We start from the raw sequence: 57,671 nt of genomic DNA on the forward strand, positions 1-57,671 counted from the left end.
TTGCAAGATGTGATTGATTTGCTTATCCTAAAAATGAACAGGAAGCTTGATGGTCGAATTGTAATTGGGCAGACCAGCGCAGACGGGATAGGCGGTGTGGGAGGGTACCATGTTTTCTTTGAGGCGGATCAAAGGGGACGTGGGGGTAGTAAAGATAAGGGAGGGGAGACGAGGAGGACTGAGGGGACGGGTAATGGTGGTAGAATACCAAATAAAATAACCTCAACACCCGAATTAGAAGAACACCTAAAATACAGAGAATACGTGGATGAAAATGGAAAGAAACACAAAAACAAAAAAGGAATTGTTGGTGCACATAACAGCGATGAATTCTTTAAAAATGATGTATTAATTAGAAGTGAGAATAAAGTTTATGATATAAATGGAAATGAAGTAAAAGGGGTTAGGCAAATCGAATATAGTATGCCTGAAATTGATGGTAAAACAGAAAAGCCAACTGGAAATTACAATCAAAGTACCAACACAAAAACCATCTATGATCCGAATATAATTTCAGATAGAGAATATGTTGATAGAGGTATAGAGGCTGTAAATAATGCGCTAGAAAAAGAGCCATCTGGCGTCTTACCACATACGTGGACAGGAGTGGATTCAAAAGGAGTCACATGGCTTGGATATTATAAAAATGGGAAAGTTACATCGTTTTTCCCAACTTCACCTTAGGAGGAATATTTATGAAAAAATTATTAGATTCTAGTGACTTAATTAGTTTAGAACACTTACCAGTACAAGATTTAATAAATTTTTGCTACACTTATGGGGTTTTTAAAAGAGCAGTGGAGTGTTTAAGTACAGGAATTGGTTTCGGAACTGATTTTGGTGGATTTACCTTTTGGAGCGATTTAGATGAATACGATAAAACTTTTTATGAAGAAGAATTTATAGGTACTGAGATTGAATACGGAGACAATTCAGTAATTATTTATTATGATATTCTTTTTCATTATCTTAAATTAGCAGCAAATAGGTATATTGAACAAAATCCTCATGATGAGCAAGAAGTTGAAAAGTATCTTGAGGACATGAAAAGAAATCTAAATATAGAGGAGAAAATCTAAATAATCAAGTTGGGGTCTGCCAAATATTTTGAGTAAACTAGTTTACAACTCCAACAACAAGATCGTACAATACAACCAACAAACAAAACACAAAACAATTGAAACACTTGATAAACTTTCAAAGGCTTATTCCACCTGAACGACGAGGAGGAATGAGCTTTTTTGTTCGCGCGAATTTAAAAGTGTATATTGTAATTGAGGAATAGACGTATGGCGTAATTAAGCTCAAGCTCGCGAAGTTACAGCACTTCAAATCAAACAGAATAAGAAATAGAGAGTAAATTCCACGGTGGGAGTATAAAGCAAAATGAAAAATAATAGCTTAATAAGTGCCGCAGAAAGAATTTCATTATTGATTTTGATAATATTCGTAATCAGAATTACAAATCACATCATTTATTAGTGCAAGAATTCCTTAGAAGGGCTGCACGTGTTATTCACGAATATTCAATTACTTTAAAGACTTTAAGGTATCCGTTTATTTCTGCATATGATGTAATGGATAGAGAGTTAGACATAGATGTCCTTCAATGGTGTCCAAAACTTGAAGAAATTCATAATGGTACTATTAAATATATGTGTCGATACTATCTTGAATGGTCAGCTTTAATAGATAAAGGGATATCAGTTGCGTTAGAACATAAGGATTTGTATGAACCGTTGATACAATTATTAGAAAGAGGAGGGAGTTTTAATATTCGTCAAAATTCAATGATTGTTGGTGAGGCTACCTTCCATCTTCCTACTTATCGTGACAAGGTAATTATGGAACAGAATGATATAAGTGAGCAATCTTTAGATCAATCGGATTTAGAACAAGACATGGAGATAAAGTGGGAAAATGAGGACGGACTGATTATTACAAGCTACCTAGAGTATGCTCAAAATAGAATTACGTCTATCAATTTTATGCTTGAACAACCAGAAAAGAAATCCCATGTAATCTTAATAAATGAATTTTTAAGAAGGGCGGCATATTTTGAACGATTTTTATATTTAAGTATCGATAGTCCGTTTGTTAATGCTGTAGAAGCGCTGGGGTATTCATATACATTAGAGATAGAAGAAGTATGTCCGGCTATTCAATCAATTGAAAGTGAATTAATCAAGTCAGTTTGTATAAATTATTTAGAACTATCAGCGTTAGTAGATCAGAAAGTACTAAAAGCTCGAAAGTATTATAATCTATATGAGCCTATGATTAAATTATTTGAAAGGGGTGGGAAAGTCATCCTTATGGATAACAATATTATTGCTGGATCAGAGATAATTCCGCTTGCAGATTGGTATGTAGACGCCATAACGAACTCACCGGAAGATATAAGTGATAGAAATTTAAATTTACTTGACTCAACTTTATTTGAGTGAAATAACTAAATAAATCTTGATATAATTTGGGCAGATTCGGGATTCACTGAGCAAGTTGATACTGAAGCTCTATAATTTTTTATTTTGAAAAAAGAATGAAGTGGTAGAGCTACTAACCTCTGGATAAACTTATCATTTAACACGTACAATTCATAAAAAATGTTTACAGCGTAACGGCAAGTCGTAAAATACAACCAACAAACCAAACACTAAAAAACTTAACAACACTTGATAAACTTTCAAAGGCTTATTCCACCTGAGCGATGAGGAGGAATGAGCCTTTTATGCATGCTCAGATTTAAGAGAGGAAAAGGAAGATGGCAAAACGGACAGGAAGGAGAGAAGATACTTAGGTTTAATTACTCAGGCACAAGCAAAGTATGAGTTGATAGTGGAGAAAGGCGGCAGAAGGAGGGGGAGTGTGTACCACAGACGCTCTCGAAATGGACAGATGGAAAACACGATGTGCTCATCGAGAACGAGCATGCCTTGCTAAGCAAGTCGCAGCTCGTTTTCAATCGTTCAGGCATCATATCACGATTGAAAAAGACGGTCAGGATTGACACTGGAGACAGACTGGACTTTTTTAAAACGAATCGCGTCCCATGTTGGAGCCATTCTCGTACCAGATTTGAGTGCGCATAAGGTACGCTTGTGGATCGGCATGCCCGAGGGACGCAAGCAAATCAAGCTGGAAGAAGAATCGTCATACGAGGTCAATCGGGCCATCGCGCCGTACATGAAAAAAGCCGCAAACGGCTCCTCGTCCGTCAGCGAGTACCAGTACACGACGTACGCCTTCGATTACGACGACCTGCTGCAAATCGGGGATGAGGTGCAGCGGGAAGGGCAAACGTTTGTCATTACAAAAGTGACTGGGAAGCTGGAGCAGGGACTCCTGAGGTGGAGCTACGTCTGCGCCGTGCCGGAAGCCGTCAAGCAAACGAAGCTGTACAACAAGGCCATCATCGGTGCGGCGATCGACGGAAAAGTGATTCAAATCGGACGAAACCAGGTCAAGCTCCACCTGAACATGGACAAAAAACAAGAGCCAAGCAAGGCCCAGTGGTTCCCGTATGCAGCGGAAGGCAACCAAATTTTGTACCTCATGCCCGAGCTCGGCTCAAAGGTAAAGCTGTACTTCCCGAGCGACGATGAAGACGACGGCATGGTCATGAACTCCGTGCGCCATGCGCCTAAAGGAGCGGCTGTCGAGAAGCAAGAGCGGCAAATGCAGGACCCCGGTGTGAAAACGTTTGGGAATCCGCAGGGGAAAGAGTTTACGCTCGGGGATAAAGAGCTGACGATGACGGCCAAGGAAGGGATGCTTTACATCTCGATGAACAAGGATGTAGGCATCAGTCTGAAAAGTACCTCGAATGTGAATATCAGTGCGAGTGGTGCTCTGACCTTGAAAGGGGCAGCCGTGTCTTTGTCCGGGACGCAGAGCTTGAACGTAAAAACGGCGTCGGATACGATAGAATTGTTGGAGGAAAACAAATCCAGTAGTGAGGAGATTAAGCTGGAGGCTAGCAAACGAAAGAAGTACGACCAGCTGTTTAGTGAATTTGAAAAACAAGTGCAGGCTAAAGGTATTGAAGCGGTGAAGAACGACCGAATACGGGCCAATTTGGATGCAGAAACTGCAGCGAATAAACAATACTGGGAGGATAATTTGTCTGCGCTTTGGAGTGCTGTGGTCGATACAGCAGATATTGCGTTTACCGCATTAATGCTCGGCAACTCCGAAGAAATTTATGAAGGGGTAAGTGGTAAAGAGGTAGGATCACTAACAGAGCGAAATCAAATGGCAAAAGGAGTCGTGCAAAGCGCTACCAATACCATTAATTATGCGGGGCAGGTACTTTCAGGGGATAAATCGCTGAGAGAAATGGGAACAGACTTGTACGAAGCAGGCAAGTCGGGCGCAAAAGAATTATACAGCGACTTCGTAGAACCTTTTGTAAAAGATGCGGAATACATGTGGGATGACACTGTAAAAGGCGGCATGTGGACCAGATCGATTGAAGAAAGCTACGAAAAAGGCCGAAATAGAGGCAAGCAAGATTTAGTTATCGCCGAGCTGCTACTCAGCCGTGGGGCTGCGTCTGCCTATAAGCAGGGAGTAAAAAAGGCAATTGACTTACCAGATGGGGATGACCAACGTGGAAAACGAGACGGTGGAAATAGAACGGGATTACTTCTCGATGGCGTAGATAACAACCGGAACAGTAGTGCATCCCTAAAGGGTGGAAAGCTAAAGACGCAGGCTAAGAGTTTTCCAAAATCGATCGAGGAATTACAAGAAATGGTTGATAAGCTTCTCAAGCAGATGGGGAACGTGCTTGGAGGAGTTGCTGTTTTTAGAGACGTTTATTCGGGTCAATATAGGTATTATTTTGTTCGGCATGATGATTTGCCTGGTAATGGAGGCGGTGGTGGAGGGAATCATCGTCGGAGTGATAATGATAATGAGGGGACGGGTGATGCTAAACTTGATGATATTATAGAAAAGGGTAAAAAGATAACAAACTTTGATAATCCTGCCGATCCGTTTAGAGATGTATTGGGTGCAGGTTCTAAGTCGCATCCAGAAGAATGGAATAAACTAATTAAAGATCTTGAAGAAAATCGAGTAGAGGTGGTTTATAGGGAAGGTGGATTAGGATATGGGCCTCTTAGAAAAGGAGAACCAGGTCAGGTTTTATTAGATCCTAATGCATCTATGAGTGCTTTAAAACATGAGTACAGTCATTTTTTAGAAGCTAAAGCGAATGGATTCCCTTCTGCTGCTGAATCATATCAAAATTGGGAAGGAAGAATTGCCGACGAACTTAAAGCTTACACTATCGAAATTGAAGAAGCGAAACGATTAGGATTAGATAATGTTGTGGAACAACTTCAAAAGAACTTTGAGGATGAGAAACAGTACATTATCGACAGGTTTAAACCGATAGATGAGTAATAACAATTAGGAAAGGAAGAAGAATAGTGGCTTCAATAGCTGAATTAGTAAAAGAACTTGAAAATGATACAATCCAGAATGAAGATTTAATTGTTTGTATGGAGGCTTACAGTTATAGAGTTGTTGTTATGGCGATGTTTAAATCGATAGAAAGAAATTATAGTAATCAAAGAATAGTTGATAGATTAGCTGAACTCAGTAAACTATTGAAAGACAATAAATTTCTTGGACCATGGCAAATGGGACATGTTGCTTTAGCAACGTTAGCGCTATTAGACAATGAAGATGCCAAAGATAAATTCAATGAACTTTTCGAGAATCTAAGTGATAATGATAAATTTCTAGTAGATAACTTTATTAAATCAGAATCATATAAAGCATAGAGAAACGGGTCTATCAAGAATTTTGTGTACGCTCATTTACAACACCAACAACAAGATAATACAATACAACCAACAATGCCACAATGCGAGCTAGCCGCCCGTGTTGTGGTCTTTTTCATTTGCTGTTATATTCCAAGCAACACAAACGTACAAGTAGCGGCTATTCAAAAATACCCCACCCAGTGCCGAATGAGTAGGGCAGTTGAATCTAAGTAGCCTTAACTCAAGTTGAATTCGTATAAAGACTTTTTCATTTTATTTGTACGCACATCAATGTTTTAGCTTTATACCCTAAAAAGTGCTATTCCGATACATTAAACAGGTCGATTATGGTCAGATACCACCATGATTGACCTGTTTTTTTGTTAGCTTCGTTTTCTCACAGTTTTTTGAAATCAATCGCAACTGTAAGGTACGTCGCTCTGATAGATAGGATGAGAAACTAACCAATCGCACCTTTAAGGATGTGTAGCACGACAATTAATAGTAGTGGGGGCTACATCGAAAATATTTTTGATTTTATCAGCAACTGAATGGCAAGTTATCGCGATTGTTACTGTGAAGAAATGAATCTGGTGACGACCAGTTGACATATAACAGGTAAGGTAACGTGTAGGCTAGCCGCCTTCCTAACTTCATAGCCGCTCCGAGGCGGAACTAAATTGCGAGAAGGAAGGTAAAGGGAATGAAGGATTTTGTTCAAATTCAGAATTGTCAAGCCGCTAATGAGTAAATGGACAAGGTAAGTCAAGAGAGTCAGTTCACATCACAGCATAAAGGGTTTACAAAAGTGCCGCATAAAATCCATCGGTGCTACGGCTTAACACATTATGAGAAGCTGATTCTGATTGACCTAATCGCTTATATGAGCGACAAACGTCAATGCTATCCGACCATCGAAATGATTGCCCGAAATGTCGGATGCAGTTCAAAGTCAGTAGAACGCCATATCAAGGAATTGGCAGACAAGAAGATGATTCTGGTCAGTCAGGGTAAGAACAACACGTATTTCCTGCCAAATTATCTGCATTGCCACCCATATCTGCTTATGTCAGAAAAGACTCATGAGTTTATTAGGAGTATACGGAAGCAGGTAAACGAGCGAGAGTTGACGCTTTGGATTCAGGGAATGGTCAAGCGTGACGAATACAAGTCGTATAAGAAGGTTTTTTAAACGAGTACGTTGAGAGACGAGATTATATGGCGGTTATCTATTCAGATGAATACGATGTAGGGGATGAAGGGTATTTTGGTGAAAATTGCATTTTGTTTTATTATGGTGTAGATGATACTTATGATATTGTCAGTTATAAAGAACTATATGATTACTTGCAGGTAGCATGTAATTTCTATATTGAAAAGAACGAAGACAAAAAAGATGAAGTTAACGAGTATTTATTGAGAATTAAAGAGAAATATAGTATTTAAGAATAATGGGTAGAATCCAGATTTTTTTGTAAGCCTATTTACAACCTCAACAACAAGATCATACAATACAACCAATAAACCAAGCATTAAACCATTCAGACACTAATAAACGTTCAAAAGCTCATTCCCACTTGAATCATGAGTAGGAATGAGCTTTTTTGTCATCCAAGAGCATATATGGAGCAGGTATGAGTGGGATGTAGCGGCAAACGAGACTCTCGCGGTCATGACGAAACGAACCTTGGATAAACAGATCCGCCGAGGTGGAAGGGAAGTTTGCGGCCTTTGGGGATACGTTGGCTGGTTTGTGGGGGGCGGCGGTAGACGCGGGCGACCTGGTTGTGACAGGGGTTTTGGGAGGCGATGACGCCCAGCCCAAAGCTTGTATGAGTTTGTGAGCGGCTCCGAAGTCGGTTCGCTGACCGAGAGGAACAATCTGGCCAAAGGAGCGGTGGAAGTCGCCACGAACACAATCGAATATGTAGAGAACGTGGCTTCAGGCAAAAAATCATGGCAGGACGTAGCCCAAGATGCAGGCGAAGCAGCCGTCTCGATCGGGACAGGATTATACAACGATTACATCGACCCTTTTGTGAAAGACGAGAAGTACAAACAGGATAATTTGCACGGCGGTCTGTGGACCCGCTCGGTCGACGAAAGCTACGCAAAAGGGCAAAACGAATTTAAGAAAGACATGGTCGTAGCGGAAGCCGTACTGACGGTGTATAGCGGTGGAATGGGCACAGCAGCATTAAAAGGCGGTAAATTGGTGGCGAAGCTGGACGTGGATGCGCCGCATGGTTCCAAAAAGCCGCACGCTAATAGTGATTCGGACGGCGGAAAGGGAAGAGGCGGACCCCTGCACGGCTCCGGCAAAAATGACCTGCTGGAAGGCACGCCCCTCAAGGACGGGAAGCTCAAGACGAAGGCCAAGCTATTCGCTAGAGCTCCAACTTGACAAAAATCGTGAGCGTTAATGACAAAAGCGAAAAAACAACCGATAAAAAACCGCCAACCCGCCAAGGAACTGGCGGTTTTTTGCGCCCGAATCTCGTAAACTCCTAAAATCTGGAGACAAATTTGCCGTTAACAAGGAGAGAGAAGCCACTTTTTCCAAGTGGAAAAAACAAAGGCAAAAATCAGCAAACAGAGGAAGTGACTCCATGGAGTTCGAATTTCACGTCACACTTGACGACGTCGCTTTAGACGACAAAGCAGCGTTTATCGGCATCTGCCAAGCGCAGCAAGTAAAACCGCTGATGATTGTCCTCGACAAAGGGAATTACATCCACCAGCCGATGATGACGGGGGTGATCCAGCGCCCGGACTTTCAGGCAGCCAAGAGCGAGATGGACAGGATTGCCGCTGTGTTTCAGGAGGGCGGATTTACGGTTGTCCGTAAAAAAGTAGAGATTTCGCCAAAAGAAACGGCCTATTTTCACGCGCCGATTACAGAGCGATTCAAGCCGTATTTTGAATGGCATGGAAAAGTGGAGATCGAGGATGTCGACGGACTGAAACAACTGTGCAAGCCATCCGGTGGACATATCTCTCGAAACTCGCTCAATCCGAACGGAAAAGTCAGGTTTGTGACGGTTCGGGAGTACGAGAGCGAAGCGCAGTTTTACGAGCGGGTCAAGCAGATTCATATTGCTTTGCAGGAAAAGCAAATCGCGCTTGTAAAAGAACAATTCGAGTTGTGCATTTACGACAGCAGAGAGGAACTGGACAGCGGCTGGATTTCGTAGGGCGCAGGAAAGGAAGGGGATAGCACTATGAACGGGAATGAAAAGCTGCATCTAAACCTGAGCAGCCTGGATGAGGATACCAGGGAACTTGTCGTGTTGGAAGCGTTGCTAAAAAGAATGGCTTTGGTGAACATGCCGTTTGTCTTGAAGGGCAGCTTGCTGACACGGCAGTATTTGGCGAATCCGGACATGCGGGACGTGGATGACATCGATTTTTTGTACGCGGGGAAAATTCGCGATGCAGAGCATGCGCACGAGACGTTTACAAGCGCATTAATCCGGGCGACAGAGATGGATTTGCAAGATGGCATCGTGTTCAGGAGTTTCCGCGAGAACGCCTTTTGGCGAAGGATCGACTATGCGATGGCGGACGATTTTCCGACTGTGAATACCGATATCGCCTACTATTTTGCGGGAGAAAAGCGCGAAGCCAATCGGTATCACGAGCTGTATCTGGACATTTCCTTTCACCTCGACATGCAGCTTGCGCCTGTCTCACTGGAGTACCGGCCTGTGCTGGGCGACAGCTTCTGCGTAACGTACACGGTGCCGCTGTCGATCCAGGTGGCGTGGAAGCTGCATCAGACGATCGTGCGCCCGCGATTTAAAGACCTCTACGATTTGAACTACTTGCTGGCTCATCCAGCGTACGATGAACAGGCGTTGGCGGAGACGTTGCAGGCTTTAGTGGACGAATGCAGGCTTGAGCCATCGATTGCGAAGCACGATATGCAAAAAGTATTGGTGCATGATCTAGCAGATCTGTATCCTTTGCTGATCAATGATTACGAGCTGAGAAAGTATGCAGGAGGCAACAACCAGAAGCTGTTCTACATGGAGTTTGCCCAAGAGCTGCGCAAAACGATGAATCTGGCGGGCATCAACAAAGCTGCTTTTGCAAATTTGCCAAGCCCGAGCATGCCCACATAATATGTCAAAAGAACCTTGAGCGGCGTTGTCCGCCAAGGTTCTTTTTGTCGCTGCTTTCTCGCTCCGTTGTTATACGAGCTTCGCTTTTTTTACGTGCTTTCTCAGCATCAGATGGCCAAAGTAAGCGCCGAGCAGTCCGCCGACCAAAGAGATCGAGCACATGAGCAAGATCATTTTAGGCGTATCGAAATAGTAAAGCATGTTTTCAATAGCCGCCGCCGAGTACGTTTTTTTCAAAATCGCCATGTACGAGTCGCGGAAGAAAATAAGCGGAACGACTCCGCACAGGGAATAGCCGACATAAAAAATTCCGTAAGCGATGGCATTGCGAGCGGAATGGACGGAAACATCTTTTTTCCAGAGGATCAGTTCCCCGATCAGCCCGATGACAGCGAGTGTCAGCATGTAGTTGGCATAGCCGAAACCGACGAAGTACAGACCCGTAATGATCGCGGTGAGAAACAGCGCTCCCGGTTTTCTGATTTTGTTGGACATAACCATGTAAAACGGGCCGTTGAGCAAGCCGGTAAGGCCGCCGACCAAAAGGGGCGAAATAACCGAGACGGCGGGACAAAAAGTCATGATGATGAGCATGATGACGTTGAAAATAGCCAAGGTAATAAAGTCGCGCATGGTCCATCTATTCGGGACAGCCAGCGTTTGAGCTTGCATGTAGCATCCTTCCTCTTCTTCAAAATGGTGTCCGTCGGCGAGTTGACCAGACGGATGAGACAAGCGAGTTCAATCTCCTCCTTTTCCCAAAATCCCCATCCAACAAAGCATGGTCACAAGGTATGTCGATGTCACGGAAGTATGAAAAAGTACAAGACACTGATAATGATAATTGTTATCAAAGTAAAAAGAAAGCTAAAATTTCTATTTTTTGGGACGTTTTTTCTCAAATATCGCCAATAATCTCCTTTTTTTGCCTTTTTTCTCGTCCGCAGTTAAAATTTCTAGTTCGTTTGGCATGGAAAGGGATGGGTGTACCTTCCCGATTGTAAAAAAATGACTGTGAACGACCTAAGGCGAGAACGAGAGAGGAAGCAAGCCCTGATCTGGCGAAAAAGCAGCCAAATGGACATTGTATAAATTTGTAAAAGGTGATAATCGTTATCATGCTTGTTACGTAAGCAATGGACGAATGGCGCACGACATAGCTGACCGTCTGTAAAACCGAATGGAGGAATGACTATGGACATGGTGAAACCGGCTGAGAGATGGCTGCTTGCCGAGCCTGATCAACACGACCAAATCCGCCTTTTTTGCTTCCCTTTTGCCGGGGGAGGAGCATCGATTTACAGGGGATGGGCGCAAGAGCTGCCCGCAGGAGTAGGGGTGTACCCGATTCAGCTTCCTGGCCGAGAAAACAGGCTGATGGAATCCGCCATCCGCGAGATGGATACGCTGGTTGCGGCGATTAGCCAGGCGATTCAGCCTTACCTGGATCGGCCGTTTCTTTTTTTCGGGCATAGCTTGGGCACAAAAATTGCGTTCGAGCTGGCGCGCTCCGTTCGCAGAAACTGGCAGTTGGCGCCAAGCCGTTTGATTGTGTCAGGGGCTCGTGCTCCGCATATCCCGGAGCCGAATCCGCTGTACCATTTGCCGCAGGAACTGTTCGTCGAGGAGCTGCGGCGGTTTGCCGGGACACCGGAGGCGATTTTGCGCAGCAAAGAGCTGATGGAGCTGTTCATGCCGCTGCTGCGCGCAGATTTCACGCTGGACGACACGTATTTGTTCAAAGAGGAGCCGCCGCTCGAATGTCCGATCTCTGCTTTTTGCGGCACACATGACCGAGAGGCGAGCGAGGAGGAAATGGCGGCTTGGGCGCAACATACGGCTGGCGACTTTACGATGAGCATCATCGAAGGCGAGCATTTTTTCCTGACGACGAACAGAGAGGAACTGTTGCGGCAGCTCTCCCCGATTTTGGCGGGGCATCTGAAAATGGCAGGGAACGAAGCAGCAAGTGAGCGGAGATGAGGTCAAACGCCGATAACGCTCGCCCGAAAGTGATCGTGGCGGAGTGGCAATTGGATCGTCATGCCGATCGGACAGATCTGCATCTTGCAGAAGCGGAGCTGCACATTTGGCTGGCGCACGTCCCTGCCTTTCGCGGGAAGGAACATGCGCTGCGCGAGGCGCTGACCCAAGAAGAAGTCGAGCGGATGGAGCGGTTTTATTTTGCGGCGGATCGGGAGCGATTCGCCGTCGCCCATGCCCTCGTGCGTGCCTTGTGCGGGCGCTATGAAGACATGCCTGTCGAGCGCGTCCAGATTGCGGCGGATCATCGCGGGAAGCCCGAACTGCGCACAGAGCGCAGCGCAGGGAAGCTCGCGTTTAACCTGTCCCATTCCGGGGAGCTGGTTGCGGCTGTCTTTGCGAGAGGGCGCAGCGTGGGAATTGACGTGGAATGGATTCGGGACATACCCGAATGGCCGCAGTTGGCGCAGCAATTCCATCCCGTCGAGCAGAAGCTGCTGCATGCGGCTGCCGCCGGGAAGCAGCAGCAAATGTTTTTCGACTGCTGGGCGCGCAAGGAAGCGTTTGTCAAGGCGACGGGGGAGGGCTTGTCACGCCCTCTCGATTCTTTTTGGATTGCAGAGGATGGCGAGCAGGGAATTTTTCGCGTAAATGGAGAGGGAGCAGCTCGGAATACATGGACGATTTTGGATTTCAGCGCGGCAGCAGGATATTCCGCGGCGATTGCTTTTGATCAGGGAGAACAGCAGATACATCCGGTGTTTTTGCGTGTCTAGCCGCTGAGAAAAACCGTGTGGAAACGAGAAACTTCTATTATACATATCAACTTGCTTGGTTTTTGAAAGTCCTTATTTTTATGTAAGTAAATGTAAAATCATCCCCGAGAAATGAAGGAAACGGGAGAAAGTGGAAGAAAATGCGCCGTTTCCTTCCAAAATGTAGAAAAAATAGACTACATAAGGAATTGACAATGAGAATCAGTATCAATATTTTGGTTGGTAGACAAACCAGCATGACCGACAGCGAATTTGGCAATGACCTGCATCATTCGGCTTGGGGTACGGACATACACCCGCGGCTATCTTGGAGGAGGAACGAATGAGAGCAAGCACCGATTGGTTTGAGCAAGCAGCAGAAACGTATGTACAACGCGGGTTTTGGGAGCCGTTGACTCTGGGGGAGCAACTGCGCCGATGGGCGGAAAAGTATCAGGACAAAGTGGCGTTGGTCGAGGATGAAGCGAGACTGACTTATCAGGAGCTGGATGTGAAGGCAGATGCGCTTGCCTCTGGCCTGTACCGCATGGGCATCCGCAAAGGCGACAAAGTCGCGGTCCAGCTTCCGAACCGGACTGCTTTTGTCCTGACATGCTTTGCCCTGTTTCGCATCGGGGCAGTGCCGATTCTCGTATTGCCTGCCCACAGGGAGGCGGAACTGGACGGGATTTTTTCGCTCGCTAAGCCCGTTGCCTATATTATTCCCACCACGTTTCTGGGCTTTGACTATACAAAGCTGGCGGAACATTTGGTCAAAAAACACGCGTGCGTGCAGTTCGTTTTGACCGATGGAGAAAGCGGCATCGGCACGAATCTGGCGACGATCAGCGGCCCGCCGATGTTGTTCGACGGCCCGGCTTATACAGATACGGCATTGCTGCTGTTGTCAGGCGGTACGACGGGCACGCCAAAACTGATTCCGCGCACACACACCGACTACGCCTACAATGCGCGAGCAATGGCTGCTCGCTGCGAGCTGACGGACGAGAGCGTCTATCTTGCTGTTCTGCCGATCGCGCACAATTTTCCGCTGTGTTGCCCTGGCATTCTCGGCGCGTTTTCGGTCGGCGGCAAGGTTGTGTTGTGTCAAACGACCAGCTGCGATGAAGCTTTTCCGCTGATTGAAAAAGAAAAAGTGACGATTACGGCATTGGTGCCTGCGCTTGTCAACGTCTGGCTGGAAGTTCTGGAATGGGATACGGAGAGCGATTTGTCCAGCCTGAAAGTGTTGCAGGTGGGCGGCTCGATGCTCGATGACAAGGTGGCTGGCCGCATCATGCGGGAGTGGACGTGCAAGCTCCAGCAAGTGTTCGGAATGGCGGAAGGCTTGATTTGCGGCACGTCGCTAGGCGATTCCGACGAAGTCATCATGACGACCCAGGGGCGGCCGATTTCCGAAGCAGACGAGGTACGGATCGTCGATGAGAACGGAGACGATGTGGCACCAGGCGAATACGGAGAGCTGATCGTCCGCGGGCCGTACACGATTCGCGGGTACTACCTGGCACCGGAACAAAATCGCGAAAGCTTCACGGAAGACGGCTTTTACCGCTCGGGAGACAAAGCGCGGTTCACGCCGGAAGGCAATATCCAGGTAGGCGGACGGATCAAGGAAATGATCAACCGCGCGGGCGAAAAAATCATGCCAGCCGAAGTCGAGTCGTACTTGCGTCTGCACCCGGACATCAGGGATGCCGCTCTGATTACACTGCCTGATTCCACGCTGGGGGAGAGAAGCTGCGCATTCGTCATCACGGACAATCCGGAGTTGACGCTGGCGGATATTCACGCCTTTTTCCAGGAGAAGGGCGTTGCGCGCTACAAAATGCCTGACCAGTTGGAATTTGCTCACAGCTGGCCGCTGACCAGTGTGGGGAAGGTCAATAAAAACAAGCTCAAGGAGATGGCTATGGCGAAACAAGTGGAGGCAACTGCGCCGATCAACACTTATCGGGAAGAAACGTTTGCTTTTGCAGGAGATGTTCATTTGGCGGCGGCAGAAATCGTCGAGCGTGGACTTTTTGAAGATTATGTACTCTACGAAAACGGGGATGAGCTGTCGATCGGAATGGGCATCCACGCTCTGGCTACCGTAGATGCGCAGCAGACGAAAATGGTTTGCGGCGGCGAGACGGCAACCTACGAAAACGCAGAGCTCGGCGAGACGATCGAACGAGCCTTCGCCGCTGTGCCGCTGGCCGACTGGCGCGCATACGGCACCGTGAACTTCGGCATGGCCCGTTACTACAACGGACTGCCGCTTGCTACCGAAGACCCGAATCTGCTCAAGCTGTTCATTCCGCAAGCAGAGGTGCGATTCCACAAGGGCGAGGTGCTTTTGCGGACGCTTGCAAAAGAGCACAGCGAGCAACTGGGGCAGCTTTTGCGTGAAGTGTTCGCGGAGTTGGCTGGCAAAGCACCGCAGAGCAGTCTGGCAGAGCGCGCAGGAAAAGAAAAGCTGGCTGTTCCGCAGGCAGATACGCACGGGGCAGAGACGTACATGCAGGGAGTTGCGGAAGCGGTTCGGGAAATTTCCGAGCGCAAATACCACAAGGTCATTTTGTCCAGAAAAATTCCGGTGTCCGAAGAGCTGGACATGGTTGCGAGCTACGTCGCCGGGCGCAGAGTCAACACTCCGGCACGTTCGTTCCTGGTTCGTCTGGAAGGGATGAATGCGGCGGGCTTCAGTCCGGAAACGGTTGTCGAGGTGGACAGCGAAGGCTGGGTCAGCACTTATCCGCTGGCGGGCACGCGTTCCAAAGGGGGCAGCGAAGCGGAGAGCGACAAGCTGAAAGCAGAGCTGCTCAACGATCCGAAAGAAATTGCCGAGCACGCCGTTTCGGTCAAGCTGGCTTTTGAAGAGATGAGGAGCGTCTGCGACGCTTCGACGATCTTGTTGACTGATTTCATGACCGTGGCGAGCAGAGGAACGGTGCAGCATATCGCTTCCAGGCTGAAAGGAAAACTCATGGAAGGCCGCAATTCTTGGCATGCGTTCCGGGCGCTGTTCCCGGCTGTGACGGCGTCAGGGATTCCGAAACGGGAGTCGATCGAAGCGATCGGCAGACTGGAGAGCGTACCGCGCAATTTGTACAGCGGATGCGTCATGACGTATGACGAGAGCGGAGCGATGGACGCGGCGCTCGTGCTGCGGACGATCTACCAAAAAGACGGCCAAGCGTGGCTACATGCCGGGGCTGGCGTAGTCGAAATGTCGCTGCCTGAGCGCGAACTGGAAGAGACGCGCGAGAAGCTGAGCAGTTTTTCCCGTCAGCTCGTCATGGCGAGCCGCGAGCTGGAGGCAGTGAAGCAACAATAGGGGCACTTTTGACAGAAAGGAGGAAACCGTGATGAAGCAAGTGCTTGATGACAGCAATTCCGCGGGAGTGGCGGCTTCTCTGGGCTATGACGCGGTGCGCCGCCAGATTCAATCCATGCTGCCCGGGGCGGTCGAGTTTGCTGACGAACAAAACCTGATTGAGCTTGGACTGAACTCCTTGCAGATGATGAGGATGGTCAACAAATGGCGCAAGGAAGGGGCGAAGGTGACGTTTGCCGAACTGATCGCCTCCCCGCGCCTGGGAGATTGGTGGGCGCTTTTGCAAAAAAGCAGCCAGAGAGCGACGGAGCCAGCGAATGCCAAAGCGAGTCAGGCAAAGCCGCAGACCGCAGAAGCAGGGAAGGCGCCGTTTGCCTTGACAGACGTGCAGTACGCGTACTGGATTGGCCGCCAGGATGATCAGCCGCTTGGCGGAGTGGGCTGCCACGCCTATCTGGAGATCGACGGAACTGGCGTAGAGCATGGGCGGCTTTTGGCAGCGTGGCAAAAAGTGCTGCGCGGCCATCCGATGCTGCGCGCCAGGTTTCTGGCAGATGGGCGGCAAGAGGTGCTGGATGCGCCTTACGAAAAGGCAATCCCTGTCCACGATTTGCGTGCCCTTGCAGAGCACGAGCAAGAACAGGAGCTTATGCGCATTCGCGAGCGGATTTCCCACCGCAAGCTGGCGGTCGAGCTTGGCGAAGTGGCCGGATTGGAGCTGAGCCTGCTCACGGGTGACCGGACTCGTCTGCACTTTGACCTCGATCTGCTCGTCGCTGACGTCCAAAGCTTGCACATCATCCTGCGCGATTTGGCAGCGGCCTACGGGCGCGAGCTTGATCCTGCGGCGCCTGCCGAGTGGAGCTTTGCCCGCTATTTGCAGCAAGAGTCAGAGCGAAGAGCGGCTGATGTGGAACAGGCTGCCCGTTACTGGCACGACAGGCTGCTGACGTTGCCGGGAGCGCCTGGCCTGCCGCTTGCCGTGAAGCCGGAAATGGTCAAGTCGCCTGTTTTCGTGCGAAGAACGCATCGACTGGATGAAACGGACTGGATGCGCCTGCAAAAGCGGGCGCAATCGCACAAAGTCACGCCTGCGATGGTTTTGCTGACAGCCTATGCGGAAGTGCTCGATCGCTGGAGCACGCACTCGGAATTTTTGATCAACATTCCGCTGTTTGATCGCCAAGCCAGTGAGCCGGGGATTGAGGAAGTCGTCGCTGACTTCACCAATTTGCTGCTGCTTGCGGTCGACATGAAGCAGCCGGAGTCGTTTTTGCAGCGGGTGCATGCCATCCAGTCGCGCTTCCACGAGGATGTGGCCCACGCAGCTTATTCAGGCGTGCAGTTGCAGCGTGAGCTTGCCCGCGTTCGCCAGGGAGAGCGCGATTTCGCTCCGGTAGTGTTCGCGTGCAATTTGGGGACGCCGCTGATCAACGAGGAATGCCGCGATACGTTGGGCGAGCTTTCCTACATGATCTCGCAGACGCCGCAAGTATGGCTCGATTTCCAGTCGTACGAAATGAACGGGGGATTGCTGCTGGCGTGGGACGCGGTCGAAGAGTTGTTCCCTGCTGGCATGATCGACCAGATGTTTGCCGCTTTTGGCAAGCTGATGGATTGGCTGGTTGCCCCGGAAAACGACTGGCAGGCAGCGCCGCAATGTTTGCCTGATCTCGCCAAGCAGAGGCAGGAGCCAGCGGACGAGCACGCTGCGCCGTTTGCGCCGCAATGTTTGCACGAAGCCTTTTTCCGCAATGCCGGGCAAAACCCGCAAAGCACGGCGCTTATTGACGGGAACGGCGCAACGCCCCTGACGTATGGCGAACTGGCAAAAAGAGCCTTGCAGGTCGCAGCTTTTCTGAGCGGGCAGGGCATTGCGAACGGCGAGCCAGTGGCGGTCAGCTTGCCGCGCGGGTTTGAGCAAATCGTGGCGGTGCTCGGCATTATGGCGGCTGGCGCATGCTACGTTCCGGTAGGGATCGGGCAGCCAGCGAGCAGACGCGAGCGGATTTTTGCCAAAGCAGGCATTCGCTTCGCCCTGACCGATGCCGAACACGCTGCCAAGCTGGAGTGGCCGACCGGGGCGCAAGTCTTGACGGTGGCGGATGCGCAAAAAGCCGAAGCGCTGGCTGAGCCTGTAACGGCAGCGGTCGACAGTCTGGCGTACATCATCTTCACGTCCGGTTCCACAGGCGAGCCAAAGGGAGTGGAGATCAGTCACGCCGGGGCGTGGAATACGATTTGCGAGATTAACAGGCGCTATCAGGTCACGTCTTCTGACCGTGTACTGGCCGTGTCTTCGCTCGATTTCGATTTGTCTGTTTACGACGTGTTCGGACTTTTGGCGGCAGGCGGTTCCATCGTCTTGATCGACGAGGAATCCAGACGGGATGCGAGCAAGTGGGCGCAGCTTGTCCAAGAGCACCAGATTACGCTCTGGAACTCGGTGCCTGTGCTACTCGATATGCTGCTGATTGCAGCGAAAAGTGCGGGACATGGGCCGTTGCCGATTCGACTGGCGATGCTGTCAGGCGATTGGATCGGACTCGATTTGCCAGGGCGGCTGAAAGAAGCAGCGCCAGCGAGCGAGCTGGTGGCGATGGGCGGTGCGACAGAAGCGTCGATCTGGTCGAATGCGCACGACGTCAAGCTGCCGCTCCCTGCTCAGTGGACCTCGATTCCGTATGGACGTCCATTGGCGCGCCAGTCTTATCGCGTGGTGGACACAAAAGGCCGGGATTGCCCGGACTGGGTGGCTGGCGAGTTGTGGATTGGCGGAGCGGGCGTGGCGCTCGGCTATCGCGGCGATGCCGAGCTGACAGCAGAGCGCTTCGTAAATGGGCAGGGCGGCCGCTGGTACCGCACAGGCGACTTGGGACGGTACTGGCCGGACGGAACGATTGAGTTTCTCGGACGCAAAGACTTCCAGGTGAAAATCAGGGGTCACCGGATCGAGCTGGGCGAAATCGAGACAGCGTTGAAGCAGCATCCGGGCGTGCGGGATGCGGTCGTTTCCGCTGTAGGCGATCCGCGTGGCAATCGTCATCTGGTAGGCTATCTCGTTGCCGATCGGGCAGCCGATGCCGGGCTGTTTGAGCGGATGGAAGCGGAGCCAGCCTTCCAGGAAGCGGTGTGGACGAGTCTGCTCGACTCGGCAAAGCAGTGGCAAGGCGATCTGGACATCCAGACCCCGGAAGCTTTCGCAGCTTTTTGGGCGTATCTGGAACAACTGGCTGTCCGGTATATGTGCAAAGCATTGAAGCAAGCAGGCGCAAAGCTTGCTCCTGGCAGCAGCTTTACCCTCGATGAACTGATGCAGCAATGCGGCATTTTGGAACGGTATCGCGCCCTTGTCCAGCAATGGCTGAACTCGCTTGCGGAAGAGGGACTTGTCCAAAAAGGCGAAGCGGGTACATACGTCATGGTCGGCGAGATTCGCGCCGAATGGTTCGAGCCGCCTGTGGCGAGTGAAGCGCCGGCTGGATGGGAGACGTACGCACAAGCACTGCTTGCGTATTTGCAAAAGCTGGACGGCGCCCATGCCGGACTGTTGACCGGAGCGGTGGACCCGCTGACCCATTTCTTCACCACGGAGCCAGGTCTTGCTCCGCGAGAGCTGTTGCAGACGCTTCCTTTTGCCCAAGAAAGAGATCGCCTGGCGCAGCTGATGCTGAAACAGTTGGCTGCGCCGTTTGCCGACAGCGGAAAGCCGCTGCGCATCTTGGAGATCGGGGCGAGAAGCGCGGATTTGACCGAGGCTTTCCTGGCGGTCCTGCCTGAAGAGGTAGCGGCGTATACGTGCACAGACCAGTCGACCTTCTTCATGCAGGAGGCGAAGAGCAGATTCGGCAAGCTGCCTCATGTGCAATGCCAGTTGCTCGACATGGAAAAAGACCCGCTTGTTCAAGGGTACGAGGCCCATCAATACGATGTCATCATCGCTGCCGATTCGTTGCATCGGGCGCGGGATATCGGAGTGGCGCTCAGCCACGCGCAGTCGCTTTTGGCACCGGGCGGCGTGCTGCTCATACTGGAGCTGACGCGCGACAGCCGTTTGCAGCAGGTCAGTACGGCATTTTTGGAGGACGGCTTCACCGGGTTGCAAGACGAGCGTCGCCATGACCAGAAGCCGCTTTTGGCACAAGCTGCGTGGCAGCGCGTGTTGAAGCAGTCGTTTGCACAAGTAGCGGCGTTTCCGAACGAGCGCGACGCGGCGAATGTGTTTGGACAGCACGTAATAGTGGCGCAAGCCCCCGAGCATGGACAGCGCTTCAATCCGCTGCGGCTGGCTGACTTCCTGAAGCACAAACTGCCTGATTACATGGTGCCGACCGCGTTCCTCCTGCTGGATGCGTTGCCGCTGTCGGCAAACGGAAAAGTGGATCGCCAGGCATTGCCTGCGCCGGACAGTTTGACGCGGACGAAAGCGGAGAAAGCGTTCGCCGCACCGCAAACGCCGCTGGAAACAGAGATGGCCGCGATTTGGTGCCAGCTTTTTGGCGTCGAGCGAGTGGGCATGACCGACAACTACTTCGAGCTGGGCGGGGATTCGCTTCTGGCGACGCGGCTTGCTGCGTTGGTGCGCAGCCGCATCGGCGTGGAACTTTCGCTGGGCAAAATTTTTGACAAGCCGACGATTGCCGAACTGGCGGCGCACGTTCAGGCGGTGCTCGAAGAAAACGGGCAACAGGCGCAGACAACCGCTGTCTGGCCGCAAATTGTGCCTGCCCCTGAGCAGAGAGAGCAGCCGTTTGCGCTGACGGACATCCAGCAGGCGTACTGGCTGGGCCGCAGCGGCGTTTACGCTCTGGGGAATGTGTCGACGCATTGCTATTTCGAGATCGACGGGCAAAATCTCGATCTGGAGCGGATCAACGCAGCTTGGCAGCGCCTGATCGACCACCATGAAATGATGCGGGCAGTCGTTTTGCCAAACGGCTTGCAGCAGCAAATTTTGCCGCAGGTGCCGCGCTACCAGATTGCGATCACGGACTTGCGCCAGCAGCCAACGGAGATCGTGGAGAAAGAACTGCTGGCGATTCGCGAGGAAATGTCGCACCAGGTGCTTGCGCCTGACGTCTGGCCGCTGTTTGACGTGCGGGCATCCCGCTTGCATGACGGTCGGGTTCGCTTGCATATCAGCTTCGACAACCTGATTTTCGATGGCTGGAGCATGTTCCACCTCCTGAGCGAATGGACGCGGCTGTACCATGAGCCGGACGCGCCGCTCGCGAAGCTCGATCTGTCCTTCCGCGATTACGTTCTCGCACTGGAGGAGTTGAAGTCGTCAGCGCTGTACCAACGCGACTTGGACTACTGGACAGCGCGCTTGGATGACTTGCCGCAAGCTCCGCAGTTGCCGCTCGCGCAAAATCCCGACACGATGACCGCACAGCGGTTTGAGCGCTTGGAAGCGAAGCTGGATCGCCACAAATGGCGGAAGTTGAAGGAGCGCGCAGCCGAGTTTGGGCTGACCCCATCGGGCATTTTGCTGACGGCGTATGCCGAGACGCTCGGAGCGTGGAGCAGAAGCTCGCGTTTTACGATCAACCTGACGCAGTTCAACCGTCTTCCGCTGCATCCGCAGGTGCATGCGCTCGTCGGAGACTTCACCACCTTGACGCTTTTGGCTGTGGAGCTGTCCAAAGGGGCGACTCTGCTGGAACGGGGCCGCAATTTGCAGCAGCAGCTGTGGCGCGACCTGGATCATCCGCTCGTGGGCGGGGTGACCGTGCAGCGGGAGCTGGCGAGACGAAGCGGCGAGCATCACGGCGTTTCCATGCCAGTCGTCTTTACGAGCGCGCTTGGCGTAGATGAGTGGAGCGGCAGCGGGACGGACGGAAAATGGCTGGGCAAGCTCGTCTACAACATTACCCAGACCCCGCAAATTTGGCTGGATCATCAAGTCGTCGAGCAGGACGGCGAGCTTTTGCTCATTTGGGACGCCGTGGAAGGGCTGTTCCCCGCAGGCATGCTGTCTGACATGTTTGCCGCTTATTGCCAGCTTTTGCACCGCTTGACGGAAGAACAGGCCGCATGGCAAGAGACAGCGCCAAGCCTGATCGCCATTCCGCGACTGGAAGCAAGACGGGCAGCCAATGCCACCGACGCGCCGCTCACTGACGAGACGCTTGGCGGACTGTTTGCCAAGCAAGTCGCGGCCAAAGCGAACCAGCCAGCCGTCATTTCGGCGGAACGGACGCTGACGTATGCGGAGCTGTCCCAACTGGCGAGCGTGATCGGCAAATGGTTGAAGCAGCATGGAACAGAGCCTGGCACGCTGGTCGGGATCGTGATGGAAAAAGGCTGGGAGCAGGTGGCCGCCACCTTGGGCATTATGGCAGCGGGTGCTGCGTACTTGCCGATTGATCCCGCTCATCCGGAAGAGCGACGCGCCCAGCTGTTGCGTGACGGGCAAGTCCGCTTCGTGCTGACGCAATCATGGCTTGCGGAGCGATTGGGCTGGCCTGCCGATGTCCAGTGCCTGGCTGTGGATCGGGTCGAAGGCAGCGCCTCCAGCTTGCTGTCATTCCCTGAACGACCGGAAGATTTGGCGTACGTCATTTACACATCCGGCTCGACGGGAGCGCCAAAAGGAGTCATGATCGACCATCGCGGCGCGGTCAACACGATCCTCGACATAAACGAACGGTTTGCCGTAAGCACAACCGATAAAGTGTTGGCCCTGTCCAACCTGAACTTCGACTTGTCTGTGTACGACGTGTTCGGCTTGCTTGCCGCAGGCGGCACGATTGTAATGCCGGATGCCGCCAAAGCAAAAGACCCTGCGCATTGGATCGAGTGGCTGGAAAAAGAGCAGGTGACCGTCTGGAACACGGTTCCGGCGCTGATGCAGATGCTGATCGAGTACGCTTCCGGCCAAAAGGCAAGCGTAGCGCCAAGCCTGCGTCTCGTCTTGTTGAGCGGAGACTGGATTCCGCTCGATTTGCCGGACAAAATCAAAGCCTACTTCCCGCATGCGCAAGTGATCGGGCTTGGCGGAGCGACAGAAGCGTCGATCTGGTCGAACTTTTACCCGATCGAGCAGGTCGAACCGGAATGGAAGAGCATCCCGTACGGACGCCCCATGCTCAACCAGCGCTTCCACGTGCTGAACGAATGGATGGGCGACTGCCCGGTTTGGGTGCCGGGGCAACTGTACATTGCCGGGATTGGCCTTGCCAAAGGCTACTGGCGGGATGAAGAAAAAACGAATGACAAGTTCATCCGCCACCCGCGGACAGGCGAGCGCCTCTATCGCACAGGCGATTTGGGACGGTACTTGCCAGATGGCAATCTGGAGTTTCTCGGCCGGGAGGACTTCCAGGTCAAAATCAGAGGGCACCGGATCGAGCTGGGCGAGATCGAAGCAGTTCTCAAGCGCCAGAACGGCGTGAAGGAAGCGATCGTAGCCGTACCGGATGAATCAGGGGAAGAAAAGCGTCTCGTCGGCTACGTCGTCCTCGATGGCCAACAGGAAACCGAGCTGCTGGTGACAGCCAAAGCCGATCCGGCTGCGTGCTCGCTTCGCTTGCAGGAAATCAGCGAGTCGGGGAAAAAGCAGGCCGCCCGTATCCCGTCTGCCTTGGATGCGGGGATTGTGCAGACGTTCCTCGGCGAAGCGGAAGCGGTGAGCACCATGTACATGTGCCGAACATTGGAGCATATGGGTGTGTTCACCCGCGAGCAGGAGAGCTACTCCACGGCTGAGCTGATGCGACACTTGCAAATTCACCCGCGTTTCGAAAGCTTGCTGCAACATTGGCTGGAGGCGCTGCGCACAGAAGGGCTGCTGGAAAAAACAGAGGACGGCGTCTATCGTTGCGTCCGCTCCTTGAGTGACGCGATGCTCGACATTTCGTTCCGCACCGAGGCTGCCCAGGCGCTGGAAGCCGTTTATCGCCGGGATTATCCGCTCTTTATCGGACTGTTGACCGGAGAGCTTGACCCGCTGGAGCTGTTCCTGGCCGAAGAGGCGTTTCTCACTCCTGCCGGCCTGAGCCAATTTGATTTGACGCGCGACTACTACCACGGCCTGGCTGCACAGGTGCTCGGAACTATCGCAGACAGCCACCCCGCAGAGCGCGAGCTGCGCATCATGGAGATCGGCACGCGGGCAGGCAGCATGACCCAAGCGCTCGTATCGGTGTTGCCAGCCGAGCGAAGCAAGTATTTGTACGCAGACGAGTCGACCTTCTTTACAGACAGGGCGAAGCAAGCTTTTGGCGAGGCGGAACCGCTTCAATACGGTCAGTTTGACATGAATCAGGCACCGCTTGCCCAAGGCTATGAGCTGCATTCCTTTGACGTGATCGTGGCAGATAACACGCTGCACCGTTCCCGCAACCTCGACGCGACACTGGACTATCTCAAAGCGCTCCTGGCGCCAGGAGGCATCCTGCTGCTCGTCGAGGCCACCCGCAACAGCCGTTTGCTGCTCACCACTGTCGGATTTTTCGAAGATGGCTTCTCCCATCTGGAGGATGAGCGAAAAGCAAGCAAGCTCCCGCTGCTCGCCGTCGGGCAATGGCAGAAGCTGCTGGACAAACACGGCTTTACGAGCGTCGAAGCGTTCCCGCAGGCCGGACAGACGGCGGAGACATTCGAGCGACATCTGCTCGTGGCGCAGGCCCCGCTTGCCGTGAAGCTGTTCCAGCCGGAGAAACTGGCGGATGCCGTGCGGCAAAACTTGCCGGACTACATGGTTCCGGCAGAGTTCGTACAGCTTGACCAGCTGCCGCTTTCCGCCAATGGAAAAGTGGACCGCAAAGCGCTGGCGCAGCTCGGCAAGAAGAAGACGAGTTCGCCAGGCAAAGCGCCTGCTGTCCTGGAAAGCGACACGCAGAAAATGATCGCCAGCATCTGGGGAGAAGTGCTTGGTTGCTCCGATATCGGCATCCACGACAACTTTTTCATGCGCGGCGGCGACTCCTTGCGCGCCATCCAGTGCCTGAACTTGTTGAAGGAACGGCATCAGGTGGAATTGTCCTTGCAGCATTTGTTTGAAGCACCGACGCTCGGACAGCTTGCCGCGTTCATCGAGGCGAATGCAACCGATGCCGAGCAGCCGGATATGAACTACGACGAGGGAACCATTTAGGAAAAGAAAGCCTGCCAAGCATCAAATTGAGCGAAGGATAGCTCAACCAGCAAAAAAGGCAACACGGGCTGCGCACATGGGCGCAAAAGGGCGCAGCCCGGCTTTTTTGCCGGAATCGATGCAGCGAGCAGGCGAGAGAGGGAGAGAACACGTGGAGAAAAAAACAATCGGCATTCTCGGCGCGACCGGAGTGGTTGGCGGCGCAGCTTTGGCGACAATTCTCACAGCTGCCGGGCATCGGGTCTTGCTAGGAGGACGGAATCCCGAGAAGCTTCGGGGACTGCTGGCGGGATGCGAGGACAGAGGCGATTTTTGGGAAGTGGACGTGTTCGACGCTTCCAGACTGGCTGATTTTTGCAGCCGCTGCGATATCGTGATCAACTGCGCTGGCCCTGCCAAGCAAGTGCTCGATAAAGTGGCTGTGGCGTGCCTGGAAAAAGGGGTTCACTACGTCGATGTATCCGGCGACGAGCATTTGTATCGGCTACTGTTGACGAGAAAAGCGGAGATCGAGGTAAAAGGACTGCGCTTCGTCATCTCAGCGGGAGTGTACCCTGGCTTGTCAGAGATATTCCCTTCATACATAGCAGAGGAAGAGCTGGACAGCACCGAGCAGCTGGAACTGTTTTTTGCGGGTCAGGGCGATTTTTCCCTGAACGCTGCCTATGACATCGTGTGCAGCATCGAGGAAGACACGGGCTACGGGATGAGCTATTGCCGTGACGGAGAGGTGCGCAAAATCGACGGGCCTTTTCATAAAAGCTGCATGCTTCCCCAGCCAGCGGGCAAACGGGACACGTATCCCGTCCTGACCGAAGAATTTTGCCGGATGGCCCATGCCCATGAGATCAAGGCGGCTTACTTTTACAACAGCTATCAACATAGCGGCATCTTGAATCAGTTTGTCATGATCAAGGCTCTTCAGCAGTACAAAACCGAGGAGCAAAAGCAGCACTCTGCCAAGCTTTTGTTGCAGCAGTTCGCAGCCAAAAAGCCGAACGTAGACGATTACACGATGTTCCATCTGCATGCAGACGGACTTCGCGACGGCGCTCCCGTTCGGCTGACAGCGACGCTCTTGTACCGGGGTGACTGGAACCGTTTGTCGGGCATCGTGGCGGCGACGGTTGCCCAGCTCGTGACAGAAGAAGCGGACAAAAAAGCGGGCTGCTACTACGTATCCGAAGGCGTATCACAGGCAGCTTTGATTCAGGCGCTTTGCCGCCAAGGCGTGGAGCTTGCGCTTGAACGAAGCGAAAGAACAGCGGGAGGTGCCCGATGACTCAAAAAGCAAATCGCAAGCTGCGTGTCGTCGTATGCGGCACTCGTTTTGGACAGTTTTACCTGGAAGCAGTGCGGGCGCTGCCTGAGCAGTATGAACTGGTCGGCTTGCTGGCAAAAGGCAGCGAGCGTTCGCGACAGTGCGCCGAGCGTCTGGGTGTTCCCTTGTTTACAGAAGTGGGGCAGCTTCCGGCCAATCTCGATCTCGCGTGCGTCGTTCTCCGCTCGACCGTGATGGGCGGACAGGGCACGAATCTGGCGCTGGAGCTTTTGGAGCGCGGCATTCACGTCCTGTCCGAGCAGCCGATTCATCAAAAAGATTTGGCGGCGTGCCTGAAGCAAGCGCGGCAATCCGGCGTTTATTTCATGACGGGTGACTTGTATGTGCATCTTCCTGCGGTCCGGCGATTTATCGCTTGCGCCAAAGAACTGCTCGCCAAACAGCCTGCCTTGTACATCGAGGCTGCTTGCGCCACGCAAGTTTCGTATCCGCTGATGCACATTTTGCAAGAGGCGCTGCCGACGATCCGCCCGTGGAAGATCAACCATGTGATCAAAGACGAAGGGCCTTTTCAGGTGCTGATCGGACAGCTCGGCAAAATTCCGGTGACGCTTTTGGCCCACAATGAAGTCGACCCTGATGATCCCGACAATCATTTGCATTTGTTGCACAAAATTACGATCGGTACAGCAGGAGGGAGCTTGTCGCTTACGGATACACACGGTCCGGTCGTCTGGCAGCCGCGCCTGCATGTGCCTGATTTGCCGGATATTCACGGAACGTTGGTGGCCGCTCCGCCTGCCCATATGCTCGAAAGCAGCACAGAAGTGCTCGGGACGTACGAGACGGCAAGCTATCGCGATATTTTGACCAAGCAATGGCCGCAAGCGATCGGGCGTGATCTGCTGGCGATGCGGGAGATGATTTTGGGCAACGTGGATCGGGCGGCGATCGACATGCGGGCGCAGCAGGAGCTGCTTTGCTCTCGCGGCTGGCAAGACTGGACGCAGGCATTGGGCTATCCGGTGCTGCGCGCAAACGGGAAGCATCAGCCGATTTCGCTGGACGTGCTGCGGCAGGCGGCTTTGCAGATTCCCGATGACCTGCCTGAACCGGAAGAGTCGACAGTTCAGGGGGGAGAGGCAAACCGCGATGTGTTTACGTGCTCGACGGTGGCGGAAAGCGAACTGGCAGGCGTGGATGCGGAAGTGGTGAAGGAGGGCGTAGAGCGTCTGGAGCAAGCTGCCCTGGCGTCCATGCTGTTGGCATTGCAATCGCAAGGGGCGTTAGCTGAGCCCGATAGGCGATACAGCAGCTCCGACATTTTTTCGCTCGCTCAAGTGGCACCGCGTCACGAACCTGTCATCTGGCGCTGGCTGCACGTTTTGCAAGACAAAAACTACATAGATGCCCGCGAAGATGCTTTTCAGTGCGGACAGCGGATGAGCCGGGAAGAGGTGGAACGCCGCTGGATGATGGCGAAGGAAGCGTGGAGTGGCAAGCTTGGTTCGCCACTTGTCATCGACTACCTGAAAAGCAACGCCGATCAGCTTCCCGCGCTGATGAATGACACTCAGCAAGCAGCTTTGCTGCTTTTCCCGGAAGGCCGGATGGATGTCGCCAACGCGCTCTACCGCGATACGCTCGTCGCCAAGTATTTGAACAAATCGGTTGCAGAGGCGGCGAGCCGCATCGCTTCCGGCAAACGTTCGCTGCGCATCTTGGAAGTAGGCGCAGGGACAGGAGCCACGACGGACGGCGTCGTCGCGCGCTTGCGACCGCTAGTTGCCAAAGGTTTGCGTGTCGACTACATGTACACGGACGTGTCCCACTTTTTCCTTGCGGCTGCCCGCCAGCGGTTCAAGGATTGCCCGTGGATGAGCTTTGCGGTGGTCGATATTGACAAAAATTTGTTTGAACAAGGTGTGGAGCCAGGGAGTGTAGATATCGTCGTGGCGGCTGGCATGCTGAACAATGCCCGCGACACGGATCAAATCATTCGCAGTTTGATGGAGAGTCTGGTGCCTGGCGGGTGGATGCTCATTACCGAGCCGACCAGAGAATTTACGGAAATGCTGATCTCCCAGGCGTTCATGATGACGCCTCCTGTCGATGATCGGAAACAGACGCAATCGACCTTCATGACTGTTCAGCAGTGGCGCGATGTGTTTCATGGCGCTGGTGTGGGCGAGCTTGCGGTGCTGCCCGGCGAGGATCATCCGCTGGCTTTGCTCGGCCAGAAGCTGTTTGTCATCCAAAAAGGCCAAGAGGCAGAAAAAACGGAGCGGGAACTGGTTTTCACCGACAACTGCAACGATATGGCCAAGCTGACCAAATAGGAGTGTGTGCAAATGTCCCAAAACATCCAGATCAGTAGTATCGAGCTTTTGACGCGGCTTCGCGAGGAAGGTGTGTCTATCTGGGAAGAAGCGGGGAACCTGCGTTACAAGGCGCCAAAAGGCAGCCTGGCCCCCGAAGATTTGCAGATGCTTCGCGAACAAAAAGCAGAAATCGTGGCTCTTTTGCAAAAAGAGGCGCAGCCAGTCGAGGTTGTGCCTGATCCGGCCGCCCGCTTTACGCCTTTTCCCCTGACAGATGTGCAATCAGCTTACTTGCTGGGACGGTATGAGCTGTTCGGCTACGGCGGCGTGGCGTGCCACATTTATTTGGAGCTTGATTACGAACAGCTTGATCCGGTACGGGTCGAGGAAGTATGGAATCAACTGATTGCGCGTCACGACATGCTGCGTGCGACGATTGACTCCGACGGACAACAGCGGGTGATGGCAGAAGTGCCGCGCTTCAAGGTGCCTTATACAGACACAAGCATGTTGGACAAAGCCAAAGCCGGGAGTGCACTGGAAGCGATCCGCGAGAACATGGGGCATCGCGTCTATGACACGGACAAGTGGCCGCTCTACGGCATCGCCGTGACCAAAACGGCAGATCGCGCCGTGCTGCATGTTTCCATGGAGTTTCTCATTGCCGACTGGGCGAGTATTTGGCTGTTGCTGTCTGAATTTGAGACGCTCTACAAGGAGCCGGGAAAAAGGCTGCCCGAGCTGCCGATCACGTTCCGCGATTACGTGCTGACGGAACGCACGTTGCGGGAGACAGTAGCTTATTCGCGGGACAAAGCGTATTGGCTGTCGCGCATCGATGATTTGCCGCAGACCCCGGATTTGCCGCTTGCCAAGGGAGAAGTTGAGGCGGGCAAGGCGCGTTTTCGCCGGGAGTTCATTCGCCTGGATGCGGCCAAATGGGACGTATTCAAGCAGCGGGCGCAAAAGCGGGGACTGACTCCGACTGCCGCTGTGATGACTGCCTATGCCGCCGTCATCGAGCGCTGGAGCCGAAATCGGGCGTTCAGCCTGAACTTGACGCTGTTGAACCGCCAGCCGCTGCATGATCGCGTGCAAGATATCGTCGGGGATTTCACTTCGGTCAGTTTGCTGGCCGTAGACTGGGGAGCGGAGCGTTCCTTCCAGGGACGGGCAAAAGCGATTCAGAAGCAATTGTTCGAGGATTTGGATCATCGTCTCTATTCCGGCGTCGAGGTCATGCGCGAGGTGGCGCGCAGACGCGGGCGCGAAGCAGCGTTGATGCCGATTGTCTTCACCAGCGCGATCGGACTTGTCGGAATCGCAGAGGGAGAGCGGCTGTCCGGCAAAATCGGCGAATACGGCATCAGCCAGACGCCACAAGTGTTCATCGACTGCCAGGCGATGGACAGCGCCGAAGGGTTGCAAGTCAACTGGGACGTGCGGGAAGGCGTGTTTCCGGAAAAGATGGTAGACGACATGTTTGCGGCATTCGCCGATTTGCTGCAAGCGTTGGTTGAATCGGAACAGCGCTGGGAGGAAGGCGGCGAGCTTGCCCTGCCGCAATGGCAGCAAGCAGAGCGGCAAAAGATCAACGCCACACAGGCTCCGCTGCCTGACTACGCGCTGCACCAGCCGATCGTGGCGCAAGCGATGGCGACGCCGGACCGCCCGGCGGTGATTGCCGCAAATGGTCAACTGACTTATGCAGAGCTGGTCAGACGTGCTGCGGCGATCGCCGGAAAGCTGAAAGAGCTTGGTTGCCGCGAGCAGGACCGCGTGGCGATTGCGCTGGAAAAAGGCGTCGATCAGGTAGCCGCCGTGCTGGGCACGCTGTTTGCCGGGGGCGTGTACGTGCCGATTGATGCCAAGCAACCGCTGTTGCGAAGGCAGGCGATGACCGAACAAGCCGACATTCGTTTTGTGCTGACTGCTTCTGGATCAGACGCAGAGTGGCCGCAGGCGCTTCAACGCGTGGACGTCGACCAGGTGGCGGAGCAGCAGACGCCGCTCATTTTGCCTGACACGAATCCTGACTTGCCTGCTTACATCATTTACACGTCAGGCTCTACCGGGCAGCCAAAAGGCGTCGTCGTCAGCCACCGCGCTGCGGCGAACACGATTGTCGACATCAATCGCCGCTTTGCGGTCAACGAGAATGACAAGGTGCTCGGACTGGCTCAGCTCAATTTTGACTTGTCCGTCTACGACATATTTGGCCCGTTGTCGGTAGGGGGCGCGCTTGTCCTGCCGCAACCGGACAGGCAAACAGACCCGTCGCATTGGGTAGAGCTGATTCTTGCGCACGAAGTCACCGTGTGGGATTCTGTTCCCGCCATGATGCAAATGCTCGTCACCTATTTGGAAGGCACGCCGGAAGTATGCTTGTCCAAGCTGCGGCTGGCTATGCTCTCAGGCGATTGGATTCCCCTGTCGCTGCCGGATCAGATGACGAAGCGCCTGCCGTTCGCGCAGACAGTCAGCTTGGGGGGAGCCACGGAAGCGGCGATTTGGTCGATTTATCATGTGTACAAAGGACTGTTGCCCGACTGGCGCAGCATTCCGTACGGACAGCCGCTCGCTAACCAGGGCTTCCGGGTGCTCGATGCGCACATGCGCGATTGCCCGGTGTGGGTCACAGGCGAGCTGTACATTACCGGAGATGGCCTGGCCCAAGGCTACGCGGGTGACGAGCGACTTTCCCAGGAACGCTTCTTCCTGCACCCCGAAGATGGGCAGCGACTTTATCGCACCGGAGATTTGGGACGTTATCGGCCGGGCGGCGAGATTGAGTTCCTTGGCCGTGAAGATAACCAAGTGAAAATTCGCGGGCATCGCATCGAGCTGGGAGAAATCGAATCTGCTCTGCTCAAGCATCCTGCTGTCGCCGCCGCCGGAGTGGTCCTGGATGAAGCGAGCGACGAGCCGACGCTGCTTGCAATCGTGGAGCCAGCTCGCAAACCGGAACGCGACCGCAGCGCGGAAGCGGCCGAATTTGCCCAAATAGTCAGCGGCATCGGGGATACGGCAGGGGAGATCGCGGCGCACATCAGCGTGCAGGAAATCGAAGCGGCGATGACCAGCCTGGATCAGGCTGTGCTCTATTCCATGCTTCATGCGTTGCAAAAGCTCGGGTTTTTTGCAGCGAATCAGGTCGAGCCGTTGGCAGCGGTTTTGCATCCAGAGAAAATTTTGCCGAAATATCACTGGCTGGTACGCCGCTGGGTTGCAAGGCTGGAGCAGGCAGGGCTGCTGACCGCGCTTTCTGCTGAGCAGTATCGCAGCGAACAGACTGTCAGTGAGCAGCTCGTCGGCGAGTGCTGGGCGTCCGCGGAGGGCATTTGGACGAAAATGTTGGGAACGGACGGCTTTACCGCTTACGTTCGCAAAAACGCAGAAAAGCTGGCAGAGCTTTTGACTGGCGAAGAGGACCCGGTCGCGTTGCTGTTCCCCGAGGGGAAATGGGATCACGTCCATACGCTGTATATTGAGCATATCATGGCGAGTTATCTCAACCGTTGCATGTGCCTGCTTTTGCAGCAAATCGCCCAAAGACACGAAGGCAAGCCGCTGCGCATTTTGGAGGTCGGGGCCGGAACAGGAGCGACGACGGGGAACGTTTTGCAAGCGCTGGAAGGCTATCCGATCGAGTACGTCTTTACCGATGTCGCGCCGTTTTTCATTCCCGGAGCCAAGCAGCGCTTCGCCAAGTATCCGCACGTGAGCTTCGGCGTGTTCGATGTTGACCAAGACTACCGGGCACAAGGGTTGTCTCCGAACAGCTTCGACGTCGTGCTGGCGGCAGGGGTACTGGAAAATGCCCGTGACATACCAGCCAGCATGAGCAGGCTGCGGGAGCTGATTCGCCCGGACGGCTGGCTTGTTTTCACGGAGCCGACGATTGAGCATTTGTGGATTTTGGCTTCGCAAGCATTCATGATGATGGAGCCAGGAGACGAATTGCGCCTGGAGTCGTCCTATCTGGATCGCCATGACTGGCTTGCCCAGCTGCAAGAAGAGGAAGGCGAGCCGATTTTGCTGCTGCCGCAAGAAGACGACAAGCTGACTGCACTCGGGTTCCATTTGTTCGCCAAACGGATGAAGCAGGAGCGACTGGCGGTTCGTCCGCAAGAGCTGGAAGCATTTTTGAAAGGTCATGTGCCTGCGTACATGCTGCCGCAGCATTTGCAAGTAGTCGATGCGCTGCCGCTGACCGGAAATGGCAAGGTCGATCGGCGCACGTTGGCAAAATGGCGTCCTGCTGCAAGCGGAACACAAGAGATGGTCGCCGCGAGCGAGGAGAAGCTGGATGAGCTGGAAAGCATACTGGCTAAGCTGTGGGCGGAATCGCTCGGGCTGGCTTCCATCGGTCGCTCGCAAAGCTTTTACGAGCATGGTGCGGATTCGCTCATCATGGCGCAGGTGGCGGGAAGACTGCGCGACAAGCTGGCGGAGGACCCGGCGCAACCAGCCATCCCGTTTGACGCTCTGCTGCGGCAAATGCTGAACTATCCAACGGTAGCCGACTTGGCTGAGTTTATTCGCTCCCGTGAACAAGAGGAGCAGCCGCATACCGAGGAAGCATGGACGATCCACCAGCAAAACAGTGCAAGCAACGCTGTGCTGATTCCGTACGGAACGGCGCAGGAAGGGCCGCTGCGCGTCGTGTTCCACGCTGTGCTCGGGACGATGGACATTTTCCGTCCGCTGCTTGAGCACCTCAAAGCGCAAGGGATCGGCAGCATTGTAGGTGTGGCGATTGCTGACATGGAACGCTACTGCTCGCTTGACTCGGCAGAACTGATCGAGACAGTTGCAGACGATTACGCCGAATGCCTGATGGCAACAGGGCACAGCGAACTGCAACTGATCGGGTATTCCCTGGGCGGCCTGATCGCCGTCGAAGTGGCAAGGCGGTTGATGGAGCGGGGCGTGCAGGTCGCGGATCTTGTGTTGATCGACATTCCGCCGATCTTCACCGAAGTGGATGACGATTTGCTCGTCGAAACACTCTTTATCCCGAACCTGAATGTTTCGCTGGAGCAGGCAGGCTTTGGCAAGGTGGATGAGCAAGATTTGGCTCGTGGCGTCATGCAGCTCGTGGAGCAGCACGGAGAGTGCATTCCGCAAGGCGCTGCCGTGACGATTGGCGGAGATGCCGGGCTGGATCAGGTAGGAGAGCTATTTGGCAAAATGGCTGCGGTCAGCAAAGCGGAGCGCTTCCAGGCTTATGTCGAAGCGAAGGCCAGAACAACCGGAGAACAAATGCCGATCGAGATGGCGGAGGGCTTGTGCCAGGTGTTCCGCCAAAGCTTCAAAGCCGCCCGCTACACGCCGTTGCCGTACATGGGCGACATCCGCTTCCTTTTGGCGAGCGAACCGTTCTTGTTCCTGCCGCGCACAGATGACACGACGCTGTCCTTCTGGCAGGATGTATGCCTTGGCGAGCTGGACGTCATTACGATTGAGGGCAACCATTTCAGTTGCATGATGGAGCCGAATGTAAGCAGGCTGGCGCAATTGCTGGAAGCGCCGTTCACACAAAAATAAAGAACAAGGGAGGGATCGCTCCGTGAACCTGCCTCGGGCAGAGCGAAAGGGGGCATCCCTCTTCCTGCTTCTTTTGCACGAACGAAGCAACGACCTAGCGACCCAGCGACGGTTTACCCGTCCAAACGCGTCTTTTCGCGCGTCGCCATTTCAACGGGAAAATGCTGCGCTGCTGTTGGAATCGTGTTACCCTATTGACAATGAACGTGCATGTTTTGCCTGTGAGTGAACTATTTTCATACAAACATACATATCGATATACCGATGGAGAAAGGATGGTAACGATGAGCAACAAACCGTTTCCCGACAATCAGTCGTCTGCTTTCTGTCAACGCTCCCGGCAAATCGGCAACAGGACCTTCGTGGTGACTTGCCGGGAGTTTTTCGCGAAGCAGGCCGACTTTTTGCTCGAATTGCTGGCGGATGTGGAAAGCGAGAGCGGGCCGATTCAAAATGGCGCGAAGATTCAAGTGGGCTGGACTATTTTCATCGTGAACGAACGCGATGGGCAGATGGAAGTCGTGGCACCAGACTACGATACCAATCCGTTCACGGACACCAATCCGGACTTGTCCGTGTCGCTCTATGTGCAACTGGCGCAAAACCATTGCCTGCAAACGTTGCAGATCGCGGGTGAAGCCGCCTTGTTCCAGGACAAGATCGTCGTCGCCAAAGGCGCCTTGGAGCAAAAACGGATTTATTTGCAGCGTGGCGACCATGCAGGCGACGGCGATTCAGGCTGGTATCTCGGGCCAGTGGAAGGGGAAGTGGACAGCGATGATTTGCAATCGTACTACATTTTCCAACTGTTGAAACACCGCCCGTCTGTCTTGCAGGTGCTGGCGCTGCCGCCCGGTTATCTCGCTGTTTTCGATGGCGAGCAACTGGAAGCGGTGCTTGACGAGCATGACGAAAACGTCTGGCCGATCTTGCATTAAAGCACGTCGCTGCGAGGGTTTGACTTGTCCTTGTCCGGTCCAGGCAAAAGCTGTCCGCGCAGCGCGGCAAAGCAAAAAAACAGAGCAAAGCGCTTAGTTGCCCAAGCCAGCCAATGCTTTGTTCACCAACTGATCGACTTGTCTCGTCGTCTCCGGCAGACGGTACTTGGGAGCAAGCCGCGTGATCCATTCGCAGGCAGTCGGCAAGGAAATGCCATGCCCGACGGAGACGAATACAGGCTTTGTGTCCGCTTGCGTGCGCAAAACAGCGCCGACGATCTCGCCCTCGTCCAGCAAGGGAGAGCAGGCTCCTCTGTGTGAATCGGGCTGTGCGTACTCGCCAAGCAGACGCGTTTTGCCGCAGCCGATAGCAGGAATGTCGTACAAAAGTCCGACGTGGCTGGCAAGTCCGAATCTGCGCGGGTGAGCGATGCCTTGCCCATCGCAAACGATCAGTTGCGGCACGGTTTGCAGCTTTTCGAATGCTTTCATCAGCGGAGGAAGCTCCCGGAACGAGAACAGACCCGGAATATACGGAAAAGCTACCGAATCCGAAACGACGACAGATTCCACGACTTGCAAGCTTGCCGCATCCAGAACGACGATTCCGGCGACGAGCACATCTTCCGCTACATGGTAGGCGACATCGACTCCGGCGATATGCTGCACTTCTTTTACTTGATCTTCCGTTTTGACTTGCAGGGCCAGTTGCTTTTGCAGAGAAATGGCTTCCTGCTCCGTGAGAGTCCACGGATGGTGGATGACGGGTTGCATTTGGTGACCTCCTGACTGAAGTGATCTCGCAAAAAAGACTACCAGTAGTTTACAGCCCAACGATAAATCAAGCCAGCCCCGCACTCGGAGGGCTGGCTTTTTTGGATGTCATTTGCTGTTAATGAGCTTTGGCCTGGCTTGGCTGCGGTTTTTGCTTTTGTCCAAAACGGTTCGCACCCCATACGCCGATGAGAATGAAGCCAATCCCTGCCGCCTGGTACCAGTAAAACGATTCGTGCAAGATCAGCACGCCGCCGATGATGGAGACACCCGTACTGAGATTCCAGTAGGAGGCTGCCTTGGAGGCTTCCAGCTTGGCCAGCATGTAATTCATCAAAAAGAAGGCGACCACAGACGAGAGAACGCCGAGGTACAAAATCGCCTGCAAGAGAGCCGGATTGGCGAGCGGTGCGACATACTGGTCGACAGTGCCATTCACGGCATGCTGCCCGAGCGCGATCGCATTAAAAATAAGCGCGCCTGTCCACATCATGACGTAGGTGATTTCCAGCGGACTGAATTGCGCTGAGGACTTGCGCGACAAAATGTTGTAGACGCCGGAAGTGACAATGGCCGCCAACAGGTACAAGATGCCTGTCAGGCTGGATTGCGCCTCGAATTTCATCAAATTGATAAACAGCACGCCGCCGACGGACAATACAATAAACAGCCATTGCAAAAGCGTCGTTTTTTCCTTGAGGAAGATCGTCGCCATGATGGTGACGGCAATCGGAATCAGCGCGATCATCGTACCCGCTTCGGAGGAAGAGGTGTAGCGGATGCCTTGCGCTTCAAAAATAAAGTACAGAAACGGATAAAAAAACGAGAGCCAAAGCAACGGGGCGATGCTCTTGTTCCGATACGATATTTTGATGACGCCAGCAAGCTTCAACAGGCCGAGCACAACCGCAGCGATGCCGAAGCGATAGGCGATCATCTGGATCGTATTGTTTTGCAGTTCATCCAAAGCCACTTTGGAAAACAGAAACGAAAAGCCGAAAATGAGTGACGAGACGATGCCAGCCAAGACGGGCTTGAAGCTGGAGTGTGCGGTATTCATGGAGTTTTCCCCTCTCCTGTCAAGAAAGTCCTGCACCAGAAAAAGGGTGAGGGTGAGGCACTTAGCAAGGAGGTTTGTCCAAGAAAAGCTCCATAGTAGTCCCATCATAAATCGGGGAGTAGGGTGAAGCAAGGAGTATTTTTTTTCGGAAAACTGCAAAAACAATACGTTGACAACCTGTGTGAAAAGGACTATTTTGTTAAGTAAACGATTACGTAAACGTTTACCTAAAAAGGGTGAGGGCATGGCGATTACGATTAAGGACATTGCCAAGAGAGCAAACGTATCAACCGCAACGGTTTCACGGGTGATCAACAACAAATCGGAAGGCATCTCGCCGCAGACGCGGGAGTACATCCAGTCGATCATCAAGGAGCTGAATTATCAGCCAAATGCATTGGCTCGCGGGTTGATCACACGCAAGACAAGCACGATCGGGCTGATTCTTCCCGATATCACCAACCCGTTTTTTCCGGATTTGGTGCGCGGGATTGAGGATGCCGCAAACAAGGCAGGCTACAGCGTATTCCTAGGCAATTCTGATGACAATGCGAAAAAAGAAAAGAAATACGTCCAGTTGATGACAGAGAAAAAAGTGGACGGCATCATCTTCTCCAGCACGGCGAAGTATTCCAAGGATTTGTATGACGAGCTGATCGCGGCCGACATTCCAGTCGTCCTGATTGACCGGGGAGAATCCGGAGACGCTTACAGCGGTGTTTACATGAAAAATGAAGAAGGCGCTTACATGGCGACGAAGCATTTGCTGGAGCAAAACCACACGCGGATCGGCTGCATCAGCGGGCCGCCAAGCGTGCAGAACTCCCAGGATCGTGTCGAAGGCTACAAGCGAGCGTTGGCCGAAGCAGGGATTTCCGTTCAGGAATCATGGATCGTCTCTGGCGGCTATCGGATCGACGGCGGCTATGAGGTCGCGAGAAAAATGCTGGCTGACGGAGAGGTCACTGCGATTTTCGCCTGCAACGACTTGATGGCAATCGGCGTCTACGAAGCCGCGCAGGAGCTTGGCAAAAGCATTCCGCGCGATGTATCGGTCGTAGGGTTTGACGACATCAGGCTGATTTCCACCCTGATGCCCAAGCTCACAACGATTCGCCAGCCCGCCTACCAGATGGGCAAGGAAGCGGCGAAAATCTTGATTCAAAGCATCAAGAAAAAGGGGATCAAGCAAAAGGTCGTGTATTGGGAGCCGGAGCTGATGATCCGCCAGAGCACAACCAAACTGTAATCGTCACCAAGCCACCAAAAAAGGGAGAGGGAAGCGATGAAAAGACCGATTATCATGGACTGCGATCCCGGACACGATGACGCGCTGGCAATCTTGCTGGCGCTCGCATCGGACAAGCTGGATGTGAAGCTCATTACGACAAGTGCCGGCAATCAGACGCCGGACAAAACGTTGAACAACACGTTGAAGCTGCTCAGCTTTATCGGGGTAACCGATATCGAAGTGGCAGGAGGCGCTCCCAAGCCGTTGGTACGCGACCTGATTATTGCCGAAGATATTCACGGAGAGACAGGCATTGACGGCGCGGACTTGGGCGAGGCGAAGTTTGCCGCGAGCAACAGAAGCGCGTTGGATGCGATGCGTGATGTTTTATTGAATACAAAAGAAAGCGTTACCATTGTGGCGACCGGGCCGCTGACCAACGTGGCGATCCTGTTGAACGCCTACCCGGAAGTGAAAGAAAAGATCGAGTGCATCTCGCTGATGGGCGGGGCCTGCTTTGGCGGTAACATCACGCCAGCAGCCGAGTTTAACATTTACGTTGACCCGGAGGCAGCCGATATCGTCTTCCGCTCCGGAGTTCCGATCATCATGAGCGGCCTTGATGTGACGCTGAAAGCGCAGCTGTTCCAGGAAGATATCGACCGCATTCGCCACATCGGCAACAAGACAGGCCAAGTCATGGCAGGCTTGCTCGACTTTTTCAATCTTTCCAACACGCCGCATTTTCTGGCAGAGCCGGGACATGTGGAGGGCTTGCACATGCACGATCCTTGCGCAGTCGCGTACTTGCTTGACCCGACGCTGTTCCGCGGACTGGATTGCTACGTCGAGATTGAAACATCCGGCCGTTTGACCACAGGCTGCACCGTCGTGGACTACAACCGCGTGACGGGCAAACCGGCGAACGCCAAAGTGCTGTTCGAGATTGACAGAGCACGTTTTGCAGATATGCTACACGCTGCCATCAAGCAGTTTGTATAAAAATTTTTCAGCAAAAGGAGGATTCTGGTATGAAAACCGGCATCAAGAATGACTTCACTCTCATGGCAATCCTGCTGATTCCTGTTTGCGTCGCCATCAACATGGTCGGCTTCCAAATTGCTCAACTGCTTCGTCTGCCTATCTTCTTGGACAGCATCGGCACGCTGGTCATCGCCATGGTAGCAGGTCCGTGGGTAGCGCTCGTGGCAGGCTTGATTACCAACCTGATCAACTCGATCTTCAACCCGGTTTATCTTCCCTTCTCCCTCGTTTCCATGGCAGTAGGCTTGGCAGCAGGCTTCCTTTCCATGAAAGGGATGTTCAAGAAGGTTTGGAAAGTAATTATCGCGGGCATTATCCTGGCATTCGTCTCTACTATTATTGCGGCTCCGATCACTGTCATTTTGTTTGGCGGCGTTACCGGTTCGACTGGCGGAGCGATTACCGCTGTCTTGCTGGCATCCGGCCAACAAATCTGGACGGCTGTGTTCTCCACACAGTTCATTCAGGAAATCGGCGACAAGCTGCTGTCGGCATTCATTTGCTTCCTGATCGTTCGCAACATGTCTGACCGCTATTTGTCCAAGCTTAACTACGGACAAATTTACATGAAAGACTAAACGTGATTCATCGCTGTCTGGTTCTTTGGGCATCTGTTCGAGGAGGCCAGGCAGCGATTCATTTTACCCCATGGAAGAGGAGGTAAGGATTATGTCGCAAGCTGCCAAGACCAACTACATCCTTAACTTGTATCCCACAACGAAGCTGTTGTTTACTTTGTTCATCGCGCTCTCCGTCTTCATCGTCCCAACCTACTGGTACGCTTATGCGATGCTGCCAGTGTGCCTGATCATCGCCATTGCGGCGGGGCAGGGCAAGGAATTTATCACACTCGTTCGCAACGGGCTGTTGATTCTGCTCGTGTTTATCTTCCTGATGCAAGCCTTTTTCTATCCGGGCGCGCAAATTTTGTGGCAAGCAGGCATTTTGAAAATCACCCAGGAAGGCATTTTGTACGGCTTGAATATGACTTCGCGGATTTTGGCGATCGGTTCGGCGTTCATCCTGTTTTTCCGCATTACTTCTGTCAAAGACTTCGTGTATTCGCTTGAAAAGCTGGGGCTGCCTCCAAAAGGGGCTTATGTCGTACTGGCGACACTGCAAATCATTCCGGAAATGAAAAAGCAGACGAGTGTCATTATGGATGCGCAAAAAACGAGAGGTGTGGAAACGGAAGGGACGATGATGGTGCGGGCAAAAGCGTTTCTCCCGACAATCAGTCCGCTGATCCTCTCTTCGCTGGCAAGCACGGAGGAAAGAGCGATTACATTGGAATCGCGCGCTTTTTCTGCGCCAGTCAAGAAAACACACCTGTACGAAATATATAAAACCAAGCATGACACGGTCGTGCGGATCGGAATGCTCGTTGCCTTGCTGATTCTGATTGCGGGGAGGATTTTGTTATGAACAGCGTAATCAAAATATCCAACATGAGCTACAAATACCCGACGGGCAAGGTCGACGTCCTGAAAAACATCAACATCGAGATCGAAAAAGGACTGCTGTACGCTGTGGTTGGCCCCAACGGCGGAGGGAAAACCACGTTTTGCAACGTCCTGCGCGGGTTCATTCCGCATTTTTATCGGGGGGACTTGCGCGGCGAAGTGCTCGTCAACGGGAAAAACATCGTCGAGAGCACATTGGGCGAGTTGTCGTTGTCTGTCGGCTTTGTCTTCCAAAATCCGTTCATTCAAATCAGTGGCGTCAAAGAAACGGTGTTCGAGGAAGTCGCCTACGGACTGGAAAACCTCGGGGTGCATCCTGACGAGATTCGAACGCGAGTAGAAGCGATTTTGAAGCTGGTCAAGATCGAGCATCTGCGTGACAAAAATCCGTTTGAACTGTCCGGCGGTCAGCGCCAGCGCGTCGCTTTGGCCTCGATCATCGTGATGGAGCCGGACATTTTGGTCATCGACGAACCGACCTCGCAGCTAGACCCGCAAGGTACGGAAGAAGTTTTCGAGATCATCCAGATCATGAAGGAAAAAGGCAAGACGATCATTCTGGTCGAGCACAAAATCGAACTGATTGCCGAATTTGCGGATCGCGTCATTTTGCTGCACGATGGCGAAATCGTCATGGAGGGCACAACGCAAGACGTCCTCTCCGATGAAAAGGCGCTCTCCTACGATGTCATGCTTCCGCAGTACGCCATGCTGGGACTGGAGCTGAAAAAACGCGGAGTGCCGCTGCGCAAAATCCCGATTACCGAAGAGCAGGCCGTCGAAGAAATGAACTGGTGGATGGCAGAAAGGGGAGTTCGCATATGAGCTTCATTTCCTTGAAAAATATCACTTTCGCTTATCCGAACGGACATACAGCGGTAGAAAACGTCTCCATGGAGATTGGCAAAGGCGAGACGGTCGCCATCGTCGGCCAAAATGGCGCGGGTAAAACGACGGCGGTAAAGCTGATGAATGGCTTGTTGAAGCCGACCAAAGGCGATGTTATTATTGATGATTGGAATACAAAAGAGCATACGACCGCGCAAATTTCGCGCAAGGTAGGCTACGTGTTCCAAAATCCGGATGACCAGATCTTCCATAGCGATGTCTACAGCGAAGTCGAGTTCGGGCCAAAAAACCTCGGCTTGTCTGTAGAGCAAACGAAGGAAAATGTCATGAAAGCGGCGAAGCTGGCTGGGATCGAGCCGTACTTGCAGGAAAACCCGTACAATTTGCCGTATTCCATGCGCAAGTTCGTGACCATGGCGGCAGTAGTGGCGATGGATTGCGATGTGATCATTCTCGATGAGCCGACCGCAGGCCAAGACATACAAGGGATGCAACGCATCTCTTCCCTGATCGCCGCCTTGAAAAGCGAAGGCAAAACCGTCATTACGATCACGCATGACATGGAGTTTGTCGTGCAAAATTTTGAGCGTGTCATCGTCATGGCCCACAAAAATGTAGTAGCGGATACGAACAAGCGGGACATTTTCTGGAATCACGCGATTTTGGAAGAAAGCATGCTGAAGCAGCCGCACATTAGCAGATTGAGCCATACGCTCGGCTTGCCAAAGCAAATTTTGACGATCGAAGAATTTGTAGAGACCATGCTGTAAAAAGCGGCTGGGGAGGTAGCACGTTGTGAAAATCGCAGTAGTAGGAAGCATCAATATGGATCTCGTCTCCCACGTCCACCATCTGCCCAAGGCAGGAGAAACGATTGCAAGCCATGACTTTATGCTGATTCCAGGCGGAAAAGGGGCGAATCAGGCAGTTGCTGCCGCACGTCTGGGCGCGCACGTATCCATGATCGGAATGGTGGGCGAGGATGAAAATGGCACCATCATGCTTGCGGGCATGACAGAGGCGCAGGTTCATGTCGAAGGAATCAAGCGCGCGGGTACGACTGGCATGGCCTTCATCAATGTCAGCGATGACGGGGAAAACAACATTGTGCTGGTTCCCGGAGCCAATGCACAAGTGAGCATAGAGCACATCGATGAGAACCTGTCGATTATCGAGCAGAGCGACGTCGTGCTGTTGCAGCTGGAAATCCCGCTCCACGTCGTGGAATACGTCGTGAAAAAGGCAGCTGCGCTCGGCAAGCTGGTCATTTTGAATCCGGCTCCGGCAAAGGCACTCTCGCAGGAACTGTTACAGCATGTGCACACCTTGACGCCGAATGAAACGGAGCTGGCCATTTTGAGCGGTCTGCCCGTCACGACGCCGGAAGAAGCCGGGGAAGCGGCGAGAAAGCTTTTGGCAAGCGGTCCGAGACGGATCATTGTCACCCTGGGCGAAAAAGGCGCGCTTTTGGTCACGGAGGAGAAAACCGTGCATGTGCCTGCTTGTCGGGTCGAGCCAGTGGATACGACAGCGGCAGGCGATTCGTTTACCGCAGCTTTTGCCGTGGGCATGGCAAAAGGGATGTCGGATGTGGAAGCAGCCGGATTTGCCAGCAAAGTGGCTGCGATCGTCGTGACCAGACGCGGGGCGCAGCCATCGCTGCCCACGCTGGCAGAAGTAGAGGCGCACTCCTTTTAGCGAGCGTCTGTACCTTTCTATCATGTCATGGACGAAAACGAAAGAAAAAGCAAACGTGTTTTGGAGCGCAATGTTCCAAAGACGCGTTTGCTTTTTGTTTTTAGGAACGCTTCTGCAACAGCTCCAACACCCACTCGCACCAGGCGATATCTTCTTTCATGCGCCGTGATCCCCATGAAAGCAGCAAATAATCCCCAAATTCGGGATGGTTCGGATGGTCGGGCGGATACGAATGTTCGGCAGAATCACTCTCGTACTCCTTTAAGTAGTGCTCGTACATGTCCAAATGCTCGCGACATTGCTGGATGCGCTCGACAAACATCGTAGAGGCCGCTTTTTCGTCCGCCAATCCGAGGCAGTACGTTTTCAGCACCAGCTCGTCACGCAAAACAGGCTCTGCTGCCGGCTCGCTAAGCCAGACTTTTAGTGCAATCTGTCCTTTTTCTGTAATGGAATACACTTTTTTATCAGGACGATCCGTCTGGTGGATGCGAGTGAACTCCAGATAGCCCTCCTGTTCCAGCTTCGCCAGCAGCGGGTAAATTTGGCTGTGCTTGGCCTGCCAAAATGGTTGCAGCTGGAGCATCAAATCATAGCCGGAGCTTGGTGTGCGGGCAACCAGCCCGAGGAGTCCATACGCGAGTGTGTTCAAAGTGAAAAGCCCCCTGACTTTAGCGAATATCAACCTCATTATAGGAAGGGTTTTCTGGCGAAGCAAGAGAGAACCTGCGTCCTGTATAGCTTCTCCCAAGCGAAAGCAGAAAATCCAAAGTTACCCTCTTGAAAGTCAAAGAAGGTCAAACTATAATAAAGTCATCGAAGGTCAGAAATAGTCAAACAACCGTTGACCTGTCGAACACACAAATAAGAAAAAATCCAAAAGCATGATTTTGGGGGTATGAAACATGCAATGTGAAATCTGCAAACAACGACAAGCAACTGTGTCCGTCCATATACGCGTGCAAGACAAACAGCAAGCCTACAACCTGTGCCGGGAGTGCAATGCCAAGCTCGGCAGCAAAATGGGAGTAGGAATGGGCTTCAGCCCGTTCTCTTCCTTCTCCGGTCTGGACGACTTCCTGCAAGGCTTCGCACAAGCGCAGGCCCATGCAAAAGGCGGTCAACAGCCGAACATGAAGGGACAGGCGACAACTGCGGACAGAGGCGGCCTTCTGGACGAACTGGGGCGCAATCTGAACGATGCGGCACGCGCAGGGCTGATTGATCCGGTCATCGGACGCGACCAGGAAATCGAGCGTGTGATCGAGATTTTGAACCGCCGCAACAAAAACAACCCGGTGCTCATCGGGGAGCCGGGTGTAGGGAAGACAGCAATTGCCGAAGGTCTGGCCTTGCGCATTACGGAAGGTCAAGTGCCTGCCAAGCTGAAAAACAAGCAAGTGTACGTGCTGGACGTGGCTTCCCTGGTCGCAGGCACGGGGATTCGCGGACAATTCGAGGAAAAGATGAAGCAAGTGATTGCCGAGCTGCAATCGCGCAAAAACGTCATCCTGTTCGTGGATGAAATTCATTTGCTGGTGGGAGCAGGCTCTGCGGAAGGCTCGATGGACGCCGGAAACATTCTCAAGCCTGCCCTGGCGCGCGGCGAGCTGCAACTGGTTGGGGCCACTACCTTAAAAGAGTACCGCGTCATTGAAAAGGATGCCGCGCTGGAGCGCCGCTTACAGCCTGTGATGGTCAAAGAGCCGACAGTGGAGGCCGCTATCGAGATTTTGCAAGGACTGCGTCCGAAATACGAAGCTTTCCACCAGGTCGCTTACTCCGATGACGTGCTCCGCGCCTGCGTCGAGTATTCGCATCGTTACATCCAGGATCGCTTTCTGCCTGACAAGGCGATCGACCTGATGGATGAAGCCGGATCGCGGCTGAATCTCCGCTCTTCTGCGGCAGATACGAGCCAGCTGCATGAGCGCCTGGCGCAAATTAACCAGGAGAAAAAAGCAGCGACCGAGCAAGAAAATTACGAGCAAGCTGCCCGCCTGCGCGATGAGGAAGCGGAAATTCTCGGCAAGCTGGATCAGCTTGATGGGGCCGCTAATCGCACGAAAGTGGAAGTATCAGATATTCAGGAGATGATCGAGCAAAAAACAGGCATCCCTGTCCGCAAGCTGCAAAGCGACGAGCAGGAGCGGATGAGAAATTTGGCTGCTCACCTGGAAGCCAAAGTCATCGGGCAATCGGAAGCTGTCGCACAGGTCGCCAAGGCGATTCGCCGCAGCCGCGCCGGGTTGAAGCCGAAAAATCGGCCAATTGCCTCCTTCCTGTTCGTCGGACCGACTGGCGTAGGGAAGACAGAGCTGTCCAAAGCGCTCGCCGAGGAGCTGTTCGGCACGAGAGAATCGATGATTCGCCTCGACATGAGCGAATACATGGAGAAGCATTCCGTCTCCAAGCTGATCGGTTCGCCTCCAGGCTATGTGGGTCACGAGGAAGCGGGACAGTTGACCGAGCGAGTGCGCCGCAATCCGTACAGCATCATTTTGCTGGATGAGATCGAAAAGGCGCACCCGGACGTCATGCACATGTTCCTGCAAATTTTGGAGGATGGCCGCCTGACAGACAGCCAGGGCCGTACCGTGAGCTTCAAGGAAACAGTCATTATCGCAACGAGCAATGCCGGAGTGGCTGAGCGCAAAAAAGCGTTAGGCTTCGGCGCCGAGGAACAGCAGCCTGGCACTGTGCTTGATTCGCTGGGAGCGTACTTCAAACCGGAATTTTTGAACCGCTTCGACTCGATTATTTCTTTCGCTCATCTGGAAAAACAAGACTTGGTGCAAATCGTGGAGCTGCTGCTCCAGGAAGTCGTGCTGAATCTCGGCGAGCAAGGAATCGAGCTTGAAGTGACAGACGCTGCCAAAGAAATGTTGGCTGAGCTGGGCTACAATCCCGCTTTCGGGGCACGCCCGCTGCGTCGCGTGATCGCCCAGCAGGTCGAAGATGGCATCGCCGATCTGTTGATGGAGGAAGCGGATGTGCGCAAGATCGTGGTGGAAGTTGAGGAAGAAGCGATTCGCGTGAAAAAAGCATAAGGGTTTGTCCCAAAAAGAGTCCCTGACGGCTAGACAGGGACTCTTTCTTTCCTATATAGAGATAGAAGCGAGCGTTTGCGAAAAAAGAGATTGCTATTGGCTTGCAAGCTGAAGATTTCGCATCGGAACCCATCCGTATTCCCGGTTGGTGGACATACACCATCCCCAGCCATTCAGCTCTTGGAGCAACTCAACCGTATCTCCTTCATTTACATCTAGCTCTTTTGCGGAGTAATTTTCCGTAATGATGCCTTCCTTGTCCTTTGCTTGAATAATCTGTTCAGGCACCCAGCCTTCCATGCTATGGTCAAGCGTATAGCAGTACCTCCAGTTCCTCCAACCGTCGGGATCATCGTCGACTCGACCGAGTATGACGGTTTGACCTTGAGTCAATTCAATGGGGGTAGGGTAGTTTATTCGGTGCTGAATCATGACTTTATATGTTTGGCTCATATTGCAGCTCCTTTCTGAATAACGGTTCAAGCCAGGCTACAAGCTGATCATTCCCCTGCTTGCTTGTTGGCAGTTTGCATCAGCTGTTTTTTGGCCCGCATTTTTCGCACCAAAAGTCCGATCAGCAAAATCGGGATCATCAGCAAGAACACGTACAGGGAGGCGTGACCGACCATATTTTCCGCCATCCGCCCGTAAAAGTAAAACAGGAAACCGACGAGGTAAAATTTCACGGCTCTGCCGATTGCGGCATAACCGATCAGCTTCCAGAGCGGATAATTCAGACAGCCGGACAAGATCGTGAATACTTTGAACGGAATCGGGGTGAAGGAGCCGACAAAAATGGCGACTTCGCCTCTTTTTTGAAACATCTCGGTTGCCGAGTCAATCCACTCTTTTTTGAGCAGTTTGTACAGGACAGAGTGGCCGAGCAGTTTACCGAGAAAGTAGCCGACGGGTGTACCAACCAGACACGCGATATATCCTGCGGTTGCAATCCATAAAGCAGCGGATGGATCAATCAGGCTTAATGAAACTTGCAGAAAGAATACAGGAATGGGGAAGATGACGGCGTCTGCAAAAGAATGGATGACGACTCCCCAAATGCCGTATTCCATCAAAAAATCTAAAACGTTCTGAACCATTTCATTCTCCTTTGTCCATCTCATGCGATCCGCCTGCTGCGACGGATAAAAATGGGTAGAGTCGTGTGGCGTAACGATGTTGTATACAAATTAAGACGGATATTCCCGAAATATGGTTACGGTTGCTGCTTTTGCAAAAACTTTTTTCTTTCATTATAACCGCATCGCATGCAATACTGCCATCAACTCGTCAATTCCTTTTTCCACCGATTCGGCCTTGGCGTTGGATACATTCAGCTTCAAAATATTTTCCCGGGGAAACAGGGGCAAATAATGCCTGTCTGCCGCTTCCAACAAGATCGAGCGTTTTTTAGCCAGCTGGATCAGACGGGATGCGTCAACTCGCGGGTCCAGCACAAGATGCGTGTGAATCCCCGGATAAGGCAGAGGGCGAAACGCAAACAGAGCGTCAGCGCGGGCTGCATGGGCGAGCAGCGCTTCTGTCAGAAGCTTCGATCGGAGCTGATACGATTGGCGGATTTTTTGCCTGTGCCGTTCAAACATGCCGCTTTTCAAATAAATTTCCAGCGCGGCTTGGGACAGCATGGAGCTATCGATGTCCCGCAGCCGTTTGAACTGCAAAAACGACTCGCACAGCGCATCGGGAATGACGGCGACACCGAGGCGCAGCCCGGGAAAAATGATTTTGGAATAGCTTTTCATGTAAATCGTCCGCTCGAAACGATCGTAGGAGAACAGCGGGTCTGCCTTGCTGTCATGCTCCAAATCTGCCATATGGTCGTCTTCCACGATGTAAACGTTGTAGCGGTGGGCCAGTTCGGCAATGCGCTGTTTTTCCTTGCGGGTATACGACGTTCCGAGCGGGCTGTGAAAGCGCGGCATCGTGTAAAAAAATTTGATCTTTTCTGTCCGGAAAATGCGCTCCAGCTCGTCCAGATCAATTCCTTGCGCCGTTCGCATGATCCCAGTCACCGGAATGTTGTGCATCTGCAAGTAATCGATAAACAGATGGTAGCTCGGCTGCTCGATCAGGACGGTTTCCCGCCCGTTGGGGAACGGAATCGTACACAAAAGCGACAGCGCCTGCTGAACGCCGGATGTGATGAAGATGTTCGCTGGCTTGGCAAAAACCTGATGGTTGGCCAAATGCTTGGCGATCACGGGGATGAGCGTAGGCAGCCCTTTGGCGGTGCCGTACAGGAACAGGTCGTTGCGGTATGTCTCAATCGCTTTGTTGATACAGTGTTGAAAGTCAAGGTACGGAAACACGTCAGGATCAGGGGCAGAGGTGGCGAAGTCGATGCTGTTACAGTTGTTTGGCTCGCTGTCTCGCTGCTTTTTGACGACGTAAAAGCCGCTGCGGTCTACCGAGTAGATCAGATGACGTTTCTCCAACTCGTTCAGCGCCTGGATCACCGTGCTGTTGCTGCATTGATATTGGGTTGCCAACTCGCGGATGGACGGCAGCTTGTCGCCATCCTGGTAGGTGTTGCCCTCGATCAGCGTCTCCAACTCGTTCTGCAATTGCAAATATTTATGCATGAAATCCCTTCCTGGCGCATGGACTTTGTATCGGTACAGATCGTCTTTTTTTGCATTGTAGCATGATTGCCGCCCCATTACTATGAAAGCAGGAAATAATTGCTGCATAGGCAACGATTGGGGAGAGATCAGCTTGAAGGATCAACATAAAGCTATAGGGGCCGCACTTTTGAATGCCATGATCGTCGGCTTGTCGTTTATTTTCGTAAAAATGGCGCTGACGTCAGCCACTCCGATGGACGCGATGGCGCACCGCTTTACGATCGCTTTTGTCGCCGCGACGATTCCCGTTTTGTTCGGATGGGTCCGGCTGTCGATCAAGCCGCGCGACATTTTGGTCATTTTGCCATTGGCTTTGCTCTATCCGGCGCTGTTTTTCGGGCTGCAAACGTTTGGACTGGTGTACACGACCGCGTCGGAAGCCGGGATCATTGTCGCCACCGTTCCGATTTTCACGATGGTCATGGCCGCTTTTTTTCTCGGCGAGACATCTACGTGGCTGCAAAAGTTTTGTACGCTGCTGTCTGTAGCAGGTGTCGTGTTCATTTTCGCGATGAAGGGCGCAGGGGTAGGGATGGGCAGCAGCCTCGGCACCATTTTGATCTTGCTCTCGGCCTTGTCGCTCGCGGGGTATAGCGTGTTGGCGAAGAAGATGACGAAAGCCTTCCATTATATAGACGTCACGTATATGGTTTCCGTAATCGGCTTTTTGGCCTTCAACGCGCTGGCCTTGATCCAGCATGGCGCAAACGGCACGCTGTCGGAGTTTTTCCTGCCGCTCACGCATTCGTCGTTTATTATCTCGGTGCTCTATTTGGGTGTGCTGTCTTCTTTGGTGACATCTTTCATGACGAATTTTGCCTTGTCGAAAATGGAAGCGTCGAAGATGAGTGTTTTCAACAACTTGTCAACGCTCGTGACGATTGCCGGAGGTGTGGTGCTTCTCAGGGAGCAGATCGCCTACTACCACCTGCTCGGAGCGCTCATGATCATTCTCGGTGTCATCGGGACGAATTTCCTGGGAAAGAAAAAAGGAACCGCGGTAGACACCAACGGGAAGCTCAAATCGCAATCTTTGTAAGAACAAACGCACAGGAAAAATGGAGCAGAGACTGTTGGGCTGCTCCGTTTGTTTTTGTCCGCTGACAGGAGGGACCAGCCGCAAAAAAATCAGGACCAATGCGGGTGAAACTGTTTACAAAAGTCGACATACACGATATAGTTACCTAGATTGTTGCTATGAGTATAATGACATATGGTGAGATGACGGAATGAAAACGATTATTCATCTGGATTCAATTGAAAAAAGCTTTCACGGTACTGTCGTCGTCCCCTCTTTTTCTCTCTCCATTGAAGAAGGGGAGTTTTTGACGTTGCTCGGCCCCAGCGGCTGCGGCAAGACGACGCTTTTGCGGATGATTGCAGGGTTTGAGGAGCCGACTTCCGGGGATATTTTCCTCGACGAGAAGCCGCTCACCCATGTGCCGCCTTATCAGCGGGATATGAACATGGTGTTCCAGCAGTACGCCCTGTTTCCGCATATGACTGTCGAACAAAACATTTTGTTCGGTTTGAAAATGAAAAAAGTAAGTGCAGCAGAGCAAAAACAGCGCCTGGAGGAAGTTTTGCAGTACGTGCAGTTGACCGAGCTGAGAAAACGTACGCCAAAGCAACTGTCCGGCGGCCAGCAGCAGCGTGTGGCGATTGCCCGGGCGATCATCAACAATCCGCGCGTCCTTTTGCTGGACGAGCCGCTTGGCGCCCTGGACTACCAACTGCGCAAAAGCTTGCAGCTGGAACTGAAAAATCTGCAAAAGAACCTCGGGATCACGTTTATTTACGTAACCCATGACCAGGAAGAAGCAATGGCCATGTCGGACCGGATCGCCGTCATGAACAAAGGACGGATCGAACAGATCGCTTCTCCTGCCGAGATTTACAACCATCCGCAGACGCTGTTCGTCGCTACTTTTATCGGGGAAAACAACATTTTCCGCGACAATGGCACGAATACAGCTGTCCGCCCGGAAAAGATCAAGCTGTACCAGCCAGAAGCAGACAAGGACAAGCACAAAAAGCTGGGAACGATTGCTGACGCGGTATTCCTCGGCAACCTGCGCAAAGTGTTCATCCGCCTCGACGGTCAAGACATGACAGTCATGGCCCATCAGTACGCAGGAGACGGTCTGGACTGGAAGGTGGGAGATCGGGTAGCGATTGGTTGGGCGCAGACGGACGAGGTGATCCTGACTTGTTGAACAAAAAGCCGGTAAAACTGCTCGCAGCACCCGCCCTTTTGTGGATGGGTGTGCTTTTCGTCCTGCCCATGCTTATGATTGCGCTGATGTCCTTCCTTAAAAGAGGCACATACGGGCAAGTTGTCTATGAATTTACGCTGAACAATTACGTGCGCATTTGGGACCCGCTGTACGGGCAAATTTTTGCGGACACGCTGGTAGTTGCCATTTTGACAACGGTGTTGTCGATCGTGTGCGGCTATCCGCTTGCGTATTACATTTCCCGCCTGGAAAAGTCGTCCCAGCAAATTTGGCTGTTGCTTGTGATGATTCCGTTCTGGATCAACTTTCTGGTCCGTTCCTACGCCTGGGTGATCATCCTGCGCTCCCAGGGGGTCGTCAATACGATTTTGCAATCATTAGGGATTATTACGGAGCCATTGCCGCTTTTGTACAATTCCGGTTCGGTGCTTTTGGGGATGGTGTACACGCTGCTGCCGTTCATGGTGCTGCCGATTTACGTGTCCCTGGAGCAGATGGATCGCCGCAAGCTGGAAGCGGCGTACGATCTGGGAGCGACTCCGTGGAGAGCTTTCTGGCACGTTACGCTGCCGATGACCAAAACAGGCGTCGTCACCGGATCGATTCTCGTCTTTGTCTCCTCGATCGGGATGTTCGTCGTGCCGGACGTGATGGGCGGGGCGAAATCGGCCCTGATCGGAAACGTGATTCAGAACCAGTTCCTTTCGGCGCGTGACTGGCCGTTTGGCTCGGCATTGTCGATCGTGTTGATGCTGTTGTCCATGCTCCTGATTCTTCTGTACTTCCGCGCTGTCAAAGCGGGCGAGGCAAAGGAGGGGGCAGCATGAAAACGTGGCGCAGACATACGCTTTCCGGCTACTCTTGGCTGATGCTGGTCTTCTTGTACTTGCCGATTGCGATTCTCGTTCTATATTCGTTCAATGACTCGCGGATCAACGCGACGTGGAACGGGTTTACATGGAAATGGTACGTCTCCTTGTTTGACAACAGACAGGTCATGCAGGCGCTCATGAACAGCCTGTCCATCGGGGTGATCAGCAGCGTGCTGGCAACGGTTTTGGGCACGGCTGCATCGCTCGCCATCAAGCATTACTCCTTGCGCTGGCGCAATGTCGTCAACGGGCTGATCTACTTGCCGATTGTGATTCCCGAGATCATGATGGGACTTGCCCTTCTCGTCTTGTTCAGCCAGGTGCACATGGAGTTGGGCAAGTGGACACTCATCATGGCCCACGTGACCTTTTCCATGCCGTATGTGATGGTGATCGTCTCCGCCCGCCTGGCCGATATGGGCAAAGAGCTGGAGGAGGCGGCGCAAGATTTGGGCGCTACCCCGTGGGGAACATTGCGTCATGTGACGCTGCCATTGATCATGCCCGGAATCGTCGCTGGCTTTTTGATGTCGTTTACTTTGTCGCTCGATGATTTCATTATTTCGTTCTTCGTGGCTGGTCCTAATTCGACCACGCTGCCATTGTACATTTACGGCCTGGTAAAACGCGGCGTATCCCCGGAAGTCAATGCGCTTTCGACGCTGTTGATCGCAAGCACGGTGCTGCTGGTGATTATTGCCGAGCTTTTCCGCCGCAAAGATTCCAAAAACGGTCAGATTCACTTTTAGTTGACCAGACGTATCCCATACCGATTTGGAGGTTGAGAAGAAAAAATGAAACGTTTCAAATCCATGATGATCGGCGCTTTGACCGCCGTACTCGCAGTGACAGCTGTCGGCTGCTCCTCGTCGTCCGAACCCGAGCAGCAAGTATTGAACATCTACAGCTGGGCAGACAATTTTGACCTGGATGTCATCAAAGATTTCGAGCAAAAGTACAATGTCAAAGTCAACTACGACGTGTACGGCAGCAACGAGGAAATGCTGGCAAAAATCCAGGCTGGCGCATCGGGCTACGATTTGATTCAGCCGTCCGATTACATGGTGGCAACGATGATTCAGCTCGGCCTTCTCGAAGAGTTGAACAAAGAAAACATCCCGAACATGAAAAACATCGTGTCTACGTTCAAGACGCCTCCTTTTGACAAGGAAAACAAATACTCGCTCGTGTACACGTGGGGAATCACCGGGATTGCCTACAACAAAAAGTATGTCAAAGAAACGCCGACAAGCTGGAACGATCTGTGGAACGAAGCGTACAAAGGTCGCGTCATCATGCTGAACGACCCGCGCGAAGTGATGGGGATGGCTCTGATCAAAAACGGCTTCTCCAACAGCACAACAAACAAGGACGAGCTGGCAAAATCGTTCGCTGATCTGAAAAAAGTGCTGCCGAGCGTCATGGCTTTTGATACGGACAACATCAAGCAAAAAATGATCGCGGAAGAAGCGTGGATCGGTACGGTCTGGTCTGGCGACGCTGCGATTATTAACGGACAAAACCCGGATGTGGAGTACGTCATTCCAAAAGAGGGCGCGACGATCTGGGCAGACACGCTGGCGATTCCAAAAGGAGCCAAGCACAAAGATTTGGCGGAGAAATTCATCAACTACTTGATGGAGCCGGAAGTCAGCGTGAAAAACTACGAGTCGATCGGCTACAGCAACCCGAACGAACAGGCATATCCACTGCACAGCGAAGAATATCGCGCGAACAAAATGATCTTCCTGGACAAAGCGGACATCGCCCGCGCCGAGTGGCTGGTTGATGTCGGAGATACGTTGCAAGAATACGACCGCTACTGGACTGAGATGAAGAGCGGCCGATAAACCGAATTGCCATAAGCAGAAGAACCGAGATGGGATGAATGAAGCATCCTGTCTCGGTTTTTGTTTTGGGCACGGATGGGGTCAGGACGATTATGGAAAAACTACCTGCACCAGGGAAAGAAGGGCGGGAACGCCAGTTTTTGCTTCAAAAAATCGTCACAGCAGATAGCCCGATGGAGCCATACAGAAAAGTAGACGATTTTGATAGGATTAAGGACGAAAAGGCGAAGGAAGTAGGTGATATGCTGATGCACAGCATAAAGCGACTATGGACCGTGCTTTCGCTGGCCTTTTTTCTGGTGCTTGCGATTGGAACGAATTTGGCTTACGCCCATGCCGGCATGATGGGCAGCAGTCCGCAAGACGGCGAGCTGCTACAGACGAATCCGGGGCAAATCTCCATGAGGTTTACCGAAACACTGGAGCCTGACCTTGTCACCATACGTTTGTTTGATTGGGACGGGAAAGAAATACAAATGCAACGCCCGACTCTTCAGCCGGGAGACGCTTCGCAGGTCAATGCGCAGCTTCCGGCCGATTTGGCGGAAGGTACGTATTCCGTCATCGTCTCGGTCGTGTCCGAGGACGGCCATCCGGTAGAGGAGCGCCTGACCTTTTCGATCGGGCAAAAGAGCGCGGTAGTCGTGCCGCCGGGTGAAAACAAGACCGACACGAATTACTTGATTGTGTATCGCTACCTCGCCCAAGGGATCATTTTGCTGGGCGGCGGACTGTATTTGATCGCAGCGTGGGGACAGCGCTACGGCTTGCCGAAGCTCGCGGCACTGATCGGAATCGGCAGACAGATCGGCTGGGCGCTTGCGATCGTGGGACTTATTTTTCTCTGGTTCTTGTACGACGAATCGCTGAAGGCTGTTTCTTTGACCGACGCCTTGCTGCATCTGGACAGCAACTTGCTGATGCAGTCTCCATTTGCCGTCATGCTGATCGTCTCCTTCATTCTCTTGCTGCTTTTGGCGATACCGGGCATGGTGTCTGGCTGGTATGCGGGCATATGGGTGTTGTTGATCAGCGCGCAAGCTTTTGGCGGTCATGCCTGGGGGATTGCTCCCGTCTGGCTGTCGATCGTGCTGCGGCTGCTGCATGTGCTCACAGTGGCACTCTGGCTGGGGGCGCTCGTCTACCTGCTCTTGGTGTCCAAAGAGGCGGAGCGGGGCAATGAGCCGTTCAAGCGGTTCTTTTTGCGCCTGGTTGCGACAGCGGCTGTGCTTGCTGTTGTGACGGGAGTATTCATGCTGCTCGTACAAACGGACGTGACGAGCATTCTCGCAAGCTCGCTTGCCTGGAACTACCTGCTGTACGGAAAAATCGTCAGCGTCGTCATCATGCTGGCGCTCGCCTACGGACAGACAAAGCGCTGGCGGGGAAGCAACCAGTTGCAGAGGAAGTGGCTGCGCTGGGAAATCGTTTTTGGCATCGTCGCTGTGTTGGCAGGGCTGTGGATGAGTCAAACCAACTACCCGACCGACGCGACAAACAAAACAGACACGACAAACACACAAGCCGCTTATGCAAGCAGCGACAAACTAGGAGGGTTTTCTCGATGAACATGAAAAAATGGATGAGCAGTGTATTGGTGGCAGGAGCTGTCCTGACGCTCGCGACAGCAGCACAGGCGCACGTCAACGTCTATCCGAAAGAAACGACTACCGGATCGTATGAAAAATACACCGTTCGCGTTCCTGTAGAAAAAGACGTCAACACAGTGAAGGTAAAGCTGGAATTTCCGGCTGGCGTAAAAGTAAACACCGTTCAGCCTGTTCCTGGCTGGAGCTATGAATTTGAAAAAGACAAGGACGGCGTGAACACAGCACTTGTCTGGACAGCGACAAACGGCGGGATCAAAGCGCACGAGTTCATGGAGTTCACTTTTGTCGGGGCGAATCCGAAAGAAGAAGGCACGCTGGCGTGGAAAGCGTACCAAACGTATGCGGACGGCGAGGTAGTGGAGTGGACAGGCGACAAGGACGCCAAGACTCCAGCGTCCGTGACGACTGTCAAAGCAGGTGTTGGCGAGGCTGGACACGATCATGGCCATGGTGCAGCAGAAGCGACAACTCCGGCTCCTGCGACCGGTCAAGCAGCAGCAAGCGCAGGCACAAGCAACACGTTGCCTCTGGTGCTTTCCGGACTGGCGCTCTTGCTCTCCATCGTGGGGCTGTTCAGAAAGAAAGCATAAGAGAGAGAGTAGCGGAGAAGAAACACGGCGGAAAAAACCGTGCAGCGAGCAACATGCTGCGCGGTTTCTTATTTTCCCCTACCTTTTTGGGCGGAATCTCCTTATAATTATGACTAATTACTTTCGGAGGTGTTAAATGATGTCAGTCATCAAATTGGAGCAAGCAAGTAAACAGGTAGGAAAACAATACAATCGGCAGTGCGGCACGTGCGGTTTTTCTTCGCGATAAGGAACGATTGAAGTAGCCTGTTCACGGCTGAAAAATGACGGAACGTGTCCTCTGCCAGAATAGGTGGAGACTGCTTCCATGGTTATGAATGCAACGACTGTATATATGGTCAAACGTTTTATGGCGTCACTCGCCAACACGACGATGTTTACGACTTACGCGATCTTTTACATCGCGACATTGGGCCTGAACCCGTTCGAGCTTTTGCTGGTCGGTATGGTGCTGGAGCTGTCCGTCCTGCTGTTTGAGGGCGTGACAGGCGTGGTGGCCGATACGTACAGCCGCCGTCTGTCCATTATCATCGGGATGTTTCTGTTGGGGATCGGCTTTGCGCTGCAAGGGATTCTTCCCGTGCTCGATGGCTGGCTGCCTTTTGTCTCTGCGTTTGTTTGGGTCTTGATTGCCCAACTGTTTTTTGGCGTGGGCGATACGTTCGTCAGTGGAGCCGACACAGCGTGGATTGTGGATGAGGTGGGCGAGGAAAAGCTGGGCAGCATCTTTATGCGCGCGAAGCGTTACTCGCTTTTGGCGAATATGCTCGGAATCGGGCTGAGTGTGTGGCTGTCTACGCTGGCCCCGAACTTGCCGTATTTGTTTGGCGGGTTGATCTACCTGGCACTGGGCGTTTTTCTGATCTTCTTTATGAAGGAAACGGGCTTTACCCCAAGAGAGAGGGAGAAAGGCACGTCCCAGTGGAAAGAGATGAGCGAGACGTGGCTGTCGGGAGCGCGAGTCATTCGCAAAGAGCCGATTTTGCTGTTGATTTTGCTGGTGACGCTGTTTACAGGAGCAGCTTCCGAAGGGTATGACCGCTTGCATGAAGCGCATTTGATTTCCGAGATCGGCTTCCCGCAGGTTGCCGGGATTTCCATGGCGATGTGGTTCGGAATCATCGCTGCGCTGTCCAGCTTGCTTGGGCTGTTCGCTGTCAGCTTTGCCGAGAAGCGGCTGGATGTCAACAACGAGCGGATCGTCGTCGTCGGCATGTTCGTGTTGACGGCCTTGAAAATCGCTGCGGTCATCGCTTTTGCTATCGCCCCCGATTTTGGCTGGGCGCTGGTTGCCTTGCTGCTGATCGGCGTGATCGATTCGCTCACCAGTCCCTTGTACGAGACGTGGCTGAATTTGAATATCGAGAGCAGTGTGCGGGCGACGGTTTTGTCGATGATGAGCCAGTCCAACGCGCTTGGACAGACGATGGGGGGACCTGTGGTCGGCTGGATCGGGCATCGGCTGTCGATTCGCGCTTCCCTGATTACGGCAGGCTTGCTGCTGATTCCGATTCTCGCTGTGTTCGGTCGA

General features: G+C 52.9%; 41 protein-coding genes and 1 pseudogene (1 of these 42 running past the window's edge). 35 read left to right on the plus strand and 7 right to left on the minus strand.

Annotated elements, in window-relative coordinates:
• The 11 genes and pseudogenes from M2298_RS15365 to M2298_RS15415 form a co-directional block, all read left to right on the plus strand.
• On the plus strand, positions 1–684 hold a 684-nt coding region (locus tag M2298_RS15365), incomplete at its 5' end, for a CdiA family toxin C-terminal domain-containing protein (protein WP_280648687.1).
• Positions 685–695: 11 nt separating this feature from the next.
• Complete coding sequence (cdiI, locus tag M2298_RS15370; RefSeq protein ID WP_173596774.1) at positions 696–1,079, plus strand: ribonuclease toxin immunity protein CdiI; 384 nt, start codon at positions 696–698, stop codon at positions 1,077–1,079.
• A 498-nt stretch (positions 1,080–1,577) separates the two neighbouring features.
• Positions 1,578–2,447: a hypothetical protein gene (locus tag M2298_RS15375; protein WP_173596775.1), complete on the plus strand. Its 870-nt coding sequence runs from the start codon at positions 1,578–1,580 to the stop codon at positions 2,445–2,447.
• Between the two features lie 465 nt (positions 2,448–2,912).
• The gene (locus M2298_RS15380; RefSeq protein WP_280648688.1) at positions 2,913–3,092 is read left to right on the plus strand and encodes a hypothetical protein; all 180 of its coding nucleotides are present in this window, start codon (positions 2,913–2,915) and stop codon (positions 3,090–3,092) included.
• Positions 3,007–5,412 carry a late control protein gene (locus M2298_RS15385; protein WP_254456832.1) on the plus strand — a complete coding sequence of 802 codons (2,406 nt, stop codon included), beginning with the start codon at positions 3,007–3,009 and terminating at the stop codon, positions 5,410–5,412. The genes M2298_RS15380 and M2298_RS15385 overlap by 86 nt, the downstream gene beginning before the upstream one ends.
• 26 nt (positions 5,413–5,438) lie before the next feature.
• On the plus strand, positions 5,439–5,795 hold the full coding sequence (locus M2298_RS15390) for a hypothetical protein (protein WP_173596776.1): 357 nt from the start codon (positions 5,439–5,441) through the stop codon (positions 5,793–5,795).
• Between the two features lie 733 nt (positions 5,796–6,528).
• Positions 6,529–6,969 carry a helix-turn-helix domain-containing protein gene (locus M2298_RS15395; RefSeq protein ID WP_141254290.1) on the plus strand — a complete coding sequence of 147 codons (441 nt, stop codon included), beginning with the start codon at positions 6,529–6,531 and terminating at the stop codon, positions 6,967–6,969.
• Between the two features lie 5 nt (positions 6,970–6,974).
• Positions 6,975–7,223: pseudogene (gene cdiI / locus M2298_RS15400) on the plus strand (ribonuclease toxin immunity protein CdiI); the annotation flags it as partial.
• A 394-nt stretch (positions 7,224–7,617) separates the two neighbouring features.
• Positions 7,618–8,181, plus strand: a complete 564-nt coding sequence (locus M2298_RS15405) for a hypothetical protein (protein WP_280648689.1) — start codon at positions 7,618–7,620, stop codon at positions 8,179–8,181.
• Positions 8,182–8,386: 205 nt separating this feature from the next.
• Positions 8,387–8,971, plus strand: a complete 585-nt coding sequence (locus M2298_RS15410; RefSeq protein WP_280648690.1) for a hypothetical protein — start codon at positions 8,387–8,389, stop codon at positions 8,969–8,971.
• 27 nt (positions 8,972–8,998) lie between these two features.
• A complete protein-coding gene (locus tag M2298_RS15415) occupies positions 8,999–9,901 on the plus strand; it encodes a nucleotidyl transferase AbiEii/AbiGii toxin family protein (RefSeq protein ID WP_280648691.1) in 903 nt (300 codons plus the stop codon).
• Between the two features lie 69 nt (positions 9,902–9,970).
• Here the strand turns inward: M2298_RS15415 and M2298_RS15420 are convergent, their stop codons facing one another.
• A complete protein-coding gene (locus M2298_RS15420; RefSeq protein WP_063227909.1) occupies positions 9,971–10,573 on the minus strand; it encodes an MptD family putative ECF transporter S component in 603 nt (200 codons plus the stop codon).
• Positions 10,574–11,095: 522 nt separating this feature from the next.
• Between M2298_RS15420 and M2298_RS15425 the strand changes: the two genes are divergently transcribed.
• The 8 genes from M2298_RS15425 to M2298_RS15460 all read left to right on the plus strand — a co-directional run bounded on the left by M2298_RS15425 (position 11,096) and on the right by M2298_RS15460 (position 35,170).
• Complete coding sequence (locus tag M2298_RS15425; RefSeq protein WP_173596781.1) at positions 11,096–11,884, plus strand: thioesterase II family protein; 789 nt, start codon at positions 11,096–11,098, stop codon at positions 11,882–11,884.
• Positions 11,881–12,660: a 4'-phosphopantetheinyl transferase family protein gene (locus tag M2298_RS15430; RefSeq protein WP_280648692.1), complete on the plus strand. Its 780-nt coding sequence runs from the start codon at positions 11,881–11,883 to the stop codon at positions 12,658–12,660. The genes M2298_RS15425 and M2298_RS15430 overlap by 4 nt, the downstream gene beginning before the upstream one ends.
• A gap of 322 nt (positions 12,661–12,982) precedes the next feature.
• Positions 12,983–15,979, plus strand: a complete 2,997-nt coding sequence (locus M2298_RS15435) for a salicylate synthase (RefSeq protein ID WP_280648693.1) — start codon at positions 12,983–12,985, stop codon at positions 15,977–15,979.
• A gap of 31 nt (positions 15,980–16,010) precedes the next feature.
• Positions 16,011–25,079, plus strand: coding sequence for a non-ribosomal peptide synthetase (locus tag M2298_RS15440; protein ID WP_280648694.1), 9,069 nt, complete (start codon positions 16,011–16,013; stop codon positions 25,077–25,079).
• A 151-nt stretch (positions 25,080–25,230) separates the two neighbouring features.
• Entirely contained in the window at positions 25,231–26,361 is a 1,131-nt protein-coding gene (locus M2298_RS15445; protein WP_242774784.1) for a saccharopine dehydrogenase family protein, read from the plus strand.
• On the plus strand, positions 26,358–28,700 hold the full coding sequence (locus M2298_RS15450) for a bifunctional Gfo/Idh/MocA family oxidoreductase/class I SAM-dependent methyltransferase (RefSeq protein WP_280648695.1): 2,343 nt from the start codon (positions 26,358–26,360) through the stop codon (positions 28,698–28,700). The genes M2298_RS15445 and M2298_RS15450 overlap by 4 nt, the downstream gene beginning before the upstream one ends.
• Positions 28,701–28,712: 12 nt before the next feature.
• Entirely contained in the window at positions 28,713–34,232 is a 5,520-nt protein-coding gene (locus M2298_RS15455; protein WP_280648696.1) for a non-ribosomal peptide synthetase, read from the plus strand.
• Between the two features lie 284 nt (positions 34,233–34,516).
• Positions 34,517–35,170 (plus strand): immunity protein Imm33 domain-containing protein, encoded by a 654-nt coding sequence (locus M2298_RS15460; RefSeq protein WP_122963810.1) that lies wholly within the window; start codon positions 34,517–34,519, stop codon positions 35,168–35,170.
• Positions 35,171–35,263: 93 nt separating this feature from the next.
• Here M2298_RS15460 and nfi read toward each other — a convergent pair whose 3' ends face one another.
• Both nfi and M2298_RS15470 read right to left on the minus strand, forming a co-directional pair.
• Positions 35,264–35,944 carry a deoxyribonuclease V gene (gene nfi / locus M2298_RS15465; protein WP_122963811.1) on the minus strand — a complete coding sequence of 227 codons (681 nt, stop codon included), beginning with the start codon at positions 35,942–35,944 and terminating at the stop codon, positions 35,264–35,266.
• A 118-nt stretch (positions 35,945–36,062) separates the two neighbouring features.
• Positions 36,063–37,004, minus strand: a complete 942-nt coding sequence (locus M2298_RS15470; RefSeq protein WP_280648697.1) for a DMT family transporter — start codon at positions 37,002–37,004, stop codon at positions 36,063–36,065.
• A 244-nt stretch (positions 37,005–37,248) separates the two neighbouring features.
• Here M2298_RS15470 and M2298_RS15475 point away from each other — a divergent pair, with 244 nt between their 5' ends.
• The 7 genes from M2298_RS15475 to rbsK all read left to right on the plus strand — a co-directional run bounded on the left by M2298_RS15475 (position 37,249) and on the right by rbsK (position 43,289).
• Positions 37,249–38,253, plus strand: coding sequence for a LacI family DNA-binding transcriptional regulator (locus tag M2298_RS15475; RefSeq protein WP_122963813.1), 1,005 nt, complete (start codon positions 37,249–37,251; stop codon positions 38,251–38,253).
• 36 nt (positions 38,254–38,289) lie between these two features.
• Entirely contained in the window at positions 38,290–39,237 is a 948-nt protein-coding gene (locus tag M2298_RS15480) for a nucleoside hydrolase (RefSeq protein ID WP_122963814.1), read from the plus strand.
• Between the two features lie 29 nt (positions 39,238–39,266).
• Positions 39,267–39,857 (plus strand): ECF transporter S component, encoded by a 591-nt coding sequence (locus M2298_RS15485; protein WP_122963815.1) that lies wholly within the window; start codon positions 39,267–39,269, stop codon positions 39,855–39,857.
• Between the two features lie 91 nt (positions 39,858–39,948).
• Complete coding sequence (locus tag M2298_RS15490; RefSeq protein WP_122963816.1) at positions 39,949–40,704, plus strand: energy-coupling factor transporter transmembrane component T; 756 nt, start codon at positions 39,949–39,951, stop codon at positions 40,702–40,704.
• Complete coding sequence (locus M2298_RS15495; RefSeq protein ID WP_122963817.1) at positions 40,701–41,567, plus strand: energy-coupling factor ABC transporter ATP-binding protein; 867 nt, start codon at positions 40,701–40,703, stop codon at positions 41,565–41,567. Before M2298_RS15490 ends, M2298_RS15495 begins: the two co-directional genes overlap by 4 nt.
• Entirely contained in the window at positions 41,564–42,361 is a 798-nt protein-coding gene (locus M2298_RS15500) for an energy-coupling factor ABC transporter ATP-binding protein (protein WP_173596790.1), read from the plus strand. Before M2298_RS15495 ends, M2298_RS15500 begins: the two co-directional genes overlap by 4 nt.
• A 25-nt stretch (positions 42,362–42,386) precedes the next feature.
• Positions 42,387–43,289, plus strand: a complete 903-nt coding sequence (rbsK, locus tag M2298_RS15505) for a ribokinase (protein ID WP_280648698.1) — start codon at positions 42,387–42,389, stop codon at positions 43,287–43,289.
• Positions 43,290–43,389: 100 nt separating this feature from the next.
• On the opposite strand, the gene M2298_RS15510 is transcribed toward rbsK, so the two are convergent.
• Positions 43,390–43,941 carry a PadR family transcriptional regulator gene (locus M2298_RS15510; protein ID WP_122963820.1) on the minus strand — a complete coding sequence of 184 codons (552 nt, stop codon included), beginning with the start codon at positions 43,939–43,941 and terminating at the stop codon, positions 43,390–43,392.
• A gap of 253 nt (positions 43,942–44,194) precedes the next feature.
• On the opposite strand from M2298_RS15510, the gene M2298_RS15515 reads away from it, so the two are divergent.
• The gene (locus M2298_RS15515; protein ID WP_173596792.1) at positions 44,195–46,339 is read left to right on the plus strand and encodes an ATP-dependent Clp protease ATP-binding subunit; all 2,145 of its coding nucleotides are present in this window, start codon (positions 44,195–44,197) and stop codon (positions 46,337–46,339) included.
• Between the two features lie 93 nt (positions 46,340–46,432).
• Here the strand turns inward: M2298_RS15515 and M2298_RS15520 are convergent, their stop codons facing one another.
• From M2298_RS15520 to M2298_RS15530, 3 genes are all read right to left on the minus strand, one after another.
• Positions 46,433–46,792 carry an SH3 domain-containing protein gene (locus M2298_RS15520; protein WP_122963822.1) on the minus strand — a complete coding sequence of 120 codons (360 nt, stop codon included), beginning with the start codon at positions 46,790–46,792 and terminating at the stop codon, positions 46,433–46,435.
• Positions 46,793–46,839: 47 nt separating this feature from the next.
• Positions 46,840–47,436 (minus strand): YqaA family protein, encoded by a 597-nt coding sequence (locus tag M2298_RS15525; protein ID WP_122963823.1) that lies wholly within the window; start codon positions 47,434–47,436, stop codon positions 46,840–46,842.
• Between the two features lie 153 nt (positions 47,437–47,589).
• Positions 47,590–48,939, minus strand: a complete 1,350-nt coding sequence (locus tag M2298_RS15530; protein WP_122963824.1) for an aminotransferase-like domain-containing protein — start codon at positions 48,937–48,939, stop codon at positions 47,590–47,592.
• Between the two features lie 133 nt (positions 48,940–49,072).
• Between M2298_RS15530 and M2298_RS15535 the strand changes: the two genes are divergently transcribed.
• From M2298_RS15535 to M2298_RS15570, 8 genes are all read left to right on the plus strand, one after another.
• Entirely contained in the window at positions 49,073–50,020 is a 948-nt protein-coding gene (locus tag M2298_RS15535; RefSeq protein WP_173596793.1) for a DMT family transporter, read from the plus strand.
• Positions 50,021–50,210: 190 nt separating this feature from the next.
• Entirely contained in the window at positions 50,211–51,197 is a 987-nt protein-coding gene (locus tag M2298_RS15540) for an ABC transporter ATP-binding protein (protein WP_122963826.1), read from the plus strand.
• Between the two features lie 44 nt (positions 51,198–51,241).
• A complete protein-coding gene (locus M2298_RS15545) occupies positions 51,242–52,045 on the plus strand; it encodes an ABC transporter permease (RefSeq protein WP_063228172.1) in 804 nt (267 codons plus the stop codon).
• Positions 52,042–52,839 (plus strand): ABC transporter permease, encoded by a 798-nt coding sequence (locus M2298_RS15550; protein WP_122963827.1) that lies wholly within the window; start codon positions 52,042–52,044, stop codon positions 52,837–52,839. Before M2298_RS15545 ends, M2298_RS15550 begins: the two co-directional genes overlap by 4 nt.
• Before the next feature lie 45 nt (positions 52,840–52,884).
• Positions 52,885–53,940 carry a polyamine ABC transporter substrate-binding protein gene (locus M2298_RS15555; protein WP_122963828.1) on the plus strand — a complete coding sequence of 352 codons (1,056 nt, stop codon included), beginning with the start codon at positions 52,885–52,887 and terminating at the stop codon, positions 53,938–53,940.
• A 92-nt stretch (positions 53,941–54,032) separates the two neighbouring features.
• Positions 54,033–55,508 carry a copper resistance CopC/CopD family protein gene (locus M2298_RS15560; protein ID WP_280648699.1) on the plus strand — a complete coding sequence of 492 codons (1,476 nt, stop codon included), beginning with the start codon at positions 54,033–54,035 and terminating at the stop codon, positions 55,506–55,508.
• Complete coding sequence (locus M2298_RS15565) at positions 55,505–56,140, plus strand: YcnI family copper-binding membrane protein (RefSeq protein WP_280648700.1); 636 nt, start codon at positions 55,505–55,507, stop codon at positions 56,138–56,140. The genes M2298_RS15560 and M2298_RS15565 overlap by 4 nt, the downstream gene beginning before the upstream one ends.
• Positions 56,141–56,447: 307 nt before the next feature.
• A protein-coding gene (locus tag M2298_RS15570; RefSeq protein ID WP_280648701.1) for an MFS transporter crosses the window boundary here: on the plus strand, positions 56,448–57,671 show its 5' portion. 18 nt of this gene lie beyond the right edge of the window; 1,224 of the gene's 1,242 nt are visible here — the first part of the coding sequence; the start codon lies at positions 56,448–56,450; its stop codon lies off the right edge, out of view.

This window comes from Brevibacillus sp. 1238 (genome assembly GCF_029892995.1).
GTDB lineage: Bacteria > Bacillota > Bacilli > Brevibacillales > Brevibacillaceae > Brevibacillus > Brevibacillus parabrevis.

Bases quoted from the DNA above. Each gene is read 5' to 3' on its own strand.
- M2298_RS15485 (WP_122963815.1), top strand. From the start codon at position 39,267: ATGAAAACCGGCATCAAGAATGACTTCACTCTCATGGCAATCCTGCTG.
- M2298_RS15450 (WP_280648695.1), top strand. From the start codon at position 26,358: ATGACTCAAAAAGCAAATCGCAAGCTGCGTGTCGTCGTATGCGGCACT.
- M2298_RS15495 (WP_122963817.1), top strand. From the start codon at position 40,701: ATGAACAGCGTAATCAAAATATCCAACATGAGCTACAAATACCCGACG.
- M2298_RS15520 (WP_122963822.1), bottom strand. From the start codon at position 46,792: ATGAGCCAAACATATAAAGTCATGATTCAGCACCGAATAAACTACCCT.
- nfi (WP_122963811.1), bottom strand. From the start codon at position 35,944: ATGCAACCCGTCATCCACCATCCGTGGACTCTCACGGAGCAGGAAGCC.
- M2298_RS15525 (WP_122963823.1), bottom strand. From the start codon at position 47,436: ATGGTTCAGAACGTTTTAGATTTTTTGATGGAATACGGCATTTGGGGA.
- M2298_RS15420 (WP_063227909.1), bottom strand. From the start codon at position 10,573: ATGCAAGCTCAAACGCTGGCTGTCCCGAATAGATGGACCATGCGCGAC.
- M2298_RS15395 (WP_141254290.1), top strand. From the start codon at position 6,529: ATGGACAAGGTAAGTCAAGAGAGTCAGTTCACATCACAGCATAAAGGG.
- cdiI (WP_173596774.1), top strand. From the start codon at position 696: ATGAAAAAATTATTAGATTCTAGTGACTTAATTAGTTTAGAACACTTA.
- M2298_RS15540 (WP_122963826.1), top strand. From the start codon at position 50,211: ATGAAAACGATTATTCATCTGGATTCAATTGAAAAAAGCTTTCACGGT.
- M2298_RS15530 (WP_122963824.1), bottom strand. From the start codon at position 48,939: ATGCATAAATATTTGCAATTGCAGAACGAGTTGGAGACGCTGATCGAG.
- M2298_RS15545 (WP_063228172.1), top strand. From the start codon at position 51,242: ATGGGTGTGCTTTTCGTCCTGCCCATGCTTATGATTGCGCTGATGTCC.
- M2298_RS15425 (WP_173596781.1), top strand. From the start codon at position 11,096: ATGGACATGGTGAAACCGGCTGAGAGATGGCTGCTTGCCGAGCCTGAT.
- M2298_RS15440 (WP_280648694.1), top strand. From the start codon at position 16,011: ATGAAGCAAGTGCTTGATGACAGCAATTCCGCGGGAGTGGCGGCTTCT.
- M2298_RS15415 (WP_280648691.1), top strand. From the start codon at position 8,999: ATGAACGGGAATGAAAAGCTGCATCTAAACCTGAGCAGCCTGGATGAG.
- M2298_RS15410 (WP_280648690.1), top strand. From the start codon at position 8,387: ATGGAGTTCGAATTTCACGTCACACTTGACGACGTCGCTTTAGACGAC.
- M2298_RS15550 (WP_122963827.1), top strand. From the start codon at position 52,042: ATGAAAACGTGGCGCAGACATACGCTTTCCGGCTACTCTTGGCTGATG.
- M2298_RS15460 (WP_122963810.1), top strand. From the start codon at position 34,517: ATGAGCAACAAACCGTTTCCCGACAATCAGTCGTCTGCTTTCTGTCAA.
- M2298_RS15490 (WP_122963816.1), top strand. From the start codon at position 39,949: ATGTCGCAAGCTGCCAAGACCAACTACATCCTTAACTTGTATCCCACA.
- M2298_RS15470 (WP_280648697.1), bottom strand. From the start codon at position 37,004: ATGAATACCGCACACTCCAGCTTCAAGCCCGTCTTGGCTGGCATCGTC.
- M2298_RS15475 (WP_122963813.1), top strand. From the start codon at position 37,249: ATGGCGATTACGATTAAGGACATTGCCAAGAGAGCAAACGTATCAACC.
- M2298_RS15565 (WP_280648700.1), top strand. From the start codon at position 55,505: ATGAACATGAAAAAATGGATGAGCAGTGTATTGGTGGCAGGAGCTGTC.
- M2298_RS15455 (WP_280648696.1), top strand. From the start codon at position 28,713: ATGTCCCAAAACATCCAGATCAGTAGTATCGAGCTTTTGACGCGGCTT.
- M2298_RS15560 (WP_280648699.1), top strand. From the start codon at position 54,033: ATGGAAAAACTACCTGCACCAGGGAAAGAAGGGCGGGAACGCCAGTTT.
- M2298_RS15375 (WP_173596775.1), top strand. From the start codon at position 1,578: ATGGATAGAGAGTTAGACATAGATGTCCTTCAATGGTGTCCAAAACTT.
- M2298_RS15430 (WP_280648692.1), top strand. From the start codon at position 11,881: ATGAGGTCAAACGCCGATAACGCTCGCCCGAAAGTGATCGTGGCGGAG.
- M2298_RS15500 (WP_173596790.1), top strand. From the start codon at position 41,564: ATGAGCTTCATTTCCTTGAAAAATATCACTTTCGCTTATCCGAACGGA.
- M2298_RS15435 (WP_280648693.1), top strand. From the start codon at position 12,983: ATGAGAGCAAGCACCGATTGGTTTGAGCAAGCAGCAGAAACGTATGTA.
- M2298_RS15515 (WP_173596792.1), top strand. From the start codon at position 44,195: ATGCAATGTGAAATCTGCAAACAACGACAAGCAACTGTGTCCGTCCAT.
- M2298_RS15480 (WP_122963814.1), top strand. From the start codon at position 38,290: ATGAAAAGACCGATTATCATGGACTGCGATCCCGGACACGATGACGCG.
- M2298_RS15555 (WP_122963828.1), top strand. From the start codon at position 52,885: ATGAAACGTTTCAAATCCATGATGATCGGCGCTTTGACCGCCGTACTC.